Here is a 57671-nt window from a genome sequence, read left to right as displayed (position 1 = left end):
AGGGAAGGCCTTGAACGAAGCGTTCCCTTCATTGAGGAGAAGCAGCAGGCGGTCCTCCGCCTGGAGCAGAAGCTCCGTGAGCTGGAGAAGCTGCTGATTCAGTGGGATGCCCAGCGTGAGGGCAAAGCTGAAGTGTTGAAAGACAAGAAAGAGCGCCTTCAGGCATGGATTGGGGAACGATCCGCTGAAGAGCTGTTGAGTGAATGCCGATCCAGATTGAAGCTTCTGAAGGAATCCGCTGAGCAAGCCAGAGGCAAGCGCAGAAAGGCCGATGAGGCGGCGCAGCTTGCAGCCAAAGAAGCAGCTCTTGCAGAACAGGCTGCAAACGCCGCACAGGAGCTGTATCTTGCTGCCAAGCTTGCATGGGAGAAGCAACTGGAAGCCTCGCCGTTTGTTACGGAGGCAGCCGTTATGGAAGCCTGCTTATCCGAGAGCGAAACCGAACGATGTGCCCAGCTGGTGAAGGCGCATCGTGAGGGACAACGGGAATGGACGCTAAGGCTTCGGGACGTCGAGCAGAAGCTCGGCACCGATCCATTCCGTCAAGAGGAATGGGAACGAAGCTCTGCCGAGCTTCAGGCGGCTCGTACGGCCGATGAGGAGGCCGTACGGGCGAAAGCCAGAGCGGAGCGGGACCTGGAAGATTTGGAGAAGCGACATATCCGGTTTATGGAATTGGAAGAGCTGCGCCTTGGCCTTCAACGGGAAAGCGAGCGCTTGTCCAAACTGCAGTCCTGCTTGCGAGGCAATGCATTCGTGGAATACATTGCGGAGGAGCAGCTGATGCAGGTGAGCCAGTCTGCTTCCCAGCGTCTTCGCTTTTTGACCAAGCAGCGCTACTCGCTTGAGGTGGATTCCGGGGGAGGCTTTGTCATTCGGGATGACGCCAACGGCGGCGTAAGGCGGCCGGTATCCACGCTATCCGGCGGTGAGACATTCTTAACCTCGCTGGCCTTGGCTTTGGCGCTTTCAGCGCAGATTCAGCTTCGGGGGCAGTATCCGCTCCAGTTCTTCTTCCTTGATGAAGGCTTTGGCACCCTGGATCCGGAACTGCTGGAGACGGTTATCACCGCTCTGGAGCGGCTTCATAATGATAAGCTTACCGTCGGCATCATCAGCCACGTGCCAGAGCTTCGGGCGCGTCTGCCACGGAAGCTGGTCGTGCGGCCTGCGGAGCAGGCTGGAGAAGGATCGCAGCTTGCGATCGAATCGCTGTAGCAGCTAGAGCAGTCGATGTGATATATATCACGGAAACAGCAACAAGGCACTGTTATAGTACAGTTAAGCCGACATATACAAGAAGCACCGGGCAGGCGCTTGATCATGGGGGATTCCTAACTTTTCCCTTGCTCTCATGATGAAGCGCCTCCTTACTGGACAGCTGCGTTCCAGGGGTGCTTCTCTTTTTTTTGCCTGCTGCTGATAAAGTCATTTATTGGACGCATGGTCCATTTTCTTATATGATAAAAGCGTGAGAACGTATGAAAGGGGTAACCGTGCATGGATTGTCTTTTTTGTAAAATTGTAGAGGGTGAGCTTCCTTCGACGAAAGTACTCGAGAATGATAAGGTGCTTGTATTTCAAAATATTAACCCGGAAGCACCTGTTCATGTATTGATCATTCCCAAGAAGCATATCGCATCCATGAACGATATTCAGGATGAGGATTCGCAGCTGATTGGTGAGATGCACCAAGCAGCAAAAGAAGCTGCGGCCAAGCTTGGCATTGCAGAGAGCGGTTATCGGCTGATTAACAACTGCGGACCTGATGGAGAACAATCGGTGTTCCATGTACATTATCATCTGATGGGCGGCCGTCGTTTAGGTGCATTGACAGGCATTTCACCCGCTCATACATAGCATCTGGAGTAAAGAGAACGATATCAACCTCGCAGTGTTTGACCTCTGTGGGGTTGTTCCAATTGTTGAGACTATTGTAAATTAGGCGCCCAAGGTTGACACCCTATTTCGGTTTGCCCTATAATGAAGTTTGATGAACCGTGTTAATGCTCTTGGACGGTCTGGTCGGAGGGAGGGAAAACTGGTGTCTGAAACTAAAGTTCGCAAAAACGAGACAATTGATGCTGCACTTCGTCGCTTCAAGCGTTCCATTGCTAAAGATGGCGTATTGGCTGAAGTGAAGAAACGCAAGCATTATGAAAAGCCAAGCGTAAAGCGCAAGAAAAAGTCCGAGGCTGCTCGTAAGAGAAAGTTTTAGGAGGATCTGAAAAAAGCATGAATCTTAGCGAACGATTGAACGAAGATATGAAGCAAGCGATGAAGAGTAAGGACAAGTTCAAACTCTCAACGATTCGAATGGTTCGTTCGACGATAAAAAATCTTGAAATAGATTTGAAACGAAGTTTGGATGACAACGAAGTGCTTGATATTTTTAGTCGTGAAATCAAACAGCGCAAAGATGCCCTCCAAGAATTTGAAAAAGCGGGACGCGACGATCTTGCCGCCGATGCAAAAGCAGAAATTGAGCTCCTTAGCGCCTACCTCCCGGAACAGCTTACTGAAGAAGAAATTAAAGTCATTGTACAGCAGACCATCCAGGAAACCGGTGCTTCTTCAAAAGCCGAGATGGGTAAAGTGATGAGCGCTCTCATGCCAAAAGTTAAAGGGCGTGCAGACGGAAAGCTTGTTAATCAAGTAGTTCAACAATTTCTGTAACAACATAAGTGAAACACCCCTTGTTTTTCAAGGGGTGTTTTTTCTTACTCTGTGGCTAAACCGCTTACTTTGTTAGAAATGCTATTTACTTAATCGATGGTTTTTTCCAACGATGGGCATACTTTTTGAAACGAAATCGTTTCTGATTCGTAATAACTACCATATGAGGGCAAGTAAATACATATGCTTATGCTTAAGGCAGGTCGCTGAACTCATTTTGTTGAATTAGGGGATGGATGGCTTAATAATTCGAAAAGGAGGGAGAAAGATGAAGGGACAGATCTGGATGCGAAGGTTCCTGACTTTGACGGCAGCCGCGGTTATGATACTGATATCCATCGGGATGTATTTTGGTCCGACAAAGCCTGCAGTGGCGGCTAACGTCGGGTCGGTCTATGTCATTCCGGTTAAACAGCAGATCGAGCGGGGTTTAACCAGTTTCATGGAACGCGGGTTTAAGGAAGCCGAACAAATGTCGGCCGGGCTCATTGTTCTGGAGATTGATACGCCTGGCGGACTGGTCGATCAGGCTGGGAAAATCGCCACCTTGATGAAGGACAGCAATATTCCTATTGTAGCCTACATTACAGGCGATGCTGCATCGGCTGGCAGCTATATCGCGCTGAACGCAGATAAGATTGCTATGTCGGATGGCAGCATGATAGGTGCAGCCTATATGGTCGATTCCAGAGGAAACCGAATTGAAGATGCCAAGCTGGTTTCCTGGTGGAAGAGCAAGATGGCTGGTGCTGCTGAAGCAAGCGGGCGAAACAAGAATATCGCCATGGGCATGGCTGACATTAATCTGAAGGTTGATATGCCTGAGATCGGATTGACAAAACAACCCGGTGATATTATTTCATTGACGCCAGATGAAGCACTCAAGACGGGTTATGCGGATACGCTTGCAAACAGCACCGAAGAGGTTATCGCGTGGATGGATTATTCCACTCAGGATGTATTCCGGATGGAGCCGACTTTCTCGGAAAAGCTGGCTACCTTCCTAACACACCCTGGGGTAATGACACTGCTGTTATTCATTGGTATCGCAGGTGTTATCATCGAAGTCATTGTACCGGGCTTCGGCGTACCTGGAATTCTCGGCGTGGCCTCATTTGTACTGTATTTCTTCGGTAATCAGGTAGCCGGTTTTGCCGGATGGGAGACCTGGCTGCTGTTTATTATCGGCATTGTGATGCTGGCCTTGGAACTGTTTGTGCCAAGTTTCGGCATACTGGGCATTATTGGATCAGCCAGTTTGATCGCCGGTGTCGTGCTGGCGGCCTACAGCACATCGCATGTCGCATTGTCCCTTGGTATTGCCGCCGCCTCGGCTCTTGTAGCTGTAATCGTTGTCGCTCTCGTATTCAAGGAACGCGGGATATGGCGGAAGTTCATACTTAGTGACAGCTTATCGAGGGAGCAGGGATATGTTCCGAATGAAGACCGGGATGTATTAATCGGTCTCATTGGAACTTCAATTACGCCGCTCCGTCCAGCTGGAACGATGGAACTCGAGGGAAGACGTCTGGATGTGGTCACGCTGGGAGGATTCATTGATTCCGGTCGCCCGGTCCGAGTGATCAAGACAGACGGTACAAGAATTGTGGTAGAGGAAGAAAAAGGGTGAACCTCGTCACGTAATTGTGTAGTATGAAAAGGGCAAGTGTTTTAATCGGTTCCAGGATATGATGAAAATATTTTTCAAATGGAGGGTGAAGTAAGTATGGCATTGGATGGTTCTTTGATAACGATTCTGTTGATCGTGGTTGTCGCGATCATCGTACTTAGTGTGTTTTTCAGTTTCTTCCCGTTAATGCTCTGGATCTCGGCGATTGCTTCCGGCGTTCGCGTAGGGATTATAACATTGGTGGCTATGCGCCTGCGGCGTGTAACGCCAAGCCGAATTGTGAATCCGCTGATTAAAGCAACAAAAGCAGGTCTTGGTTTAAATATCAATCAGCTGGAAAGTCACTATTTGGCAGGCGGTAATGTAGACAGGGTTGTAAATGCCCTGATTGCAGCTCAACGTGCCAATATTCCACTTGAATTTGAACGTGCAGCCGCAATTGATCTTGCGGGACGCGATGTTCTGCAGGCTGTTCAGATGAGTGTTAACCCGCGTGTCATTGAGACGCCAATCGTTGCCGCTGTTGCAAAAGACGGGATTGAAGTCAAAGTTAAAGCCCGTGTAACCGTGCGTGCCAACATTGACCGTTTGGTCGGGGGCGCCGGGGAAGAAACGATCATCGCTCGTGTAGGTGAAGGTATCGTTACAACCGTCGGTTCGAGTAACTCTCATAAAGATGTTTTGGAAAATCCGGATCTGATCTCCAGAACGGTACTGTCCAAGGGCTTGGATGCCGGTACCGCATTTGAAATCCTGTCCATCGATATCGCGGATGTGGATGTAGGCAAGAACATCGGTGCTTATTTGCAGACCGAACAGGCGGAAGCCGACAAGCGTATTGCCCAAGCGAAGGCGGAAGAACGACGCGCGATGGCAGTTGCGCAGGAACAAGAGATGAAGGCTCGCGTCGTAGAGATGAGAGCGCGCGTTGTGGAATCGGAATCCCAAGTTCCGCTGGCCATGGCTGAAGCCCTTCGCAGCGGTCAACTCGGCGTTATGGATTACATGAACCTGAAAAACATCGAAGCCGACACGCAAATGAGGGGATCCTTCGGCAAGATGGGCGAGAACAATGATAATCCGGGAGACAACAAAAACAAGTAATGATGAGGTGAGCCTATAGTGAGCTGGTTAATTGAAAATTTTTACATTGTAGCTGTTATAGGCTTCTTCATCATCTCCGCCCTCGGAAGGCGCGGCAAGAACCCTGAGGAGGGGAAAACCACCCGTATGCCAACATTCGGTGGCGAGGGAGAACGTCCTGCAAGACCGGGACAGCAGAGGCAGCAGGATCCGCAGCAGCGGCCTGAAACAAGGCGGGTACAGACATCTCCGGAAGTCTCCCGTCCAGCACCTGCTCATGAAACCTCCCGTTTTGACAGGATCGATGAAGAAGAACCGGGGACCGGGAACGGATACTCTCTTGAACATCAAGAGATTGATCGAATGAGACGTGACCAGGAGATGAATCGTCAATCCGATAGCATGGATCATAGGATGCGCATGATGCAATCGGATCTGGACCGGATACATTCCGAGTTGAACAGGATGACCACCGCACTACCGGAAACCGTTGTCGAAATTCGAGACGAAGATCGTGAACGGTCTGACGGCAGTCGATCGAATTTTGCAGAACAGGCACGAAATGGTATTGTATGGTCAGAAATATTAGGAACCCCGCGTGCCAAACGCCCGATGAATCCTCGTCGATAAGTAGATTAATAGAAGTGGGAGACCGCCTCGTCAAGATTTTGTTGACGGGGCGGTCTTTTTACTTTTGATCTCATAAAACAGCTACTTGGGGCATAAGGTGTACAGTACAGGAAGGGGGAAAGTCTCCATATGTCCCGCATCAGCCGCAAGCTGCAGAAATGGACCCAAGAAATGCTTGATTTGCCACAGGACCTGTTATTTGATTTGCCGCGGTTGACCCTGATTGGCAATAAAGAGCTGCATATCGAGAACCATCGCGGAGTCCGGCATTTTTCAGAGGAACGACTTGTGTTGTCTTTGACGCAGGGTTCTTTGGAGATTTCAGGGGCCGGTCTTGCGATTCAAGCAATCCAGAGTAATGAAGTGACCATCATTGGAACCATTCATAATATCCAATACATAGGAACGGGGGAGAAACCGTGAAGATTCCGACAATGATTAACCTTCGAGGATATTTGACGCTTGCTGTTCGCGGTGAGCATGTGGAAGCATTCATCAATTCGTTGGCGGAGGCGGGGATTCCCGTTTGGGACGTTACACCGACAGGGGCGCATTCAGCGGAGCTTAAACTGCTGCTGAAGGATTTTAGAGGGCTCCGTCCGCTGTTAAAACGGACAGGCTGCCGCACGCGCATCAAGGAGCGCTGCGGTTACCCCTTTAAGGCTCGGCGTCTGTTGAAACGCAAAGCGTTTGTGTTTGGCATTGTTTTGTTTTTTACCATATTGCTGACCCTTTCCTCGATGATATGGAGTGTTGAGGTAGAGGGGAATGAGACCATTGCTTCGGAAGATGTGCTGGATGCAGCCAAGCAGGAAGGGATTTATCCTTTTCAATGGATTTTTAAGCTGGAATCGTTGGACAAGCTGTCCGGGAATATGACGGCCCGCCTTCCGGGAACCTCATGGGTGGGAGTGGAACGTAACGGGACACGCATACGTATACAGATTGTAGAAGCTGCCGTGCCGGAGAAGCCGCCTCTTCAGAGCCCAAGGCATCTTATCAGTACACAGGATGCTGTCATTACCCACATATATGCTGAGAAGGGGGTCCCCAAAGTAGGGATCAACTCCCGGGTGAAGAAGGGGGACGTCCTGATTTCCGGTGTCCTCGGGGATGAGGAGAACTCGGAGAGAGTGGTGGCCAATGGAGAAGTGAGGGGGCTTGTATGGCATGAGTACAACATTGAGGTCCCCTTGGTTAAGACGCATAAGGTCTATACGGGCGAAGGGAAAAAACGATCTTATATCGTATTTGGAGATCGGGCCGTCCAGCTGTGGGGTTATGGCGAAATTCCATTTTCGCAACAGGAAACGTTGACCTATTATGATCCCCTCACATGGAGAACGCGCGTGCTTCCACTGGGCTGGATGACAGAAAAAATTATGGAGGTCACGGAGGTTCAGCATACCATCACGGAGGAAGAAGCGAAAAAAGAGGGCATCGAGGGGGCACAGCGGGATATTTTAGCGAAATACGGAGCGAAATCAAGGTTCGTAAGCCAAAAAATTTTGCATGATAAGAAAGAGAATGGTAAAGTTTATATGAAAGTGCTTTTTGAGGTGGAAGAGACCATCGCGAAAGAACTTCCCATAGTATACAATCAAGGAGAATGAGGCTATTTGTCACAGCAAACGACCAGCATTCAAATTTTACTGCAAAGCGCGTCAGAAGGTCTGTCTTTGTTCGGACCACAAGATACGTTTCTTAAATTAATTGAAAAAGAAATTCCCGCAACCATCGATTCACGGGAAGCGGTCATCACGATTCGGGGAGAACACCGAAATGTGGAGAGTCTCCAGCAGCTGTTTGAAGTGCTGCTTCAGCTTGTCCGGAACGGTTACATGCTGACTGAACGCGATATTCTGTATGCTGTAGAACTCGCCAAGGAATTGAGGGCGGACCAACTGCTTGATCTATACAAGGGCGAGATCACGACAACTTTCAAGGGTAAGCCTATTCGAGTAAAAACTATCGGTCAGAAGCACTATGTGACCACGATTAAGAAACGGGATGTCGTATTTGGCATCGGCCCTGCGGGAACCGGGAAAACCTATCTGGCGGTCGTGCTGGCCGTTGCAGCGATTAAGGAAGGCTCCGTGAAACGGATTATTCTGACAAGGCCTGCAGTCGAGGCAGGAGAGAGCCTGGGCTTTCTGCCAGGAGATCTGCAGGAGAAGGTGGATCCTTATCTCAGACCCCTGTACGATGCGTTATATGATGTGATGGGTCCGGATCAAACCGCCAAGGCACTTGAGCGGGGATTGATTGAAATTGCGCCGCTTGCATACATGCGCGGACGGACGCTGGACGATTCATTTATTATTTTGGATGAAGCGCAGAACACAACACCGGAGCAGATGAAGATGTTTCTGACACGGCTCGGATTTGGCTCGAAGATGGTCATTACAGGGGACGTGACCCAGATTGACCTGCCGCGTGGCAAGAAATCAGGACTTATCGAAGCTAAAAGGATTTTGAGCGATATTGAGGAAGTCGGATTTGTTTACTTTGCTGAACAGGATGTTGTACGGCACTCTTTAGTTCAAAAAATCATCGTCGCTTATGATGAAGCAGCAGAAAACCAAGATTAAAGGGGATTGTCGCAATGGCCTCCAAAGAACCATCGACGGACAAGTCCATATGGGGTAAAAACAGCGGATGGAAATATAGCGTGGCAACACGCTATATTCTGTTTTTGCTGCTTGCGTTGCTCTTTTATATCAGTCTAGCATCGAAGCTTTTGCCGGAGCGGTATGACATTCAGGTCAATACGAAGAGTGAGAAGAACATCGTGTCGCCTGTACAAATAGAGGACAGCAAGGCTACATTGAAGGCACAAGAGGCTGCCGCAGAGAGCGTCCAGCCCATATACCCTCTTGTTCCTTTGCGAAATGACGTGCTGGTTACCCAAATTCTTGATCGCATTGAGCGCCTGAATCAAGATGTGGATATCAGCTCATCAGAAAAAGTCGGGATTTATCGCAATGAAATTCCGAGAATGGCAAAAGAGTTCGTGCAAAATTTTGTTTCGGCCAACAGCACAAATGAAGCTTATTCCAAAGAGCTGCTCGACGAGATGCAGCGTGTGATCGAGGAACAAACCTACCGCATCCCTGAGGAGACTTTTATTAAGCTGCCAAGGTTGAATTCTGAAGACATTATCGAGATGAAATCCGTTGCCCGGGAAATCGTATCCCGGCTGATGCTGAACGAAATCTTTGATGCGCAGACAGCACGCGCAAGGGTTGCGGAGATGGTAAGTACAAGTCGGTTGGATGACCGGACTTCAAGAGAAGTTGTTCAGGAGCTGTCGCGTCTTGCGATCACGCCTAACAAATTTCTTGACGAGGTAGCAACGAAGGAAGCAAGGGTTGAGAAACGCGAGAATACCCCGCCTGTATTCATTAAACAAGGGGATATCCTCGTGGCCAAGGGTCAGCTCATCACACCGGAACTTTATGAGCTGCTTGGCAAGAATGGATTGCTTAAGGATGAAGTGAATTACTGGCCGGAGCTGGGTGTTTTGCTGCTGTCCGCTCTGCTATCGCTTGGCATACTGATGTTCATCCGACAATCGGATCCCGGCAAATTCAAATACAACAATTCGCAGCTGTTAATGCTGCTTCTCGTGTACGTGATCACCTTGATCACCATGCATTTGACCGCTTTCCTGCAAAGTGATTCCCAGATCTATGTAGGATATCTTGCGCCCGTTGCGATCGGCGCGATTCTGGTAACCTTGCTGCTGGAAACCTCGCTTGCCTATTTCAGTGTCATTATCTTCAGTATCATGGCAAGTGTGATATTGAATGTGCGAGGGGAACTGTTTGACTTCCAGTTCGGTTTATTCGCAGCCGTAACTTCATGTGTAGCGATCTTCTCTATCCACCGTGCGAGCCAGCGGTCAACGATGCTGAAGGGCGGTATTATGGCTTCTCTCTTCGGAGCGCTGATCGTGTTTATCATGTTGTTAATCAATAACGATACCTGGACCACGACAGAAACGCTGTATTCAATAGGCTTTGCTATTGCGGGCGGGCTGTTGACAGCTATCCTCGTCATCGGGCTTATGCCGTTCTTCGAAGTCACCTTCGGCATCCTGTCGGCATTAAAGCTCGTAGAATTGTCGAATCCGAATCATCCGCTGCTGCGCAAATTGCTGACAGAGACACCAGGCACTTACCATCACAGCGTAATGGTCGGCAATTTGTCGGAAGCTGCAGCGGAAGCGATTGGCGCCAATGGTCTCCTCTGCCGTGTCGGTTCCTACTATCATGATATCGGGAAGACCAAGCGGCCGATCTATTTTATCGAGAACCAGAACAATATGGAGAACCCGCATGATTCCATTGAGCCGAAGCTGAGCAAATCCATTATCGTTGCTCATGCAAGGGATGGCGTGGAAATGTTGAAGGAGTACAAGCTGCCCAAGCCGATAAGAGATATCGCAGAGCAGCATCATGGCACGACATTTTTACATTATTTTTATCATAAAGCGGTCCGTCAGGCTGAAGAGCAGGGCATTGAACCGGATTTCACGGAAGATGATTTCAGGTATCATGGTCCGAAGGCTCAGTCCAAGGAGTCTGCCATCGTCGGTATTGCCGACAGCGTGGAGGCAGCCGTTCGCTCGCTGCGCAAACCGACGGTGGAGCAGGTTGAATCGATGATAGAGAAGATTATCAAGGGCCGCTTGGACGACCATCAGTTTAATGATTGTGATTTAACGATGAAGGAACTGGATATTATCGCCAAGACATTGAAGGAAACGGTGATGGGAATTTTCCATTCCCGGATCGAATATCCGGAAGATGTGAAGCGGCCTAAACCGCCGGCACCATCAACGGATGAGACCTCAACTGCTTCAGAGACAACGGCAACCAGTTAGGAACAAGAGAAGGAGCGTTTAAGAATGAGCCTGCAGCTGGCATGGAATAATGAACAAGAGGAATTTCACATTGGCGAGGAGTTTATCTCTGTACTTGAAGCGATCCTTCAGAAGGCAGGAGAGGCCGAGGGAGTAACGGATGGAGAGGTGGATCTGACCTTTGTTGATGATGGACAGATTCATGAATTGAACCGGGAATATCGGGGAATTGACCGCCCAACCGATGTGCTGTCCTTTGCCATGAATGAGATTACAAACGACGAGCTCGAAATCATTTATGAGCTTGACGAAGGTGAGGAACTGGAGAGTGTCCCGGATGTTCTGGGTGACATTATCATCTCGGTCCAGCGTGCAAAGCTGCAAAGCGAAGAATACGGTCACTCTCTTGAACGGGAGCTGGGTTTTCTGTTCGTTCACGGATTTCTGCATTTGCTCGGGTATGATCATCAGGATGAAGCGAGCGAAGCCGTAATGATGGGCAAACAGGAGGCTGTGCTTGCCGAAGTAGGATTGACAAGATAGTGAAACCGCACAGACAATCGTTATATAAGGCATTTGGTTGTGCCTTACGGGGCATCGTCACGGCTGTGAAAACGGAACGCAATATGAAAATACACATGGCTGCTGCCTTGATCGTACTCATCGCAGCAGCTTTGCTGCACTTGGACCGGATGAGCTGGTTATTTCTGATATTGGCCATCGCCATTGTATTCATTGCAGAACTGATAAATACCGCAATCGAGGCCGTAGTCGATTTAATCTCGCCACAAAAACATGTTTTAGCCCGATTGGCTAAGGATACCGCAGCCGGTGCAGCGTTAGTTGCAGCGGCGTTTGCCGTCATGGTCGGTTTACTGGTGTTCTATCAACCGGTTTGGGAATGGATACAATCAATGACAAATTGATATCAACAAGTTGATCTATAGGAGGAACTATACATGGATGCAGGATTATTAATGCAGGAAGCAATCAAGGCACGCACGCGGGCTTACATACCCTACTCGAAGTTTGGTGTGGGCGCAGCTCTTCTGGATGCGCATGGAGAGGTACACCATGGCTGCAACGTGGAGAACGCTGCCTATGGTCCCACCAATTGTGCAGAGCGTACGGCATTATTCCGGGCGATTGCGGATGGTCATGAAGCAGGGAGCTTCCAGGCAATTGCCATTGTTGCTGATACAGAAGGCCCCTGCTCACCTTGCGGTGTATGCCGCCAAGTATTGGTGGAGTTGTGCAAGCCGGATATGAAAGTGATTATGGGGAATCTGAAAGGCGATATACAGGAGACCACCGTCAGTGAGCTGCTGCCGGGAGCATTTGGCCCCTGGGATCTGAACAAAGAGCAAGCTTGAGTGAATTAGTGGAATTAATTAAAAAGAATACAACAAGTTGATACAGGAACAGTAGCGGAGGAATGTTATGCAGAAAAAACAATTTAAATCCGGATTCGTGGCTATTATCGGAAGACCGAACGTAGGCAAATCGACCCTGATGAATCAAGTGATTGGTCAGAAGATTGCGATTATGTCGGACAAGCCGCAAACGACGAGAAACAAAATTCATGGAGTGTACACAACCAATGATTCACAGGTAGTCTTTCTGGATACGCCGGGTATTCACAAGCGCCAATCCAAGCTTGGGGATTATATGAATCAGACTGCATTGGGCACATTAGGCGAGGTTGAAGCAGCTCTGTTTCTTGTTGATGCTTCTGAAGGAATCGGCGGAGGGGATCGTTACATTGCGGAGCAGCTGCAAAAGCTCAAGACTCCGATTATCCTGGTGATGAACAAAATCGATAAAATCGAGCCGACTGCCCTGCTGCCCCTTATTGAGCAGTATCGCAAGCTCCATGATTTTGCCGAGATCGTTCCGATTTCTGCGAAACTCGGCAGCAATGTGAATACGCTGCTTGATCAGATTCAGAAATACCTGCCGCCAGGCCCGCAGTATTATCCGGAGGATCAGGTAACGGACCATCCGGAGCAGTTTGTGTGCGCAGAGCTGATCCGCGAAAAGATTTTGCATATGACCCGGGAAGAGGTGCCACACTCCATCGCTGTTACCATTGAAGATATGCGGGTGGAGGAGAACGGAACAGTGTACATTTCAGCCGTTATCTTTGTGGAGCGTGATTCGCAGAAGGGCATTATCATCGGAAAGCAGGGCGCTTTGCTCAAGGAAGTAGGCAGACAAGCCCGTCAGGATATTCAAAGACTGCTCGGATCCAAGATTTTCTTGGAACTCTGGGTTAAAGTTAAAAAAGATTGGCGCAATCAAGATCGTGTCCTTCGTGATCTCGGATTTCACCGTGGGGAGTAATCCATCCGGTGTCCAAATCTAACGGGAAATCATACGCAGTGCCGCCTGCCAACAATTGCATTTCATAAAACGGCTCCAGACGCACATCCTAATTTCCGTAGATGCGAAACGTCATTTCCGAAGAGAGGATGAATACGAATGCGAGATTTTTCGTGGAAGTATTTTGCGATGACAGGAGATGTCGATGCATATTTGCTGTATAAGGAAGCCGAAAGTGAATTGGTTCTTGCAGCAGCATCCGTTGAAGAAGAGGCGGCCCCGCATGAAGAAGACGAGTAATCATTGGTTGCTCCAGGAATGGTTGGGGGAAAACGCATGCTATATCGGGCGGAAGGGATTGTCATCCGCAGCATGGACTACGGCGAAGGGAACAAAATCATTACACTTTGCACCAAAGAATCGGGCAAGGTAGGTGTGCTGGTCAGAGGAGCAAAAAAGGTGAAAAGCCGGCATGCTGCTCTGACACAGTTGTTTACCTATGGAGAGTATGTTTTCTTCCGTAATGGTACAGGGCTCGGCAATTTGAATGCTGGTGAAATTATGGAGTCTCATCATAGGCTCCGCGAAGATCTTGTCAAAGCTGCCTATGCTTCTTATGCCTGCGAGCTCTTGGATCGGGTGCTGCAGGATGAGGAGACAGGCGCTTTTTGGTTTCATCAGCTGAAGGCTTGTATGGAAGCTCTTCAAGAGGATAAGGATCCCCAAATTATCATAAATCTCTATGAGATGAAAATCCTTCAGGCCGCAGGCTATGGGCCGGAGCTGGATGTGTGCATATCATGCAATCAGACTAGAAAAGATGAAGATATGCTGGTGAGCCCTCGCCTTGGCGGAGTGCTGTGTCGATACTGCAAGCATTTGGATCCGCCGGCGATGTCCGTTACACCGAGAACCCTGAAGCTGCTGCGTCTGTTCGGAAGGTTGGACCTGCGACGGCTTGGCAATGTGGATGTGAAGGATGAGACCAAGGCCGAGCTAAAAACGGTCATGCGAGCCTTAATGGATATGCAGCTCGGACTGCGTCTGAAATCGCAAAACTTTTTGGACCAGATGGACAAGTACAACATTTGACGTAAGGTATAGAATAAGGTATGATATTTATCAGTTTATTAGTTTTTTGAATACTGACATGCATTGAACGGGAAAGTAGTGAATTATCGATCCGTTGTATAGCGAGCCGGGGATGGTGAGAGCCTGGTGGGAGAGATTCATGAAGAGGCACCCGGGAGCATGATGAACCGATAAAGTGGGTTTTGCTTATTGGCTGGTTTGAAGCATGACAGCGAATGAGCAGTGCCAAGTAGGGTGGAACCGCGGGAAGCTACAGCTCTCGTCCCTATGTCTGTACAACAGGCGTAGGGCGAGAGCTTTTTGTTGTACAGAGAATTGTTATCGTAATGGAATGTATTTGAAAAAGAAAGCAAAGGAGCTAAAAATCATGAATTTCCAGCAGATGATTTTGACGCTGCAGCAGTTTTGGGCAGAGCAGAATTGTATCATCGTGCAGCCGTACGACACGGAGAAAGGTGCCGGTACGATGAACCCGATGACCTATTTGCGTTCGATCGGACCCGAGCCGTGGAATGTGGCGTATGTAGAGCCTTCCCGCCGCCCTGCTGACGGCCGCTACGGAGAGAACCCGAACCGTCTATACCAGCATCACCAATTTCAGGTCATTCTCAAACCTTCGCCGGATAATATCCAGGAGCTGTATCTGGAGAGTTTGAAGCGTCTTGGAATCAATCCCCTTGATCACGACATCCGTTTTGTTGAAGATAACTGGGAAGCACCAACTCTGGGCGCATGGGGTCTTGGCTGGGAAGTATGGCTTGATGGTATGGAAATTACCCAGTTTACGTACTTTCAGCAGGTTGGCGGCATTGACGCAAATCCGGTAGCTGTTGAGATTACTTACGGTATGGAGCGCCTTGCATCCTACATCCAGGACAAAGAGAACGTGTTCGATCTGGAATGGGTAAACGGCATCACATACGGGGACGTATTCCATCAACCGGAGTTTGAGCATTCGAAATACACGTTCGAAGTATCGGATGTCAAAATGCTGTTCACGTTGTTTAACATGTATGAAGAAGAAGCCAACAAAGCCATGAATCAGAATCTGGTGTTCCCGGCTTACGACTATGTGCTCAAGTGCTCCCATACCTTTAACCTGCTCGATGCCAGAGGCGCGATCAGTGTAACGGAGAGAACGGGATACATCATGCGCGTGCGCAACCTGGCTCGTATGGTGGCAGCTACGTATTTGGAGGAGCGCGAGAAGCTGGGCTTCCCGCTGATTAAGAAAGGGGGCGCAGACCATGTCTAAGGATTTATTGTTTGAAATCGGACTGGAAGAAGTCCCGGCACGATTTCTGCGCGCTGCGATGGAACAGCTTCAGGACAGAATGGTCAAATGGCTGGATGCTTCCAGGATCGGGCATGGAGATGTAACGGCGTATGCTACACCGCGTCGCTTGGCGGTATGGGTGCAGAATGTTGCAGATAAGCAGGAGGACGTTAGCGAGGAAGTCAAAGGGCCTTCCCGCAAAATCGCGCTGGATGAGAGCGGTCAATGGAGTAAGGCGGCTCTCGGTTTTGCAAGAAGCCAGGGCGTTGCCCCTGAGAGCTTCACCTTTAAGGAGCTTGGCGGAGTGGAGTATATCTACGTTACGAAGAATAGTGTCGGCGTTGATACGAAGTCTATTTTGTCCGAAGGTCTTCATGGCATTTTGACCTCGATGACGTTCCCGAAGAATATGCGCTGGGGAGCGCACGAATTTAAATTTGTCCGTCCGATTAAGTGGATGGTGGCTATGCTGGGCAGCGAAACGGTTGATCTGGAAATAACGGGCGTGAAATCTGGCAATGTGACTCGCGGACATCGTTTCCTTGGCAGCGAAGCAGTTATTCCGGAAGCGTCCGCTTACCGCGAAGTGCTCCGCGAACAGCATGTCATTGTTGACGTGAATGAACGCCAGGAGATGATTGTGTCGCAAATTCAGGCGCTGGCCCAGGAAAAAGACTGGAATATCGCCATTAAGGACGATCTGCTGGAAGAGGTGTTGTTCCTGGTTGAAACCCCGACCGTGCTGTATGGAACTTTCGACTCCTCGTTCCTGCATATTCCGCAGGACGTGTTAATTACTTCAATGCGTGAGCACCAGCGTTATTTCCCGGTTCTGGATAAGCAGGGACAATTGCTGCCATTCTTCGTAACCGTACGCAGCGGAGACAGCCGTTCGCTGGATGTCATTGCAAGAGGTAACGAGAAGGTACTGCGTGCCCGTCTGTCGGATGCGAAATTCTTCTATGAGGAAGATCAGAAACTTCAGATCAAAGACGCCTTATCAAAGCTTGAAAGCATTGTATTCCATGAAGAGCTGGGCACCATTGGCGATAAAGTTCGCAGAATCCGCCGAATTTCCGATCAACTGTCAACGAAACTCAGCATTTCCGCGGATGCAGCCGATTCCGTGAGTCGTGCAGCCGATATTTGTAAATTCGACCTGGTCACCCAGATGGTGTATGAGTTCCCTGAGCTGCAGGGCGTGATGGGTGAAGATTACGCGCGAAAAGCCGGTGAGAAAGAAGAGGTGGCAAAAGCGGTATTTGAGCATTACCAGCCTCGTTTTGCCGGCGATTCGGTACCATCTACTCAGGTAGGGTCCATCGTCAGTATCGCTGACAAAATCGATACGATTGTGGGCTGCTTCTCCATCGGCATTATTCCGACGGGCTCCCAGGATCCATACGCGCTGCGCCGGCAGGCAGCAGGAATTGTACAGATCATTCTGGAGCACAAACTTCCGATTACGTTATCGGATGTGTTCGGCATTGCGCTGGAGATTCATGAGAATATTCGTGCGCTGAAGCGCTCGACAGACGAAATTGCCAAGGACCTTCAGGAGTTTTTCGGGCTTCGCGTGAAGAAACTTCTGTCCGAGGATCAGCGTTACGATGTGGTGGATGCAGTCATTACAGCCGGATTTGATCATGTGGTATCCGTTGTTTCAAGAGGCCATGCGCTGATGAATGCAGTGGAGGGCGTGCAGGATTTCAAAACAACGGTAGAATCCTTCAACCGGGTCAGCAATTTGGCTGCCAAGGCCGGCAAGGCTGCAGTCAATCCGGAACTGTTCACCGAAACGGAAGAAGCTACCCTGTATGAAGCCTGGAACGTTGTCCGCGAAGATTACAAAGCAGCGCTCGAAGCTGCCGACGGGGAACGTTCATTGTCCTTGCTGAGTGGACTAAAAGAACCGATTACCGGATTCTTTGATTCCGTTATGGTTATGGCTGAGGACGAAGCTGTACGTGCCAATCGTCTTGCGCTTCTGTCCGGAATTGATGGCGATTTGAAGCAGTATGCTGATTTTACAAAATTGGTGTGGTAGATAGTGACAGTATGATTTTGCAAATGGTATAATGTATTGTTCAGTGAAAGCGACAGCCCGTGGTTAAGCGCGGGATGCCGCTTTCGCTGTGCATAAGAGTCCATCGGCAGGGATCAAGCAAGTAGGGATCATTGTTTATTATCAGAAGCAGGATTTTAATCTGCCAAAGACGTATATAATAATATACAGCATAAGGATTATTCCAAGATTAAAGATAGAGCCGGTGAATGTGAATGAACGATAGCATCTGCATTACGATCGTGGTTGACGGTGATGCGTGTCCAGTCAAGAAGGAAATCGCAGAGACTGCTCGTACGTTCCATGTGCCTGTACTGCTTGTTTCTTCCTACGATCATCTGTTACAAGCTGAAGAGGGTGTTACGACGATCCAGGTGGATCGGAGCGATCAAAGTGCCGACCTCTACATTGCCAACCACATATCCAGGGGGGATATCGTGGTGACGCAGGATTATGGACTGGCTGCACTGGCGCTTGCCAAATCATGCCATGTGATTTCCTTTCGCGGGCGTATTTTCGATAATACGGATATCGATTTCATGCTGGATACCCGTCATCATCAGGCTAAGGCAAGAAAGCAAGGCAGGTATGGCAAAGGGCCCAAGAAGCTGCTTGAGGAAGACCGGAGGTTTTTTCAACATAAACTGACAAAACTTTTGCATGAATTGCAGGAGAATGTCCACCCGTAGCGAATACTATTTACGTGCCAAAAGAGATGAAGGTGGTTTGGATGAGTACCGGACAAGGCAATATTCCGGATGATGTCATTGAGGAAGTTCTGGCCAAGAGCGATATCGTGGACACGGTCAGCAAATACGTGCATCTTACCAAACAGGGGAAATACCTGAAGGGCTTGTGCCCGTTTCATTCAGAGAAGACTCCTTCCTTTACGGTTACACCGGAACGCCAAATCTTTTACTGCTATGGCTGCGGTAAGGGCGGAAACGCCATTAAATTCAGAATGGAAATCGAAGGATTTTCTTTTCCCGAAGCCGTCAAGACAATGGCAGAAGAGAATGATATCTCGTTACCGGAAGGTCAAGGGGTTCCCGTAATTCCTCGTAATCCGGAAAAAGAACGTTTGATTGAAGCTAATGAGCTCAGTGCCAAGCTGTACCATTTCCTGTTAAAGAATACGGAGCACGGTACAGAAGCCATGAAGTATTTACGTTCCCGTGGAATGAACGACAAAGTGATTGACCAGTTTCAGATCGGTTATGCTCCAGATCGTTGGGACACACTGGTCCAGTTCCTAAGCAAGCGATCCTTTGACTTGAAAGAGATGGAGAAGGGCGGGTTATTATCCGCAAGACATGAACAACAGGGCTATCTCGACCGTTTTCGCGGACGAATCATGTTTCCGATACATGACCGCAACGGCAAAGTGATTGCATTCGCTGGCAGAATACTGGGGGACGGTCAACCGAAGTATCTAAATTCTCCGGAGACACTTCTATTTAATAAGAGCCGCATATTGTACAACCTGCACCAGGCGAAAACATCCATACGCAAATCGCGTCAAATTCTGTTATTTGAAGGTTACGGTGATGTAATATCGTCATGGGAAGCAGGACTGCAGAGCGGCGTGGCAACGATGGGGACCTCTCTAACGGAAAACCAAGTAGCTATCATGAAATCGATGGCTGATGAAGTTGTTGTTATCTACGATGGCGACAAGGCTGGTATGGCCGCTGCGTTGAAAGTCATTCCAATGCTGGAAGGCGTTGGTCTCAGAGTGCGAATCGCATTGGTCAACGAAGGAATGGACCCGGATGATTATATCCGGAAGTTCGGAGCCGAGCGTTTCAGGCATGTGGTAGAAACGGCCGTTTCAACAACAAAATTTAAACTTATATATCTGAAGAAAAACCATATACTGCTAGAAGAAGATGGTAAGATTGCGTATGCCAAAGAAGCATTGCCTATTATCGCAGTACTGAATTCCTCAACCGAACGGGAAGTTTACTTGAGGGAATTGTCCTCTGAGCTGCATCTTTCCTACGAGAGTCTGAAGCAGGATTGCAATCTGCTTCGGCAGTCTATGCAAAAAAAGATGGAGAATGGGGATAATAAGGAAAAAAGGTGGAATAATGGTAGGCATAAAAAAGGGCGCCAGTCCGCCCCGACACTTCTGCCTGCTTACCATGCTGCAGAGCGGCGGCTGCTGTCGCTGATGCTGCAGGATGCAGAGGCAGCGCGATACGTAGGCGATCGCCTGGGAGAAGCGTTTAATATCGAAGATCATGCGGCAATCGCTGCTTATCTATATGCTTTTTACGCACAAGGCAAATCTCCGGATATCAGCCGTTTCATGTCATCGCTCCAGGATGACCGTTTGGAAATGACCGTCAGCTCCATCATGATGATGGAAGCACCAGCCGAGTGGAATGTCCAAGTGCTGGATGATTGCATACGCGAGGTACTGAAATTCCCGCAGCAGAGAGAGATCGACCAGAAAAAAGAAGAAATGATAAAAGCGGAGCGCTCAGGTGATTTTATGAGAGCCGCACAAATTGCAAGTGAGATTATCGCCCTAGAAAGACAATGAAGACCGCACATTGCTGTTTCTAGGGAGGAGGGAGTCGAAAGATGGCGAATGATCAGCATACTGAACTAGAAACGGAATTTACGCTGGATCAAGTCAAGGATCAGTTGATTGAACAGGGTAAAAAGAGATCCGTATTGAGCTATAAAGATATTATGGAGAAATTATCGCCTTTCGACCAGGACACGGAGCAAATGGAAGAGTTTTATGAACAGCTTGCCGACCTTGGAATCGATGTGGTAAATGAGAATGACGATGAGGGAACTCATCGGCAATCGGAAGACTCCGAATCCCGCGAGAATGAGGATTTTGGGTTTGACGATGATCTCTCATTGCCACCGGGGATCAAGATTAACGATCCTGTTCGTATGTACCTTAAGGAGATTGGTCGGGTTCCGCTGTTGTCTGCTGATGATGAGATTGAACTTGCGAACCGGATTGAGCAAGGGGACGAGGAAGCGAAGCGCCGTCTTGCCGAGGCCAACCTTCGTCTCGTTGTAAGTATCGCCAAGCGTTACGTCGGGCGTGGCATGCTGTTCCTGGATTTGATCCAGGAGGGCAACATGGGCTTGATTAAAGCCGTGGAGAAGTTCGACTATAAAAAAGGGTTTAAATTCAGTACGTATGCCACCTGGTGGATTCGTCAAGCCATTACGCGTGCGATTGCAGACCAGGCTCGTACCATTCGCATTCCTGTTCATATGGTGGAAACCATCAACAAACTGATTCGTGTATCCAGACAACTTCTGCAAGAGCTTGGACGTGAGCCTTCGCCGGAGGAAATTGCTGCAGAGATGGAACTCAGTGTTGAGAAAGTCCGGGAAATCATGAAGATTGCCCAGGAGCCGGTTTCGCTTGAGACGCCAATCGGGGAAGAGGATGATTCCCATCTGGGCGATTTCATCGAGGACCAGGAAGCACTTGCGCCTGCCGACGCAGCGGCATATGAGCTGCTTAAGGAACAACTCGAGGATGTGCTTGATACACTGACCGAGCGCGAGGAGAATGTACTCCGTCTTCGCTTTGGTCTTGATGACGGCCGCACCAGAACGCTTGAAGAGGTTGGTAAAGTGTTCGGTGTTACACGCGAGCGAATCCGGCAGATCGAGGCCAAGGCGCTTCGTAAACTTCGTCACCCAAGCCGCAGCAAGCGCTTGAAGGATTTTCTCGAATAGCTTAATCCACGGACCTTCTGCAGTAACAGCAGCAGGTCCTTTTTTTCGAAGTTCAGCAGCGCGGCGCAACGATTTCTTGGTTTTGGTATTTATTCCTGTATTTGTTTTATTGTTCTTTATTTTAGCTCTTTTCCAAACCCATTGCAAATGACACGGCACCGAATTATTTCGCTCATTTTGCCGGTTTGCAGTTTGGCATCGTGTCTGTTAGGGTAATGAATAGATTGTGATTCGGATGAAAATATGGAATGGTAAGGTGTGTCATTGTGAAATTATCAAAGAGATTATCGCAAATATTGGAGCAGATCCCACGCGGCAGCAGGCTTGCAGATATCGGTTCCGATCATGCATTGCTTCCTGTGGCTGCTGTGGAAAGCGGAGCCGCGATCAAAGCGATCGCGGGTGAAGTGAATCCGGGACCTTACGACGCTGCCGTAAAGCAGGTTATGGAATCAGGAATGACCGAGGTGATCAGTGTACGGAGAGGAGACGGCTTGGATGTACTCTCAGCAGGTGAGGCTGATGTCATTACAATCGCGGGCATGGGCGGCAGCTTGATTGCCGCTATTTTGGACCGCGGCGAGGACAAGCTGGCCGGCGTGAACAGGCTGATCCTGCAGCCGAATGTCGGAGAGGACATTTTGCGTAAATGGCTGTACTCCCACGCTTGGGTGCTGATTGAGGAGTTCATTCTGGAGGAAGACGGCAAAATCTATGAGGTACTGGTTGCGGAGCCTGCAGAATTGACGAATCTGACGAATGAGCAGGTGTATTCGGAAAGAACGATCGCTATTGGCGTTGAGTTGAATTTGGACTGGCTGCTGCGTATGGGACCTTGGCTGACGAAGACTCCGAATCCCGTATTTCACGATAAGTGGAAAGCCGAGATAGAGAAGATGAACTACATACTTCAATCGCTTTCGCGTTCGGATCAGGACTCGGCAGTCGGCAAGGCTAACGAGATTCGATCGGATATTGAATTTATTCAGGAGGTGCTGGCATGCTTGCCAAAGGACAAACGGTAATTCAATACATGGAGCAATTAGCCCCGAAGCATGTAGCCGAACCCGATGATCGGATCGGGCTGCAGCTCGGAACATTGCAGAAGGATATTCGGACGGTGCTCGTAGCACTGGATGTCAATGATGAAGTCGTGGATGAGGCTATCGAACTTGGTGCCGATCTCATTATCGCGCACCATGCTATAATATATCGTCCATTGAAACAGCTGCAGACGGACACGCCGATGGGCAAAGTATACGAAAAGCTGATTAAGCATGATATTGCCGTGTATGTGAGTCATACAAATCTCGACGTGACCGAAGGCGGCATGAATGATTGGATGGCTGAAGCATTGGGCATAGAGAACACGTCACCCATCCATGACATGCATAACGAGCAGTTGTCGAAGCTGGTGGTATTTGTACCGAAGAGCCATCATCAGGAGGTATTGGATGCCGTTCTGGGTGCAGGTGCAGGCTGGATCGGAAATTACAGCCACTGCAGCTTCAATATCGAGGGTTTTGGTACTTATGTGCCAAGAGAAGGCAGCAGTCCGTTTCAGGGCAAGGAAGGTCAGATGGAGCGGGCTAACGAGGTTCGAATTGAGACGATTGTTCCTCATACGATCCGGAACAAGGTCGTTGCGGCGATGCTTAAAGCGCATCCTTACGAAGAGGTGGCCTATGACTTGTATTCCATGGATCTGAAGGGAAGATCCCTCGGCCTTGGCCGGGTTGGCAAGCTGAAGGAGCCCCAGACGCTGGCTGAACTGGTGGAAGTAGTGAAGGAGAAGCTGGATGTCCCTCACGTTCGTGTCGTAGGGGAACTCGACCGCACCATACGGAAGGCGGCGGTCATCGGAGGTTCCGGAGGGCGTTATATGATGAAAGCTCTGTTCCGCGGCGCGGATGTGCTGGTTACAGGCGATGTGGATTATCATACGGCGCAGGATGCACTGGCTGCGGGACTTACCATTATTGATCCTGGACATAATGCCGAGAAAATAATGAAGGTTAAGGTTGCCGAATGGATGGAGCAGAAGCTGCAGGAGCATAAGTATGACACTCGGGTTGTGGCTTCCCGTATTAATACGGAGCCGTTTCGGTTTATGTAGGTAAATGTTGTTATGTACAGGTTAGTGCTTGGAAGTTAATACTCGCTTGCGAAGCTGCTGTAAAAGTTTGCAGGGTTGTGTATGGCTGCAAATCAAGATATAATATATAATGTTGTCCGGAAAGTTTGACAGACAATCGCTGGCGGTGCAAGCCGCGAGAGGAAAGTCCGGGCTCCATAGGGCAGGGTGCTGGATAACGTCCAGTCAGCGCGAGTTGAAGGATAGTGCCACAGAAATGGACCGCCGATGACCGCTTCATTGCGGCACAGGCAAGGATGGAACCGAGGTGTAAGAGACCCCGAGGAACGCTGGTGACTTCGTTCCTGGTAAACCCCACCTGGAGCAAGACCTAATGGGACGCAGTTTCCTTCGAGGAGACAGCCTTAGCCCGAGGCGCGTCCGGGTTGGTCGCTTGAGTCGATTAGTAATGATCGGCCTAGATAGATGATTGTCGCTTATGGTGGCAGGGTAGTTCCCGCTATGACCACGAAGAGCACAGAACCCGGCTTACGGAAAACTTTCCCAACTGAACAACGGTTTATTTATATCTAATCCGTAAAGGTACAAACGCGTATTTTCTTACCGCTCCGTGTTGAGGAGTGTAAAGAGAATGCGCGTTTTTTCTTGATTCCGCGAAAATTAAAGGGGATGAATTGCCTCTCAAGGACAATCGTCCATACCAAATAGCCCCTTGAATAATAAGCTATAAGCATCAACGGAAAGGAGTTGCAAAAATATGTCTTGTCATAACGAAAATCCATGTCCTGTGTCGCCGATTATGTGCGAACCGATTGTAGTTGTTAGAGACCACTTTATACCGCAAATCGTACCTGTTATTCATCCAATTAAAGTGGTGGATAAAGTACACTGTGTGCCGGTGGAGAAACATGTATACACGTACAGCGAGGAAGAGGTAGTAACAGGCCCTGGAGGCTACGGCGGCGTTACCGTATCCAGCAAGCGGTCGAAGAAAGCGGCTGTACGCACTAGCCGTTCCCGCCGCAAGAAATAATATCGGAAGCTACTGTTGAACGCATAGAGAAATAAAGCAGCCAACGCTTGATGGGCGGAAGCTGCTTTATTCTTTATATTTATTATCGGTTAGACCCGTTTAGTTTGCGCAGCTCGTGTTCCAGATTGCGTAACGCATGGCCTGGCCATAACTGCAGAGGAACTTCCGAGGTGCCAACGGCCTTCAGAGATTGGAAAATATCGATCTGACCATGACCGTAATACTTATCCTTTCCCTTATCGCCAAGATCTACGGCTTGTTTGATCATAGCATCCATAACTTCTTGATTTGTCAGGTCCGGGTTAAGAGAACGGATGAGCCCTGCCATGGCAGCTGCATGAGGACTGGCCATTGAGGTTCCGGAAAGTGCGGCGTACTGATTGCCTGGAAACGTACTGGCGATATTGGTTCCGGGGGCCGATACATCAATGTAGTCGCCGTAGTTGGAGTATTCCGCCCTCTTTTGATTCGAGTCCGTCGCTGCGACAGCAAGCACCTCAGGATAGGCAGCAGGATAACCAGGGCGCTCTGTGTTGTCATTGCCCGAGGCGGCAACCAGGACAACATCACGGTCATAGGCGTATTTTACAGCATCGTGTAAGAATTGAGAGTCTGCATAGTTGCCAAGGCTCATATTTATGACTTTCGCTCCGTGATCTGTCGCCCAAATAATGCCCTCTGCTACAGCATAGGTTGTGCCGGAGCCCGAGCTGTCAAGCGCTTTGACCGGCATGATTTTATTGTACCAGCTAACCCCGGCGACCCCTTCACCGTTGTTCACCAGAGCGCCGATAATGCCTGCCACATGCGTTCCGTGTCCGACATCGTCCAGCGGCTGCTGGTCATTATCCACAATGTTGTAGCCTTCCACCAGCTGTCCATTCAAATCGGTATGCGTAAGATCGACTCCGGTGTCTATCACGGCGATGACAACATCCTCACTCCCTTTGGATAAATCCCAGCCGCGATTTGTCTCAATGACAGGCAAATTCCACTGATATTGGGAGAACAGCAGATCATTTGGAATATTGACCTGCGCATTTGCGCCATCCGGCAAGGCATCGGAGGACATCCGCGATTGAGGCAGACGGTCATTGGTTAAGTAAATATAGTGTGGCTCGGTATATTTGGTGTCCCAGTTCTTCTGGAAGTAGGCACGAAGATGTTGGTAGTCCATATTCTTGGACCGAAAAATATAAGCATAGCCAAGTTTCCTAGGGGTATCGCACGAAATCTCATTCCCGATGTGCTGAAGCTGCTGCTTTGTCGGTTCAGCCTGAAAAGACACAACGATTTCATTTTCGTAAAAATGGCTGGCCTTCTCATTATCATGACCGGTCTTGACGGTAATGTCAGAGAGTGTATCGGCATGAATGGATTCCACCCGGAATTTTCCTTCTTTCGGGTACGGGATCAAGCGCAGATTGCGCTTCTGGTGATTGCTGACCTCTTGAAGTACAGCCTGGTTAACCAAAGCGGCTGCACCATATTTTCCATCCTGGGATGGCTCCGCTACAACAAAATAAGGCTGCCCAGCAGCAGTAAATTTTGGTGAATCATACGCTTCGCCATGTTTGATCTTCTGCTGTGCCATCTGAAAATGGTGGGCAATCAGATCCTTATCCTTTTTACTCATCTTGGGAAGCTGACCTTGTATATCGGTCATTTTATTCTGCTTCAGGTTGTACCACCGAATTTGCTGAAAATGCTTGTGTGTTTTTTGCTCTTTCAGCGTATAGGCTTTAATCTGTCCGGCATTTCGTAAAGACTCGTTCTTCAGCATCTTGCTTAAGTGACCCCTTGCATCGAGCCGGTTTAATTTATCCGTAGCCTTGATGTCGCTTAACATGGTAAAGTTCTTGGCTTTATTCTCCTGCTGAGGCTGCAAAGGCTGTGATGATTCGGCAGTTGGAGCCGGCTGCTTCGAACCCGGGGTGAACAGGGAGATCAGGAGCACGCCAAGAATAGACGCGGCACCGATGATGCTCCACATGGTACGTGACTTCACAAATTTTCCTCCTCACCGCATTACGTATTTTAATTAGTCTTAGCGTGGGGAGTGAGAATCTATTTTATGCGTTCTCGAGGCATTGTGAAATTTAGGGTTGAATGGGAAAAATGATTTGTACTAAAAATAACCTTGTAAGTGTATTCATGATAGGGATTTCGTTATCCCAAAATTTGTGTTAGGATAGTACATATTAAAACGACCGTCAGGCAAAATGACCTGTTTGGTCACGACCATTTAAGGGGGATCTATCGTAATGCCAGCAGACAATCTTCAGAAATTGTGCTCCGAATCCAGAGAAAAGTTGAAATCTGCTATTTCGATTATGGAAACATTTTTGAATGAACATGCTTTATCTCAATTGGTAACAGAACAGGATGAGGAAACCGTTCATTTTTACAAAGGATTTCTGTCAGATGTTCGCCATTTGCTTGTGTTTTCAGAAGTTTCCTATGAGAAGCTTGGTGTTGTACAGCGTCGCCCTAATTTTGATATCGATTTTGCCGAGAAGGCTTTGTATAACTTGTATCACCGCTGCGTGAATAGTTTTTTCTATCCGAAAAACGAAAGTTATTCGGAAGATGGCCGGTATGCTTACACCGGACAGGATGCCATCCGTTTTCGGAAGAAGCCGGTTCGACCAGCACGTGACGTCATTATGAATATTACCAAAATTTATGAAGAGCTTCGCGATGATCTTGCCTACTACGAAAGTGATTATTTAACGGAGCGCCGTATGCAATCCGAGAAAAGTCACGCTTAATACAAACAAGGAAAGAAAAAGAGATGCCTTACATTGGCATCTCTTTTTTGCGTGGTGACTCTTAACACCAACTGACAATCATTCTTGTGCATACCAGCAGTTAACTCAGGAAAAAATGTTGACGAGGTGATGCTAAAATGGCCAACGAAGCCAAACCATTAGTTAAGTGCAGTGTAAGCAATTGCCATTACTGGGGAGAACAAAATTTATGTCACGCCGAGATGATTATGATCGAAATCGACCGTCATGCAAACATAAAACTCAATGAGGAGTATGGAGCAGAGCCTTATGTGGACGATCACCAGGATGTTGCCGACAAGTCCTCAGAGACCTGCTGCCTTACCTTTAAGCCAAAGGGTTAAACGGAATGCCCGGAGTGCCGGATATTCTCCGGAAAACCGCTTATTAGAGATTGAAGGAAATGGAGGAGTTAGCAATGGATGATAAACACCGCGACAACAAGATAAAGATTGTGGATAGCAATCGGAACAGAGTGGACTTCCCTCGTAAAGATCACCGTGAGGAATACGCAGCTGAGGTTGCCCCGCCAATGGAAACGTCTGTGCGCAGCGTGGACGAGGATGATGCAACAGGCTTGTCTGCAGGCCGCACGGCAGGATATGTCGGCTTGGTAATGGGTATTGCCTCCCTGTTTATGTGGTCGGTGATTCTGGGCCCCATCGCAACGGTTGTTGGTTATTATGCTTATAGTAAAGGCAGCAAAACAACGGGGGCATGGTCAATGGGTCTTGGCATATTGGCAACGCTCAGTTATTTTATCCTGATTCCTTTCAGCAGATAGATCATTTTATATGGGCGGGTCATCCATCAAAAAGGGTGATCCGCAATTTTTTTGTCGAAGGGGTATAGCAGATTGTTCCAATTCCATGGTAAAATGAAAGGACAAGTTTGAAATTTTTGCGGGAGAAAGTGAGCCATATGATGCAGATCGATTCGATATCATGGAAGCAAATGACGGATGTACCACAGGTAAATACGAATTCCACCGGATCGGCAGCCGGTTTTGTGGATGTATTAAGCAGCCTGATTCAAGAAGAAGCCTCGTCCCAGCCGGTAGAGCGCTCCATGACGCAGCTTGCCCCTGGTGTTACCTTTAAGGATGGACTGCTGTGGCAGCAGCTTGGTGCCGTCCAGGAATCCAATTCGTATTATCCTGTAGAGGGAGCGCTGAATGACACGGGAGCGACCAAGCCCACGACATTTGAAGAATTAATTACATCAGCGGGGGAACGATATGGTGTGCCCGTATCACTGATCAAGGCGGTTATAGACGCGGAATCTTCTTTTGACCCGAATGCAGTATCGTCTGCAGGAGCAAAGGGATTGATGCAGCTCATGGATGGGACGGCAAGGGGACTTGGGGTCAGCAACCCATTTGATCCGGCTCAGAATATTGAAGGTGGCACCAAATATTTATCCAGTCTGATTCAACGGTTCGGCGGAGAATTGGCGATGGTGCTTGCAGCCTACAATGCAGGTCCGACACGAGTTGCAGGTTTGGGCGCATCCAGTGATGAGGAGCTTATGTCGATGGTACATATGTTACCTGAGGAAACCCAGGCTTATATTGGCAAAGTAATGAATGCACAGTCGAAATACAGTTTATAACCCCGCTTCGGGATGAATAGTATACCTGATAGAGGATCAAACGATAAGCATGACTTTGTCCGATTGAGATGGAGTGCGGCTTTACCGTTTGGTCTTTTTGTGTAAATATAAAGGTCTGGAATGATATGATTAACAACATGCGATGGCGTAAGAATGGAAAGGGGAAATAACCTTGATATATTGGGATCACGCAGCAACGACCCCTCCTTTTGATGAAGTGGTGGATACGATGTCCGAAGTGATGAAGAAACATTACGCGAACCCGTCTGCTCTTCACCGCTCAGGGGAGGCAGCCGCTAAACTTCTGAGAAGGGCAAGGGAGGTCTGCGCAGCATCACTTGATGTTCTGCCATCAGAGCTCGTATTTACGTCTGGTGCAACGGAAGGCAACAACATGGCTATTAAAGGGTCCGCGATGCAGTACAGCAGCCGGGGGCGCCATATCATCACAACGGGAACAGAGCATCCTTCGGTTTATGAATGCTGCAAACAGCTGGAATCGCTTGGCTGGGAAGTAACCTATCTTCCAGTCGATGCTGCTGGTGTGGTTGATCTTGATGTCTTGAAGGAAGCTGTTCGTAAAGATACCGTACTTGTCAGCATCATGCATGTGAATAATGAGTCTGGCGCCATCCAGCCACTGGCTGATATTGGCCGGATCGTGAAGGAAGTGAATTCGCGCACACTCTTTCATGTCGATGGCGTGCAGGGATTTGGCAAGCTGCCCGTAGGCATCTCCGAGTGGCAAGCGGATTTGTACAGCTTGTCCGCCCACAAATTCAACGGTCCAAGAGGAATGGGTGTCCTGTACGTTAAGCAAGGGGTTCAGCTCTTTCCGTTGATATCTGGTGGATCGCAGGAAAATGGACTGCGGGCAGGAACGGAGAATGTCGCAGGTGCGGTTGCCATGTCGAAGGCCATGCGGCTATCCCAAGAGAGACAACCTGAGCTCTACGCCCGGATGATGGAACTGAGGGAGCTTCTGTTCCAGGGTATACGCAAAATACCCGGTTTGGTGTTAAACAGCAATGAGTTGGATGCGCCGCATATTATTCATTTTTCCTATCCGGGTCTAAGACCGGAGGTGATGGTTCATGCCCTGGAAGAGATGGGAATGCTTATATCAACCAAATCCGCCTGTTCTTCCAAATTAAGCGAGCCCAGTCGGGTCTTGCTTGCTATGGGTAAAAGCATGGAGGTAGCTTCTTCCGGAATCCGCATCAGTCTCGGTAAAGAGCATCAGCTCGGCGATGCGGCTCGATTCGTGGAGGTTTTGGCTAATGCGTGCAGTAAACTGCGTCCCATTATAGAAAGAGAGGGTAACCGAAGATGACTTACGATATGCTGCTGCTTCGCTTTGGCGAATTTACCCTAAAAGGCAAAAACCGCAACCGATTCGAGAAATCGGTGTTAAATCATATTCGAAACGTGCTTAAACCGTATCCAGGAGCCAAAATTTTGAAGGAATACGGTCGTTTGTATATTGAGCTGAACGGAGAACCTCCCGAGATTCTGATCCATGCCCTCAAGAAGGTGTTTGGGCTTGTTTCGATCAGCCCTGTTCGTGTATGTCCATCCGAGCTTGACCCCATTATTGCTACAGCAGTTGAGTTTGTGGGACAGAAGGAATTAACCGATACGACAACCTTCAAGGTCAATGCCAGAAGAGTATGGAAGCAGTTCCCCCATTCCTCACAAGAGATGAATCATTTGGTCGGTTCCCCTCTGCTGCGCACCTATCCTCAGCTTAAAGTAAAGGTGAAGAAGCCGGATATTGAGCTGCGCGTGGAAATTCGTGAGAATGAGACGTACCTCTATTATGAAGTCATTCCAGGGGCAGGCGGGTATCCGCTCGGCACAAACGGCAAGGCCATGCTGCTCCTCTCTGGTGGGATTGACAGTCCTGTAGCCGGTTGGTCGGCCATGCGCAGGGGCCTCGAAATTGAATGCGTTCATTTCTACAGCTTCCCTTACACGAGCCAGCTGGCCAAGGAAAAAGTAATGGAATTGACAAGACTGTTATCCGGTTATACCGGCAAAATCAAGCTACATCTCGTACCATTCACCGATGTGCAAACTTCTTTTGTCGGCATTGGGCAGGATAATCTGATTATTACCTTCATGCGCAGGGCGATGCTTCGTATTGCTTCCTCGCTCGCTGAGCGTGAAGGGGCCTTGGCCATTGTAACCGGGGACAGTCTCGGACAAGTAGCCAGTCAGACACTGCCCAGCATGAATGTCATTGGCAGAGCAACCGAATTGCCTCTGCTTCGGCCGCTTGTCATGATGGATAAGAATGATATCATTAATATCGCAATGGACATCGGTACGTTTGAGACGTCGATTTTACCGTATGAGGACTGCTGCACGTTATTTGTGCCTAAATCTCCAACTACGAATCCGAACCTGAACATTATCGAGAAAGTGGAGGCCTCGTTAACTCGGCTCCCTGCTCTGCTTCAGGCTGCGGTTGAAGGCACGGAGACTGTCATCATTACGCCTGACAGCAAGATCGGTACGATGGCTGAGAAGAATGAAGAGTTCATAGTAAACGAAGACTGGTTCTAGATTTTATCCAGGATCAGGTTATAATTCGTATATAAACGCAGATGAAACAAAAGTTGAAAAACACCCCAAGGCTGATCCCCTGGGGTGTTTTTGTTCGTACAGTAGAGTATTCGATTAGGAGAGGGTGGAGGACTGACGCCGCTGCACAGATCGTTTCTTCAGATGCCCTGCCGTCAGTACGCCCACGATTATGGCCGCAATGAACAGGTATTTAATGATCAGATGTCCTTCAAAGTAGCTGAGGAAATGCTTCTCATCGGTAATCATGGAGGATGCCGTGAATGCAAGTACAGCAGAGCCTACATAAATGATCCAAGGGAACCGGTTGATCAATTTGATAAACAAGGTACTGCCCCACACCACGATGGGAACGCTGATGAGAAGACCCACGGTAACAAGAATCATATTGTGCTTGGCTGCTCCTGCAACAGCAATTACGTTGTCCAGCCCCATGGCGGCATCGGCAATAATAATGGTGCGAATCGCAGCTCCAAGGCTTTTGCCTGCTTTTATATTATCGTGATCATTGTTGTCGTCCGTCATCAGTTTGTAGGCAATCCCGATCAGGAGTACGCCTCCAACGAGCAGAAGCCAAGGGATATTGAGCAGCCATACAACAAGAATGGTGGCTATGATACGAAGAATAACCGCTCCGGCCGTACCGTAGATGATTGCTTTTTTCTGGGTTTCCTTCGGGAGGTTGCGTGCCGCAAGGCCGATCACAATGGCATTGTCTCCGGCTAAGATCAAATCCAGAAACACAATGTTGATTAGTGCGAGAAAAAATTCAGCGGTTGTGGTTTCCATGAATGTCACTCCTCTTAAAATACGGTTCCACAATAAACAAAGTGGATTTATTATAGGCCTATTTTTCCCGATGTGCAAGCATAGCTTGGACAATTACCACATATGTGTAGAGTGGGGGTGTTGTTCTTGTGGAGACGATTGTTTTGTTGGGACAGATATTGCTGATTAACCTTGTACTCAGTGGTGATAACGCCCTGGTCATAGCGATGGCCAGCAGGGACCTTCCTGAATTGCACCGCAAACGGGCGGTCTGGATCGGAACGGGCGCAGCGGTTCTTCTGAGGTGCATTCTGACTTTTGCTGCGGTTCTGCTGCTCAAAATCCCGTTTTTGCAAGCTGGCGGTGCACTGCTCCTGATCTGGATCGCCATAAAACTAATGACACAAAAAGAGCATGAGGATGTTGCCATGTCCCGATCCTTGACGATATGGGCAGCGGTCAATACCATTCTGGTTGCTGATTTTGTGATGAGCCTGGACAATGTGCTGGCTATTGCGGGCCTGGCAAATGGTGACCTTGCCCTGATTGTCATCGGCATCCTGTTAAGCATTCCCATTGTTGTATGGGGAAGCGGGCTGATCTCTAAGCTGCTTCATCATTTCCCCGTGCTGCTCTACATAGGAGCCGGTATTCTAGCATTTACGGCAGGCGAAATGCTCATACAAGACTCGCGCGTCGGTCTGCTTCTGGCTTCTTGGATGCCGTATGCCCATAACGTGCTGCCAATCGTCATTGCAGGGGCTGTCGTTCTGATTGGAGGACTGCAGACGATAAGGCGGCCGGGGACATAATCCGGTTCATAACATATGGAACGGGTGAGACTCCGGTAATAAAATAGGAAGCTGGAAACAAAAGGATGGACTGCATCGGCAGCCATCTTTTTTTGTTTGCTTAAGGCATATGCTGCAGGGCGATGCTATTTTTGAGTGGAACAAACTCAAGATATGGTTTTTTTTGTCGGTTTGGGCTAAAATTAATGTAACCACTTATTTTATAAACCGCTATTTTGGGTGATACATATAATGAGGAGAGGGTGATCAAATGTCCTCCAGAAAAGATTTGGCGCTGGGTATATTCATCGTTGTCGCTGGAGTCGTTATTTTGCTCGGCAAGCTGGGTGTGTTTGGATTTTTAGGCAGAACATTATGGCCGCTGGTTCTGCTGCTGCCGGGTATTTTTCTGCATATCATGTTTTTTGGTCGCCGTGCCTCTGCCGCCATCCTCATACCGGGCGGTATTCTAACGGTTTACGGGATCCTGTTCTTCATATGCAATATTGGAGGATGGGGACTGATGGCTTCATTATGGCCTGTGTTGATTCTTGGCGTTGCCGTTGGCCTGTATGAGTATTATCTGTATGAGACTCCGCGTCCCGGTGCTGCACTGCCTGTTGCGCTTGGACTTACGCTGCTCTCCATTCTGATTTTTATATTCACCTGGCTAGAGACCGGGGGATTCTATCTTATTGCCCTGATCTTAATTGCTGCAGGCATTTGGATGATCCTCGGCCGTAATCGCTCTAGACGGAATAATAAATGGAGCAGAGGTTGGTAATTGGTAAGAGATAAATGTTACTGGAAGTTTTCTGAAAAGACTTGATTTTCCCGCTCGTTTACCTATATTATAGGAAGTATGTTGAAGCGTCGGCATGTCGTCCGGCGCTTTCTTTGTGGCTCATTCGAATAGAAGGGATTTGAGATATATTTATGCAATCAAGAGATCAGATTCGCAACATTGCCATTATTGCTCACGTTGACCATGGCAAAACAACACTTGTAGACCAACTGCTGCAGCAGTCCGGTATTTTCCGGGAGCATGAGACGCTGCAGGAGCGCGCGATGGACTCCAATGATTTGGAGCGCGAACGCGGAATTACCATTCTAGCCAAAAATACGGCTATTACGTATAAAGATTTCTTGATTAACATTGTGGATACACCTGGACACGCCGATTTCGGCGGTGAAGTAGAGCGTATTATGAAAATGGTCGACGGCGTTCTGCTCGTGGTTGACGCTTATGAGGGCTGTATGCCTCAGACCAAGTTTGTATTAGGCAAAGCGCTTGCACATAACTTGACGCCAATCGTTGTAGTTAACAAAATCGACCGCCCAGCAGCTCGCCCGGCTGAAGTTATTGATGAAGTCCTGGACCTGTTCATCGAGCTTGGAGCGAACGACGACCAATTGGACTTCCCTGTTGTATATGCATCAGCCTTGAACGGTACTTCAAGTTTGGATGCCGATAAGCAGGATGATAACATGCTTGCTCTTTACGAAACCATTATTGACCATATTCCTTCCCCTACCGAAAAAGTGGACGAGCCTCTTCAGTTCCTCGTAACCTTGATGGATTACAATGAATATCTTGGCCGTATCGCCGTTGGTCGTGTGAACCGCGGGATTATTAAGCAAGGTCAGCCGGTAACCGTTATGCTTCGTGACGGTTCCACCAAGAATGCCCGTATTGAGAAACTGTTCGGTTTCCAAGGGCTGAAGCGGATTGAAGTTGCTGAAGCAGGAGCAGGAGACATTGTGGCGATCGCGGGAATTAAAGATATTAATATCGGAGAAACCATTGCCGATCCCCAACATCCCGAGGCACTTCCAGTTCTTAAAATTGACGAACCTACTCTGCAAATGACGTTCCTTGTAAACAACAGTCCTTTTGCCGGACGCGAGGGTAAATGGGTAACATCCCGTAAACTGCGTGACCGTCTCTTCAAAGAGCTGGAAACAGACGTAAGTTTGAGAGTGGATGAAACCGACAGCCCGGATGCGTACATCGTTTCAGGTCGCGGTGAGCTTCACCTCGGTATTCTGATTGAGAATATGCGTCGCGAAGGTTACGAGCTGCAAGTATCCAAGCCTGAGGTTATCGTCAGAGAAATCGACGGTGCCAAAATGGAGCCGATCGAACGTCTGATGATCGACGTGCCTGAAGAAAGCACAGGCGCTGTAATGGAGAGCCTCGGTGCTCGCAAGGCCGAGATGGTGAACATGGTGAACAACGGCAACGGACAAGTGCGTCTGGAGTTCCTGATTCCGGCCCGCGGCCTTATCGGTTACCGTACACACTTCTTGACGCTGACTCGCGGTTACGGCATCATGAACCACGCATTCGACAGCTATGGACCGCTTATCGGCGGCCAAGTCGGCGGACGTCACCAAGGCGTTCTGGTTTCTACGGAGAACGGCTCTACAACGTTCTACGGGATGATGTCGGTTGAGGATCGCGGAACCCTGTTCCTGGAGCCGGGTACTGAAATTTATGAGGGCATGATCGTCGGGGAACATACCCGCGATAACGATATCGTTGTAAACATCTGTAAAGAGAAGCAATTGACCAACGTTCGTTCGGCAACTAAGGATGATACGGTTAAATTGAAAACACCGGTCATCTTCTCATTGGAACAGGCTCTGGAGTACTTGAATGATGACGAGTATTGCGAGATTACACCGAAGTCCGTTCGTCTTCGCAAGAAGATCCTGAACAAGAGTGAGCGCGAGCGTGCAGAAAAACATCGTAAAATGGCGCAAGCAAATCTATAATAGATAGAGATCTACTTGTCCATAAAGGAGTGAACCTATCATGCAAGAATGGTTTGCCTCGCACCCGCTCATCTCCTATATTGTCATTCTTGTGCTGATCACCTACGTTTACAACAAGGTATTCCGTGTAAAGCAGAAGCTTCCTTTATTAAAGGAAATTCTGCTGTATATCTTGATGGCCTTGGGTTCGGCGATACTGCTTGTGTTTCAGATCGACAAGCTGCCGATTATCCAATGTTTGTTAGTAGCTGTGGCATTGATGCTGATGGTGCGTATTCGTTACTTTGTCGAAGATCGTCAGAAGAAGAAGTCCCAGGCTGAGCCTAAGTCTTAGGCCTTGTAGAAATTTAGCAGCTATGGCAACAAGTATACGGCAACTTTTTGTCAGTCCCCATCGTTTATAAGAGAGAGAAGTCAACAACCATGGTCCGGTAAATGCTTCGATATTTGAAGCGTTTATCGGACATTCATCTAATTTGAATGAAATCAGGTGTTATGATATGAATTCTAATCATACCAATCTCCCTCCGAGAGCCAAAAGTGGGGGGAAGGGCAAGAAACAGCCAGTGCCAAAAAAGAAAAAAAGTCCATGGAAATCATTTTTTAAATTTGTTCTTATCGTACTGTTAATCGCAGTCTTGGCAGCAGCAGGTTATGCCGGATACCTGTTCGTCAAGGGGAATCAGGTTATTGAAAAAAGCGGGATCGACAAGCCTGTAGCACCTGGACAATCCGCAAAAGAAAAGCCGCTCACCGTGCTTCTCTTGGGTACGGATCATCGGCCGGAGACCGGAACTTATTTGACGGATGTAGTAATGGTGGCCACTATGCATCCGGAAACCAATTCGTCAACGCTGGTATCACTCCCTCGGGATACGCTGATTGAACTTGAAGGATATAAGTCATCCAAACTCAACGCTTATTATCCAAGGTTTAAAGCGGCATACAATGCAGCTGAGAAGAAGGAGCCGGGCAGCGGTATTCCGGCTGAAGAAGAAATGAAAGTGATGATGAGTAAATATCTTGGCGTTAATATCGACTATGTGACAGTTATCGATTTTCAGGGCTTCCGTGATGTTGTGGACACGTTCGGCGGTGTAGACGTTAACGTCCAATACAATATGTGCCATCGGGATTCGGTGGATGGAACTGATATTAACCTGACGGTGGGTCCGCAGAAGCTTGATGGCAAGAAGGCGCTAGATTATGTACGTTACCGCAAATCTATGAACTGTAGTCCGAAGACCAAGGAATCCAACGACTTTGATCGCAACGCTCGTCAAAGCGAGGTGCTGCATTCCCTGCTCGACAGGATGAAATCGTTCGGTGGCGTTACGAAGGTTGGCAATGCGCTAGATGCGGTTAGTGACAATATGACCACCGATTTCGAGCAGCAGCAGATCCGAGATTTGCTTATGACTTATTATGATATTGGAAAAGAAGATGTTAAATTTATGCCTATAACCGGTGAGTGGAGAAGTCCTAACGTCTACATTAATAACGATGAACTGGACGCAGCAAGACAAGCACTGCAAGACGAACTTGCTGGCAAACACAATGCACAGGGGACAGAAGCGGATTCTAAAGCAACTCCGTGACAATTGAAGGCAAGTTTTATCGTATGGTATAATACAATGTATCAGATGGAGATCATTGTACAGGAGGCCGAAGGAATGCCCTACCTCATGATGCATACGACACACCCATTCATCCACCAGAATCGGCAGACTGATGAGGATGCCCATGCGTTTGTGCGGGCAGAATCCATCCGCAGATGGGAAGCATGCAGATGCCATCCTTCTGATTCCATGTCCCAGATGACAGGTTCATTCGGCATGGATGTCAAATTTATACCAAATTCGGCACAGCACTCCGAATACGATACGGGTCATGTCTCCGATGCAGCAGCATTGCTGGTTCGAGGCGTTGTTATGACCATGAAAAAAGCCCAGTGAGCATTCACTGGGCTTTTTTGTATGAAATTTGGAGACGCTTGACGGACAAACTCGGCTTATGACGGATGAACCACCAATCCAAAGACGATTCATCGTCAGACACTGCTATTTCTTGTGCTGAGGTTTGGCTGGCGCATGGTGGTTATTCGGTTTTACCGTCTGAGCTCCGACATCCTCGGCACTACCGTCTCTTGGCGTTACATCTTTAGGCAGCTGAGGGATGATGCGGCCTACGATGTCTGCAAGCTCGCTAGCAACGCCTGAGACTGGATGACCTTGCTGGATATGGCGGCCAAGTTCAGCTATGCGATTCGAAACGTCCAGATCAGCGGTAACAAGTGCGTTGGCACCTGCTGGATCCTTTTGAATGGCTTCAGCGACTGTGTATTTGATGCTTCCGACTTCTGCACGATCTAAATCTCCATCTACATTAAGACCAACAACAGCGGTTTTACCCATGACTACACAGTTTGCGTTTTTCACGCCGGGCACACTTTCAGCAAGTGATTTCAGGTGATTTGCGGTAGTGGTATCAACTTTCCCGTTGTTGTCATTCACGTTGCCGACTCGCCCAGAATTGGTGTTATCCGGAGTTGTACCGTCTACATTGTTAGTGGTATAACCTCTGTTCCCATTCATGTTGTTAACATTGTTCACTGTGGTTCCATTGGTTTTATTACGAGGAGAGGGTGATGCATTGTGATTTGGTGTCCCGCAGCCTGCGAGCAAAAACACCGTTAGCATGATGGATAGAGCAGCTCTCATGGATTGATCTGTCCTTTCGTAGTAGAGTTCACTAAATTACTCCAGTCGCTAAGCTTATTATGTCCGGGACGGAAAGGTTTATGTGTGTACCTGATGAAGAAGCAGTGGAGGGATAAGATGAAAAAAATATTTGTGCTGGATACGAACGTACTGCTGCATGATCCTCAATCGATCTATGCATTCGAGGAGCATGAAGTCATCATTCCTGCGGTGGTTCTTGAAGAGATTGACTCCAAAAAGCGAAATGCCGATGAGATTGGCCGTAATGCCAGAACAGTCTCCCGTTTGCTTGACGGGTTAAGAGAACAGGGGCACCTGCATGATGGGGTTCACCTGGAGAATGGCGGGACATTGAAGGTTGAGCTGAATCATCGGAGCTTTGTCAAGGTACAGGAGTTATTTAGCGAGGCATCCAACGACAACCGCATTCTGGCTGTCGCGTTGAATTATAAATTGGAGGAGGATCCAAAGGACACTGGAAGACCTGTCGTGCTGGTCAGTAAGGATGTGCTCGTTCGAATCAAGGCGGATGTGCTCGGATTAACGACACAGGATTATTTATCAGACCGGACGGCAGATCCAAGTGAATTGTATTCCGGATTCTCCACATTAAAGGTGCATCCTTCGGTCATCGATGAATTTTACAGCTACCGTTATCTGCCTATTAAACCTCTTCAATTGTCCTACCCGCTGTACCCGCATGAATTTGTTATCCTGAAGGACGAGATGGGTTCAGGGAAGTCTGCGCTGCTTCATGTAAATGAAGACGCAACAAGATTGGAGCCCCTTCATCTAAGCAACGAACCTGTATGGGGCATCAGCGCACGAAATGCCCAGCAGCGCATGGCGATTGAATTGCTTCTGAATGACGACATTCCACTTGTCACCATAACGGGGAAAGCCGGAACGGGCAAAACGCTGTTGGCATTGGCAGCGGGTCTGTCCAAGGTCGAGGATGAACATAAATACAAGAAACTTCTGATCGCACGCCCGGTCGTCCCAATGGGAAAGGATATCGGTTATTTGCCTGGTGAGAAGGACGAGAAATTAAGACCTTGGATGCAGCCGATATATGACAATCTCGAGTACCTGTTCGATACAAAAAAATCGGGAGATATCGACAAAATACTGATGGGGCTGGGCAGCATCCAGGTGGAGGCATTAACTTATATCAGGGGCCGCTCGATTCCGGGTCAATTCATCATTGTGGATGAGGCCCAGAACTTGTCCCGCCATGAGGTCAAAACGATTGTCTCCCGTGCTGGAGAAGGGAGCAAGGTCATCCTGATGGGGGATCCGGAACAGATTGATCACCCATATCTGGATGCCGTGAGCAATGGCCTGACTTATGTGGTAGAACGTTTCAAACAAGAGAGTTTAAGCGGTCATATTACGCTGACAAAAGGGGAACGTTCCAAGCTGGCGCAGCTGGCAGCGGATCTGTTGTAATCCTTATATTTCCCGAGAAATGATGATGAAGAATAATCATAATGATATGGGCTGCCTATGATCAGCGGGCAGTCCTATTTGTCTTCGGTTTTTAACAAAATATGGACTAGATAAATATTAAAAAAGATAGGACAAGAGCACTAGAAGTTTGGTAAAATAAGGGCATGTGCCTGCAGAAGGAGTGAAGATGGGATATGAAGCGGAAAAAATATTGGTTCCTGTTCGCCATTTTACTGTTGTCCTTATCCAGTTTATCTCCCAGTTTTGACTTCACTCACAATACAAGAAGAGAACCGCCGGGGGATGAGCCGATCCCTCCACAGCAAAGGCCGGATATTCCGGATCGTGATCTGGGTCCTGTTAAAGTCGGAGTTCAGTTGAACGGTGATGAGATGCAGCAGCTTAAAGCGATCAATGAGCGGTTTAAGGAGGAGACGGGGGCGGAGATTGAAATCGTTCCTCTGGAAACCAATGAAGAGCAGCTAGAGTCTTTTTTGCTTCAGATGACCCTTGGAGAAGGGCCCGACGTTTTATTGATGGATACACACTATATTAAAGCGCTTGCAATGAACGGCTATTTATTGCCGGTTGATGCATCGCAAGCGGTCATGCCTGGCGGCGATACCTTGAGCGGTCTTCTGCCGCCGCTGCAGTGGAACGGATATCAATGGGGGATGCCATTTGATATAGATCCCTATGTGATGACCTGGCAGGCCAAAGAGAAGGACGGTACTGTATTCAAAATGCCGGAGAGCCGTAAGGCGTGGCAGGAATTTTTTGAGCTACATATAGAAACCCCTGTGATCTCATTTGATCCGAATGATCCATATGCGTTCGGTGCAGCAGTCCACTTGTTGGAAGGTGATCCTTCCAAGCCGGAGCAAGAGGTGCTGGATATGCTGATTCACAACAGGAAGCAAATGATGGAAACGAACCAAGTCGAGGAGGATACTCCGAGGAACACTGAGGAACCGTCTTCTCCATCCTCTGGGAAGGGGGAGGCACCGGTGGTCATAGAACCCTATTCTAGCTTTTCAGACAAGGATACCGAAGGTTTATCTCTTGCCCTTGCGATGGGAAAGACCCATTTGAACACACCTGTCGTCCGGACGAGAAGTTTTGCGGTAGCCGCGCACACGGAATCCCCCGCCTTAGCGATGAAATGGATTACCTATATGACAGATAAAGATATTCAGCATGAATGGAGTAAAGACGTCGGAACTTTGCCGGTTGTTTCGGAGCTGTATGTTACGGGTGCAGCCTTAAGAGATCGGGGCATCTGGCAAAAAGTGGCCGTGCCGGCTCAAGTGCTGCTCTCCCGGAATGAAGCGGCTGCTCTGGAATTCGGGGATGCGGAAGGTTTTCTTACCTATTCCGAGTCGGCACGCCGATTGCTGCTTGGGGAAATGACGAGGGAAGAATATATGAGGTTGTACAGGTCTGATCAACACGAATAATTAAACGAACAAGCTGCCTATCCAGGGCAGCTTGTTCGTTTTGTCAGGACTACGGCACCAGAGAGAGGGGGCCCGCTATAAGTCCAGTTCCATTTTCACCACGAGTCTTTGGTCCTCGCTCGATACTTCGGTTGCCTTCAAGAAGGACACCAGCTGTTTCGGATAAAAGTTCATGTCGAATTCTTCCTGTAAAGCTTTGCGGGTTGTATCCGGGAGTTCCAGCCGATTAAACACAAGTTTATTAACTTGAAACATGATGGCGTTCTCCGGTTCATTGATTACGGTGTATTTTCCTTCAATCAGCAGGGATAGATTGCCGCTTTCACCGGTAGCTGTCACCTTCCCGTCGTCAAAATGAAACGAAAAGGCATTAAAAATCTCATCCTGGGACCTCAAAAATGCGTTGAGATCATCCTCATGGATATCAATGGTGTACACCTTCCCGTTGGTTTTCAACATATTTTTGCTACCTTGGACAAATTGCGGCAGATTCTCCATGGCACTAGCCAGGGCCTGAAAGTGACGTTTCACCTCATACAGTCCTACATTCTCCCAATACCGTGTGAATTCTTCAATCAGCTTTTTCATCGCATCCGGGTTGCCGCTGGCTGTCAGAGCCCCGTCAACCTGCTTCTCAAGCGCGAGTACCCGCTCGCGCTGCTTGACAAGGCTGTCCTTTACATCCGCGAGCTGAGCGGCGTTTCGAGCTGCTTCAGCCTGGGCTGATGCGAGGGAGCGGTATTGATTGTTGTAAACCGTAAGCGTATCCCGGTCGTTCTGAATGATAATATCGTAGAAGTCCATGATTCGAAAAAAACCGGCTAAATCCTTGGCGGAAAACAGCATCAAGAATAAGTGATCCCGTTCTCCCATGTAATAAGACCGAAGAACAGCTCCTGCCCGATCCCGCCGGTCTTCAATGCGTGTGCCCATATCCTGAATCATGATTTGCAGCTCATTCTGAAGCACCTGCAATTCATCCAGACGTTTGGTTATCCGTTCAATTTCATGATCAATCTCCAGGATGGATAGGCTGTCCTCCAGAAGTTGGCGCGCCTCTTCCGAATCAGGCATAGCAGGACTTGTTTCCTGCTGCGAATATACCGCGACAGGAGCTGCAATGAAGCAGAACAACAGGGCGATGAACAGCAAGAACGGGAGGATCGGATATTTTACTCGAACATTCAAACGGGAGTCCTCCTTGAATGGTTGTTAGTCGAAAGGAATCCATCCGTTGTCCCTTCATGTTTAACCAATATATGACGTGTACGACTCAATTATCAATCCTTAGGAACTAAAAAAGCGATCCGGCAGCTAAAGCACCTGATCGCTTTTTTTTAGTACTTGTTCTCTAAGCGCAAGGAAAACCCACCAGCGCAGCCTCAGGTTGTCCAGGTTGACCGCCGGCAGATCGATAAATCGCTTGCATGGTTATGCTTGTTAGAGTGGTTTGCCCATAATGAAGACCGTCCAATAGCTAAAGCCCGTGAAGGTCACGATCATATAAGCCCAGAAGAGAAGAATATAGGTTCTCTCCGTGAATTTCAAATATCCCAGGATCACGAAAAATGCAGTCTGCAGGAAGAAGAGCAGAGCCATTTCAATATGATCACCGGCAAAGGCCATCAACCCGATAGTCAGGGTGAAAAAGCCAAGGACTCGAAACATCCGTGCCACGATTATATCCTCCTCTCGTATGTACGCACATAATGCTGCTATGAACATTATAGCGTTATGGGAAAAACGTGTAAACGCCTAACTCAAGAAAACCCTTCATTTTTTATTATTATCCAGAAGCAGGGCATTGAATTCGTTAACAAATTCAGCTAATCGGTGGTTTTCCCTCCTGTAAGAGTATGATCTGTATCCAAAATGGAAATACATTTTAGTATCAAATAGATTCTATGAACTCTATGAGAGGCATAGAAATGAATTAAGCAGTTTTTATACCCTATTCAGCAGCCGGATTTACGGTATTGAAGACGGTTATTTTAGGATGTCGTTAGGAGGGTTTTATGGTATGTCAGCAGTGAGACAGGATGCATGGAGTGCAGAGGACGACCTGATATTGGCGGAGGTGACCCTGCGTCATATTCGTGAGGGCAGCACCCAATTGGCTGCCTTTGAGGAAGTGGGAGAAAGAATAGGCCGGACATCGGCAGCATGCGGATTTCGTTGGAACAGTTGTGTTCGCAAGAAATATGAGGATGCTATCAGTTTGGCGAAATCTCAGCGTCAGAAGAGAAGTTATTATAAGAAGCAGCCTTCCTTAAGCGGACCGCAGGTTGCTGGCTTGGCTGCTCCGGAACTGGAACAGGATGTATACAAGAATGAAGGTGCAAGTGAAGAAACGCTTTCTATTGATGCCGTCATCCGTTTCCTTCGTCAATGGAAGGGTGGGCTTCAGGAAAGTTCGCGTCAGTATAAATCGCTTGAGAAGAGTTTGCGTGAGAAAGAGGATGAGCTCGCAAGGCTTCGCAGTGAGAATCAACGTTTGCTAAAGGAAGTAAGCGAAGTGAAAACTGACTATCATGTTGTCAATGATGATTATAAGGCATTGATTCAGATTATGGATCGGGCACGAAGATTGGCTTTCTTAAACGAAGAGGATGAGGAACTTAAAACTCGCTTCAAAATGGATGCAAACGGTAATCTCGAACGAATCGAATAGGAAAAAAGGTTGTTTTGCTATTCACCGTAACCCGCATTAGTGCATTTCATGCGCTTTGGCGGGTTATTTGTGCGTATAGGAGATTATTCTGATATATACTAGGGCTAGTACGTAACGTTTGATTACATTTGGAGGATTCACATGAACATGAATATACATATCATCGGTGCAGGCTCATTGGGCCTGTTATATGCAGGCAAACTTGCGAGCTCCGGCTGCCGTGTCACGTTATGGTGTCGCAGTGAAGAGCAAGCGGACATGCTGAAGGCTTCAGGCATCACCATCGAGGAAGGTACAGGCCGGCACAAGCGGATGGATTCCAGCTCGCTCACGGTCTGCACACTGTCTTCCTTTGCCGAGCGAGGGGCTGCAGCCGATGCGGACTATCTGTTTCTGATGTTGAAGCAGCAAGGGATCGAAGATCTGGCAGCCCGGGTGCTGGCTCCATATGGTCAAGACCATCGCAGGCTGATCTGCTATCAGAACGGGACGGGGCATCTGGAGCGGCTTCAAGAACTGCTGCCTGCATGGACACTGTATGCGGCCATTACAACAGAGGGAGCCAAACGCACAAGTCTCGTATCTGTATTGCATGCTGGCCGCGGAACGACGACAATCGGCAAATTCATGCCCGAACAGGACTCTGCAAGCCCAGTTTCAGAGGGAAATGATGAAAATGAGCTCGTTAAACAGCTGAATAGAGCAGGATTTGAAGCTTTTTTGTCGAATGAAATGGATGTGATGATCTATCGTAAACTGCTGATGAATGCGGTGATTAACCCTTTGACTGCATTGTGGCGGATTCCTAATGGAGAGCTGTTATCATCGCCCGAACGCGTCAGGCTGATGCAGCAGCTTTATGATGAAGGGATCGCCGTATATAAAGCGGGCGGCATTCCTTATGGGAGCAGGCTCTGGGAATGGATTGTAGCTGTCTGTCAATCGACTTCGGGTAACACGTCTTCCATGCTAAAGGATGTTATGGACAGCAGAACGACCGAAGTGGCCTGGATTAACGGAAGCATTGTAGGCCTGGGGCGTAAATATGGCATTGCGGTGCCAACACACGAGCTCATTGTGCAGCTCATTGAGGGGATGAATACATAGGGGGGTTTAAGCATGGGGTTCTTGCAGGGTGTGTTTAACACATTAAGTCTATTTCCGTTCATTCCATTTATCCTTGTTTATATGATCGTCTTGCAAAGAAACAAAAATCGAAAACAAGCGTTTGGGCTGGCTATGGATGTCACCACTTTTTTCCTGCTGTTTTCGGTATCCGCCTTGTTTAATAATACGTTCCAGTCCAAATCCGGGTTCTATCTTATTCTCCTCATGCTGCTTATTGCAACTGGGCTAATCGGAAGTGCGCAGAACCGCTGGAAGGGCAAGGTTAACGGCAAAAGACTGGCGAGAGCCGTCTGGCGGCTTGGCTTCGTTGCTATGAGTTTCGGTTACGTAGTTTTCACATTTTTTGGTATCCTTTCATACATAATTAAAGTTACGTAAGAACAATCTAATAACTAGAATTCAATGATAAATCTGTTTGATCCTTGGGTCAGGCAGATTTTTCAATTTATTGATTTCTGGATTTTTTTGACCACTGGTTGTATAATCGATAAGCATATACCTAAAATCTATGAGGGGGATACCGCAAGATGAAGAAACACAAAAAATTACTGCTTCTTATGACGCTTATTCTTGCTTTCAGCTCCGTGTTGGCAGCATGTGGAGCTGACAAGAACGAAGGCGCCGATAATGGCGGAACGGACAAGCCTAAAGAGCAGGTCTTCCGCATGAACCTTGCTTCCGACCCTCCTACATTGGATCCGGGCTTGGCTCAGGATAACACATCGAATACGGTAATCAGTTCTGTATTTGAAGGTTTGGTTCGTAAAGGTGCGGACGGCACCGAAGAGCAAGGCGTAGCCGAAAAATGGGATATTTCTGAAGATGGACTGAAATATGTCTTCACCCTTCGCCAAGATGCCAAATGGAGCAACGGCGATCCAGTAACAGCAAACGATTTTGAGTATGCTTGGAAACGTGTACTTGATCCAAACTTTACACCTGCATCACCATACGCTTATCAGCTGTATTACATCAAAAATGCTGAAGCTTACAATCTTGGAGACATTAAAGACGCTAATGAGGTTGGCGTAAAGGCAACTGACGATTATACATTGGAAGTTACACTCGAAAACCCTACACCTTACTTCCTCAGCTTGATGTCATTCCAAACGTACTTCCCGGTTCACAGCTCCGTTGAAGGAAATGCTTCTTGGGCAACCAAGCCGGATACGTTGATCGGTAACGGTCCGTTCAAGGTTTCACAAATGACTAAAGGTCAAAAGATCGAGCTTGTGAAGAACGACCAGTACTGGGACAAGGATTCCATCAAACTTGAAAAAGTTCAAATGAGTATCGTAAACAGCTCTGCTACTGAACTTTCAAGCTATCGTAACGATGAGCTGGATTATGCAGGACATCCAACAGGCAACATCCCGACGGATCAGCTGAGTGCGATCAAGAAGGAACTTGGCGATGAGCTGATGATCAAAGGTATTTCATCGACGTATTTCTATATTTTTAACACTACTGAAGAACCATTCGACAATGTAAACATTCGTAAAGCATTCTCGATGGCGATTGACCGTAAGGCAATTGTAGAAAAAATTACGCAAGGCGGACAAATCCCTGCATTTGGTTTTGTTCCTCCGGGTATCAAGGGTGAGTCCGACGAGTACCGCACAGAGGTACCGGATACTTACTTCCAAGAAAATCTTGAAGAGGCTAAGAAACTGCTCGAGCAAGGTATGAAGGAAAAAGGCTATACCACATTGCCTGAAGTTACTCTGATCCACAACTCCGATGACAACCACAAGAAAATTGCACTTGCGATTTCCGATATGTGGAAGAACAATCTCGGGGTTAATGTGAAAGTTCAAAACCAAGAGTGGGGCGTATTCCTGAAAAACCGTACGGATCTGAACTATCAAATTGCACGTTCCGGTTGGGGAGCAGACTATAACGACCCGATGACTTATATCGATATGTGGACATCCAATGGTGGTAACAACGACACCGGCTTCAAGAACGAAGAATATGACAAACTTGTGAAAGATGCTTATGCTACTAGCGATAATGCTAAGCGCATGGAGCTGATGTCCAAAGCCGAGAAAATTCTTGTTCAAGACAACCAGGTTGTAATGCCAATTTACTACTACTCCAGTGTGTCCCTGGTTAAACCATGGGTGAAAAACCTCCATCTGGATTATAAAGGTGATATCGATTTCACACGTGCATATATCGAGTAGTCTTTTGTAAACCAATTATAAAAGGTTACGGTTCGGGATATATATGTGGGGCATTCAAACCTCATATATATCCCGATTTTTTTGTATGAGCGCAAGGTTTCCAAATCTTGTGTCCGTTGGGGAAAGTTAAGGGATGCTCAATCCGTTCTGGAATTATACAATTGTATAGACGGCTTGGTTTAGAACAACTGATCAGGAGGCTAGCGAAATGCTGAGGTATGTGGCGAGTAAGTTTTTTTATATGCTTGTATCGTTGTTCATACTGATCTCAGCCACTTTTTTTCTTATGAAAGCCATACCGGGCGATCCGTTTATGGGAGAGAAAAAGCCATCGCCTGAAATTTTGGCGAGGTTGATGGAACAGTATGATTTAGATAAACCGTTGTTTCAGCAGTATACGAAATACTTGGGAAACATCGTCCAGGGTGATTTTGGTTTGTCCATGAAGAAACAGGGACAATCCGTTACTGATATTATTGTCGACACGTTCGGGCCTTCACTGCGACTGGGTCTCATCGCGATTGTCGTATCCGTTATCGTGGGTGTCCTGCTGGGGATGCTTGCAGCACTGTATCACCGCAAGCTGATTGACAACATCGCTATGATTGTCTCGGTGTTGGGAATCGCGGTGCCGAGTTTTGTACTCGCATCCTTGCTGCAGTACCTATTGGCGGAGAAGGCAGGCATTTTCAATGTCATGGGCTTTGAAGGACCGCTTGATTACGTGCTTCCAGTTATGGCGTTATCTGCTCAACCGATTGCATTTATTGCCCGTTTGACACGATCCAGCATGCTGGAAGTGCTGCACTCGGATTATATCAAGACGGCGAAGGCGAAAGGACTTAATTGGTTTGCCATTATGTTCCGTCATGTTATCCGAAATGGTATTTTGCCGGTCGTAACCTACGTCGGCCCGATGACAGCAAATATTATCACGGGTTCGGTCGTTATTGAACAGATCTTTGGTATTGGCGGCATCGGTAAGCAGTTTGTTGAAAGTATTACAAACCGTGATTATACAGTGATTATGGGTATCACCATTTTCTACGGCATCTTGTTGATGCTGGCGCGTTTCATTACGGATATCGTGTATATATTCGTTGATCCACGTATTAAATTGACCGGCGGGAAGGAGAGGTAGACATGGAGAAAGAACAAAGTATGCCTCATCCTGCGGCACTAAACCTGAAGCCTGAAGATTTTCAGAAGATTGGTCCTGATGAGAAACAATCTGAAGTAATACAGCGTGAAAGTTTATCCTCGTGGAGAGATTCCTGGGAGAGATTGCGTAAGAACAAGCTAGCGATGGCCGGTTTGATTATTATGATCCTGATTGTCGTCATGGCGATTATTGGCCCGATGATCTCTAATTATGACTATGAAACGAATGATTTGATGAATACGAACATGCCGCCTTCATCAGAACATTGGTTTGGAACCGACGACCTGGGACGCGATGTTTTTGTACGTACCTGGATGGGCGCTCGGATTTCATTGACCGTTGGTCTTGCAGCAGCTGCGATTGACTTGATGATTGGTGTTATATATGGCGGCATCATGGGATACTTCGGTGGCCGTGTAGATGAGTTTATGAATAAGTTTGCAGAAATTCTGTATTCCATTCCATATCTGCTTGTTACGATTTTGCTGCTCGTTGTATTCGAACCAAGTTTAGGGACGATCATACTCGCCTTAACCATCACGGGATGGATCAATATGTCCTGGATTGTAAGGGGCGAGATCATGCAGCTCAAGAGCAGAGAGTATGTACTTGCTTCTCGCTCCATGGGTGCGGGGACTTCCCGCTTGTTGTTCCGGCATCTGATACCCAATGCGATGGGACCGATCATCGTTACGTTGACCTTGTCGGTGCCTAGTGCAATTTTCGCCGAAGCCTTCCTGAGTTTCCTTGGTCTTGGCGTTCAAGCTCCGGTCGCTTCTTGGGGCTCCATGATTAATGATGCGCTGTCCGGATGGATGTACTATCCATGGCGGATGTTGTTCCCTGCTCTATTTATCAGCTTGACGATGTTAGCATTCAACATTTTCGGTGATGGACTGCGTGATGCTCTTGATCCGAAATTGAAAAAATAGGAGGTGGGAAGGTATGGAACCGATCTTGCAGGTGAAGGACCTCAACGTATCGTTTCGTGTTCGCGGCGGTGAAGTAAAGGCTGTGCGCGGCATGAATTTTGAAGTCGGCAAGGGGGAGACGGTTGCCATCGTCGGTGAGTCCGGAAGCGGTAAAAGTGTTACTGCCCAGACCATTATGCGATTGATTCCGTCCCCGCCCTCAGAAATTAAAAAAGGAGAGGTCATTTTCCAAGGACAAGACCTTCTCAAAAAAACCAATAAACAGATGGAAGCGATTCGCGGCAAGGATATCGGAATGATTTTCCAGGATCCGATGACCTCGCTCAATCCGACCATTAGAATAGGGAAGCAGATCACGGAGGTGCTGGTTAAGCACCAAGGGATGTCCTTCTCGGAAGCAAAAAAACATGCGATTGAAATGCTGAAGCTGGTTGGCATCAAAAATGCAGAGGAACGCTTCAATCAGTATCCGCATGAGTTCTCCGGCGGTATGCGCCAGCGTGCGATGATAGCCATCGCGCTTGCATGCAAGCCGACCCTGCTGATCGCCGATGAGCCGACAACGGCACTCGACGTTACCATTCAGGCACAGATTATGGATGTTATGAAGGAAATGCAGGAGCGCCTCGGAACATCGATCATTCTGATCACGCATGACCTTGGTGTGGTTGCCGGAATGTGTGACCGTGTTATCGTTATGTATGCAGGTGAAGTCGTGGAAACCGGAACGAAATGGGAGATATTCAAAAATCCCCAGCATCCTTACACCAAAGGCCTGCTTCGTTCGATGCCGCGTCTGGATCAGAAAAAAGACGAGCCGCTTATTCCGATTATCGGAACACCGCCGGATCTCATTAAACCTCCGGTAGGCTGTCCGTTCGCTGCGCGCTGTGATGAAGCTATGAGAATTTGTGAACGGGTAGATCCGGGCGCAACGGAATTCAGTGACACGCATATGGCGCGCTGCTGGAATCTGCATCCGATGGCGAAGGAGGCGCAAGGTTCATGAAGGATAACCACTTGATCGAGGTAAAGGGCCTTAAGAAGTATTTCAATGTCGGTAAGGGCAACATCCTTAAAGCGGTCGACGACTTGAATTTTTATATTCGCGAAGGCGAGACGCTTGGTATGGTGGGAGAGTCCGGTTGCGGCAAGTCAACAGCAGGACGGACGATTCTGCGGCTCTACGAACCAACTGCCGGCAGCGTTAACTTTAACGGAACCGACATTTACAAGCTGTCTCCGGGCAAAATGAAGGCGATGCGCCGTGACATGCAGATGATTTTCCAGGATCCGTATGCCTCGCTGAATCCAAGATTTACGGTTTCGGATATCATCGGAGAAGCACTGGATATTCACGGAATGGCAGGCAGCCGCGCCGAGCGCAAGAAGCGGATCGAGGAGCTGCTGGATATGGTTGGCTTGAATAGTGACCATTCGACGCGTTACCCTCATGAATTTTCTGGCGGTCAGCGTCAACGGATCGGGATAGCCCGTGCACTTGCGGTTAACCCTAAATTCATCATTTGTGATGAACCGATCTCAGCGCTTGACGTTTCCATCCAGGCGCAGGTTGTTAACTTGCTGAAGGACTTGCAGGATCGTCTTGGCCTGACTTATCTCTTCATTGCGCATGACTTGTCCATGGTTAAGCATATCAGTGACCGGGTAGCGGTAATGTACTTGGGTAAAATGGTGGAGCTGGCAGATAGTGAAGAACTGTATGCGAATCCGATCCATCCGTACACCAAAACATTGCTGTCCGCGATTCCGATTCCGGATCCGGAAATCGAGGCAAACAAAAAACGTCTCAAGCTCGAGAATGATATGCAGGGACCGATTTCAGCAGCCAAAGGCGAGGACGGAACCGTCCAGCTGGACGTGAAGGATTCGGAGCTGGTAGAGGTATCTAAAGGACACTGGGTTGCTAAAGCCTACGCTTAAAGCGCGCTTGTCCTAAATCCAGAAATGCTGATCTCTAGAATAGCCGCCGGCTTGTATGCCGGCGGCTATTCTTTTCCTTTGACGCAGAATGCCAACATTCGGTACAATCAAGAAAGGCTAATCATATATAAGAAATTCGAGTGCTTAACAATCTAGATTTGGTTGCGACGCAGAATAGGAGGCAGACCTCATGAATATCGTTCCGGAACCATTGTCCCTCGCTTCGCGTCTCGCTCAGGATTATATTCACCACTTCGAACGGGTAAGCGGGTTCTATGGTGAAGATCATCGCAGCGAGCACGGCTATGCCGAGCGGGTAAAATGGCTGGATCTTTCCGAAGATAAGCGAGTTCAGCGTAAAGTGCTGGTAGACTGTCTTCGTACGTATAATCAGCTACACAATGATCATCCCGCCGTACATACATCACTCCAGCTTCTGGAGCAGCCGGGAACGGTAACCATGGTTGGCGGACAGCAAAGCGGGCTGTTCACTGGACCCCTGCTAGTTATATATAAAGCGATTACCGTCATTCAAGCCGCCCGTGAAGCGGAGGAACGCTTGAATCGTCCCGTTGTGCCTGTGTTCTGGATTGCTGGGGAGGATCATGACTGGGATGAAGTGAATCATACCTTTTTCCTACGTCAGGACCAGCAGATTTCCAAAATCAAGCTCGACGCAAAGGATGGGCTTAGAACGTCTGTCAGTTACACTGGCGTTGCCGAAGAGGATTGGAATTTGATGCTGTCAGAGCTTCAAACGAAGCTGTCAGACAGCGAGTACAAGGCAGATATATTGAAGCTGGCACGTGATGCGTGTAACGGCTCGAGGGGGCTCAGCGAGGCCTTCGCTAAACTGATCAACCGTTTGTTTGGCAAATATGGCCTCATACTGCTGGATTCGGCGGACCCCGGACTTCGGGCGCTGGAAGTACCTGTATTCGAATCGCTGATCACTCACAATGAAACCTTAGGACTTTCGTATCAGCAGGCTGCAAGGGATATCAAGGGACTTGGTTATGATGTTCAGGCCGATGTTTCCGAGAATGGGGCTAACCTGTTCTACCTGCATGAAGGCAGACGCTTGCTGCTGTACCGGGAGGGGAGTGTATTCTCTGACCGTAAAGGCATGGTTACGCTCACAGAGCAGGAACTTCTTCGAGATTTGCATGCGCATCCCGAGCGTTTCAGCAACAATGTGCTGACTCGCCCAATTATGCAGGATTGTCTGCTGCCTGTGCTGGGAACGGTACTCGGTCCGGGGGAAATTTCTTATTGGGCGATTACGCGTTATGCCTTTGCTGATTTAGGTCTGCAGATGCCGCTGATCATACCGAGAATGTCGTTCTCCATCGTAGACGGAACCGTCCATAAACTCATGGAGAAATATGAAATATCCTTCGAAGATGTTCAGAACCGCCTCGACAAGAAGCGCGAGACATGGCTTGCGAGCAAGGACGAACTGAATCTGGAGGATCGATTCAGCAAGACCCGTGAACAATTTGAAGCTTTATATCAACCCTTAATAGAAGATCTTGGCAGAATGCAGTCAGGACTGTTAAAATTAGGATTAACCAATAAAGATAAGATATTGGAGCAGATGGATTACCTGTTGAGTAAATCCCGGAATGCATTGGAACAGCAGCATGAGGCCGCCTTGGCACAGTGGAAGCGGATCGAGCAAACGCTGTTACCGGAAGGCAAGCCTCAGGAGAGGGTGTACAACATCCTTGAATACATGAATCGTTATGGATTGAATCTGGTGGATAGCCTGATGGAAATCCCATACGAAAGTTCGGGCATTCACCGGGTTGTTTACGTATAATGAGCAGGAATTCAATCATCAGATCACGGGAGGCTGTTAATATGAGCTCATCATCAATACAAACCAGCAATATTACCGACTTGAAACTGGCACCGGAAGGCCATCTGAAAATTGATTGGGTGCAGGCGCATATGCCGGTACTGAACCGGGTGCGCGAGCAGTTCGAACAAGAACAGCCATTCAAAGGCTTGAAAGTGGCCATTTCCTTACATCTGGAAGCGAAGACAGCTTACCTGGCAAAGGTCATTCAGGCTGGCGGAGCTGAAGTGACCATTACCGGCAGTAATCCGTTGTCTACGCAAGACGATGTATGCGCCGCGCTGGTAGAAGACGGAATCACGGTGTTTGCCAAGTATAATCCGGATCCGGCAGAGTATAAGCAGCACCTCATTTCAACTCTGGAGACAAGACCGGATTTGATCATTGATGATGGCGGGGATCTCGTAACAATACTCCACTCGGAGCGCACGGATCTGCTTGAAGGAATCCGGGGTGGTGCCGAAGAGACAACAACAGGAATCCTGCGTCTGAAGTCGCTTGAGAAAGAAGGCTCTCTGAAATTCCCGATGGTCGCTGTAAATGATGCGTATTGCAAATACTTATTTGATAACCGGTACGGAACCGGACAATCGGTATGGGACGGAATCAACCGGACAACAAATCTGGTTGTTGCAGGCAAAACCGTCGTCGTTGTAGGGTATGGCTGGTGCGGCAAGGGCGTGGCTATGCGCGCTAAAGGTCTTGGCGCCAACGTCATTGTGACCGAGATTGATCCTATTAAGGCGGTTGAGGCTTACATGGATGGCTTCCACGTTATGCCGATGCGTGAAGCAGCGAAGCTGGGAGATTTCTTCGTCACGGTGACAGGCAACCGGGATGTAATCAGCGGGGAAGATTTCGATGTCATGAAAGACGGAGCGATCCTGTCGAATGCCGGTCATTTTGATGTGGAAGTCAATAAGCCGGACCTCACGGAACGTTCCAAGTCGGTTCGTACGGTTCGACGCAATATCGAGGAATATCATCTGAACGATGGCCGCAAGATTTATCTGCTTGCAGAAGGCCGCCTTGTGAATCTTGCGGCAGGTGATGGGCATCCCGCAGAAATCATGGATATGACGTTTGCGCTTCAGGCGTTGTCGCTTAAACATGTGAATGATCAATACCAGCGTATCGGTAACCGTGTCGTTAATGTTCCATACGAATTGGATCAACAGGTTGCATTATATAAACTGGAAAGTCTAGGTATCCAAATTGACAGCCTGAGCGATGAGCAGAAATCCTACTTGGACAGCTGGGCTCAGCACTAATACCGCAGCAGCTTTAGATCATTTGCAAACCTCCTTTTATTCCCAATGAGGAATGAAAGGAGGTTTTTTGTGCGGTGGTTCTGAGAGAAAGTTCCAAAAAAACAAATGCATCTTTGAAGGAATTTGATTCTTGACGCCGAATCTATTATCCTAAAGTGGTGGAAAGTGGTGCAAAGTGGGGAATCGGGGTTAAGGAGTGGAATGCCTGATGTTCATGGGAGAGTTTCAGCATAGCATCGACGATAAGGGGAGAATCATTATCCCTGCTAAATTTCGCGACCTCCTGGGCAATTCATTTATCGTAACCCGCGGTTTGGATAACTGCCTCTTTGTATACCCCCGAGATGAATGGGCCATCATGGAGCAGAAGCTTAAGTCCCTGCCGCTCATGAAGTCGGATGCACGCGCATTTACCCGGTTTTTTTTCTCCGGGGCGACGGAATGTGAATGGGATAAACAGGGAAGGGTAAATTTGCCGGGCAATTTGCGCGAGTTCGCCAAGCTCGAGAAAGAATGCGTCGTCATCGGCGTATCGAGCCGAGTGGAGATCTGGAGCAAGGAGCAGTGGCAAAATTACTATCAGCAGTCGGAGGAAACATTTAACGACATTGCTGAGAAGCTGGTAGACTTTGATTTTGATCTATGACCAACATGTGAAACTTTGTAAATGGACAAGTATTACTTAAAAATCATGAATGAGAAACAATGGAGGGCTGCAGCTTTGTTCCATCACATCACAGTGCTTAAGCAAGAAGCGACAGAAGGGCTGCGCATCAAACCAGACGGTATATATGTTGACTGTACGCTCGGGGGAGCAGGGCACAGCTCGCTCATTGCTTCCCAACTAAGTTCGAATGGCCGGTTAATCGCACTGGATCAGGACGACTGGGCATTGAACAATGCCAGGGAAGTCATGAAGCCTTACGTGGACCGGATTACCCTTGTCAAAACTAACTTTCGCGATCTGGAGGAGGTGCTCCGAAGCGAAGTGGGAGTTGACGAGAACGGGCAGCCACAAGTTGACGGTATACTGTTCGATTTGGGCGTATCTTCTCCGCAATTCGATGAGGGGGAGAGAGGGTTTAGTTATAATCATGACGCCCCGCTGGACATGCGGATGGATCAATCCGCTGAGCTTACGGCAGCCAAGATTGTAAACGAATGGCCGGAACAGGAAATCGCACGAATATTGTACGAATACGGCGAAGAGAAATTTTCAAGGCGAATTGCGAAGGTTATTGTGGAAAGAAGGGTACAGGGTCCTATTCACACAACCGGAGAGCTTGTCGAAATGATAAAGGAAGGGATTCCAGCCGCAGCTCGGAGAACGGGCGGCCACCCAGCTAAACGCAGCTTTCAAGCGTTTCGCATTGCGGTAAATGATGAGCTCGGTGCATTCAAAGACGCGCTTCACCAAGCCGTGAGATGTCTTGCACCAGGTGGTAGAGTCTCCGTCATCACTTTCCACTCGCTCGAAGATCGGATATGCAAACAGATATTCAACAGTTACATTCCCAAGTGCACGTGCCCTCCTGATTTTCCGATGTGTGTATGCGGAGGCGGCCAAGGTGACCTGAAGCTGGTTAACCGTAAACCGCTCATCCCCTCAGTGGAAGAGATTGAGAGTAATCCAAGAGCACGATCGGCGAAGCTGCGGATTGCGGAGAAACTGTAGAACGTAAAATCCCTGAAGAAGGAGAATCAGCCATGGCTTACACGCGCGGCAATTTAGCCGTACAGGAGAGACAGAAGGAAACGCAGCAGCAGTCCGCTTATCTCGAGAAGACGAAAGTCATTAAACGTCGTTCCCAGCTTCCCCAAAAAGAAAAGCTGCTGTATTTGTTGTCCGTGGTGTTCGTGGTTGTTGTCATGGGCGTCATCGGCATGAGCCATGTTCATTCTTATGATTTGAACCGGCAGATTCATGATACGGACAATAAGATAGTAGAAGCGAAACGGAATATCAATCAGCTTCAGGTTGAGAAGCAGACACTGGAGACGCAAGTATTGGAGAAGGCCAAAGAGCTTGGTTATGTGCCTATTGAGGATGACAACGCGATCCATCTATCACCCGTCTCGGGATCAACCGGGACACAGGATTCAGACTCGGGACAAAATGATTGAAGTGTGAGGTTTTGACCGATGATAAAAAAAATTAAACTGCGTACCGTGCTAATAGGGGGATGTATAACCCTCTTTTTTGCTTTATTGATTGGTCGGGTGTTTTGGCTGCAGGTCATTGACAACGATTTTTGGAAGGAACAAGCCGTGTCGAAATGGTCGCGCAAACAGGATCTTCCCGCAACGCGCGGGACGATTATGGATCGGGACGGCGATATCATGGCTATGGATGCCCCTGCGTTTACGGTTGTTCTGAACCCGGCCGTCATTCAAGCTAACGGCTTGGAGAACGAGGTGGTAAAGGGGCTGCATGAAATTCTCGGCAAGGATGAGGATGAGCTCCGTAAACTGGTCAAGGCCAAAAATGAAAAAGGTGAGTACCTCCAGGGCCGGGAAGTCCGCAATGAAGGATGGAAAATCGACCAGGAGAAGATGGAAGAGGTTAAAGAATTTAGTGATGGCTTGAACCAAAAATTAAAGGCTGCCGGTAAAGTGGCGGATTCGGGCATCGGCTTTCAAAGAGAGTCAAAACGCTATTATCCCCAGAAGACATTGGCTGCGCATATCCTGGGATATACCGAGCGTCAGGGTAAGGCTGTCGGGGGTATTGAGCAATACTATGATGAGGATCTGAAGGGAACCGACGGATTCGCTGCGTACAAGAGCGATAAGAAAGGGATCAAGCTCCCGAGCGAGGATGAGTTATACCAGCCTGCGATAAATGGGAAAAATTTAGTACTGACGATGGACGATACAATCCAGTATTATATCGAGGAAGCGATGCGCGAGACGTATAACCAGTATAAACCAATCAGTATGACGGTGATCGCGGCGGATCCGAACACGATGGAAATACTGGGAATGGCCAATATGCCAACTTTTGATCCCAATACATATTCGGAATGGAATCAAAAGAATTTTAATAATCATGCCATACGGTCCATATATGAGCCGGGA

At 48.3% G+C, this 57671-nt stretch carries 58 protein-coding genes and 1 other RNA gene (2 of these 59 only partly in view); 54 read left to right on the top strand and 5 right to left on the bottom strand.

Features of this window, described 5'->3' with window-relative positions; all coding sequences use genetic code 11:
* The 26 genes from M2277_RS17550 to M2277_RS17425 form a co-directional block, all read left to right on the top strand.
* A protein-coding gene (locus tag M2277_RS17550; RefSeq protein ID WP_280755258.1) for an AAA family ATPase crosses the window boundary here: on the top strand, window positions 1–1218 show its 3' end. The gene continues 2232 nt to the left of window position 1, outside the view; the window shows 1218 of its 3450 coding nt (coding positions 2233–3450); its start codon lies off the left edge, out of view; its stop codon occupies window positions 1216–1218.
* Between the two features lie 282 nt (window positions 1219–1500).
* Entirely contained in the window at window positions 1501–1860 is a 360-nt protein-coding gene (locus M2277_RS17545; RefSeq protein WP_006209019.1) for a histidine triad nucleotide-binding protein, read from the top strand.
* Between the two features lie 184 nt (window positions 1861–2044).
* The gene (gene rpsU, locus M2277_RS17540) at window positions 2045–2218 is read left to right on the top strand and encodes a 30S ribosomal protein S21 (protein ID WP_005547957.1); all 174 of its coding nucleotides are present in this window, start codon (window positions 2045–2047) and stop codon (window positions 2216–2218) included.
* Window positions 2219–2235: 17 nt separating this feature from the next.
* Window positions 2236–2676, top strand: a complete 441-nt coding sequence (locus M2277_RS17535) for a GatB/YqeY domain-containing protein (RefSeq protein ID WP_006209020.1) — start codon at window positions 2236–2238, stop codon at window positions 2674–2676.
* 268 nt (window positions 2677–2944) lie between these two features.
* Window positions 2945–4306, top strand: coding sequence for an NfeD family protein (locus tag M2277_RS17530; RefSeq protein WP_006209021.1), 1362 nt, complete (start codon window positions 2945–2947; stop codon window positions 4304–4306).
* A 96-nt stretch (window positions 4307–4402) separates the two neighbouring features.
* Window positions 4403–5410, top strand: coding sequence for a flotillin-like protein FloA (floA, locus tag M2277_RS17525; RefSeq protein ID WP_006209022.1), 1008 nt, complete (start codon window positions 4403–4405; stop codon window positions 5408–5410).
* 18 nt (window positions 5411–5428) lie between these two features.
* A complete protein-coding gene (locus M2277_RS17520; protein WP_280755257.1) occupies window positions 5429–6019 on the top strand; it encodes a hypothetical protein in 591 nt (196 codons plus the stop codon).
* A gap of 129 nt (window positions 6020–6148) precedes the next feature.
* Entirely contained in the window at window positions 6149–6442 is a 294-nt protein-coding gene (gene yqfC, locus M2277_RS17515; RefSeq protein WP_006209024.1) for a sporulation protein YqfC, read from the top strand.
* Window positions 6439–7632, top strand: a complete 1194-nt coding sequence (yqfD, locus tag M2277_RS17510) for a sporulation protein YqfD (RefSeq protein ID WP_076152248.1) — start codon at window positions 6439–6441, stop codon at window positions 7630–7632. The genes yqfC and yqfD overlap by 4 nt, the downstream gene beginning before the upstream one ends.
* Before the next feature lie 6 nt (window positions 7633–7638).
* Entirely contained in the window at window positions 7639–8610 is a 972-nt protein-coding gene (locus M2277_RS17505) for a PhoH family protein (protein ID WP_280755256.1), read from the top strand.
* Between the two features lie 14 nt (window positions 8611–8624).
* Window positions 8625–10907, top strand: a complete 2283-nt coding sequence (locus tag M2277_RS17500) for an HD family phosphohydrolase (RefSeq protein WP_280755255.1) — start codon at window positions 8625–8627, stop codon at window positions 10905–10907.
* Between the two features lie 24 nt (window positions 10908–10931).
* Window positions 10932–11429 (top strand): rRNA maturation RNase YbeY, encoded by a 498-nt coding sequence (gene ybeY / locus M2277_RS17495; protein ID WP_280755254.1) that lies wholly within the window; start codon window positions 10932–10934, stop codon window positions 11427–11429.
* Window positions 11429–11812, top strand: coding sequence for a diacylglycerol kinase family protein (locus M2277_RS17490; RefSeq protein WP_036644444.1), 384 nt, complete (start codon window positions 11429–11431; stop codon window positions 11810–11812). Before ybeY ends, M2277_RS17490 begins: the two co-directional genes overlap by 1 nt.
* 33 nt (window positions 11813–11845) lie before the next feature.
* A complete protein-coding gene (cdd, locus tag M2277_RS17485) occupies window positions 11846–12259 on the top strand; it encodes a cytidine deaminase (RefSeq protein ID WP_006209030.1) in 414 nt (137 codons plus the stop codon).
* A gap of 67 nt (window positions 12260–12326) precedes the next feature.
* Window positions 12327–13229: a GTPase Era gene (gene era / locus M2277_RS17480; protein ID WP_036644442.1), complete on the top strand. Its 903-nt coding sequence runs from the start codon at window positions 12327–12329 to the stop codon at window positions 13227–13229.
* 138 nt (window positions 13230–13367) lie between these two features.
* Window positions 13368–13508: a YqzL family protein gene (locus M2277_RS17475; protein ID WP_280755253.1), complete on the top strand. Its 141-nt coding sequence runs from the start codon at window positions 13368–13370 to the stop codon at window positions 13506–13508.
* A gap of 36 nt (window positions 13509–13544) precedes the next feature.
* Window positions 13545–14300, top strand: a complete 756-nt coding sequence (gene recO, locus M2277_RS17470; RefSeq protein WP_063478948.1) for a DNA repair protein RecO — start codon at window positions 13545–13547, stop codon at window positions 14298–14300.
* A 367-nt stretch (window positions 14301–14667) separates the two neighbouring features.
* Window positions 14668–15555, top strand: a complete 888-nt coding sequence (gene glyQ, locus M2277_RS17465) for a glycine--tRNA ligase subunit alpha (RefSeq protein WP_076152245.1) — start codon at window positions 14668–14670, stop codon at window positions 15553–15555.
* Window positions 15548–17623 (top strand): glycine--tRNA ligase subunit beta, encoded by a 2076-nt coding sequence (gene glyS, locus M2277_RS17460; RefSeq protein WP_280755252.1) that lies wholly within the window; start codon window positions 15548–15550, stop codon window positions 17621–17623. Before glyQ ends, glyS begins: the two co-directional genes overlap by 8 nt.
* 233 nt (window positions 17624–17856) lie before the next feature.
* Window positions 17857–18330 (top strand): YaiI/YqxD family protein, encoded by a 474-nt coding sequence (locus M2277_RS17455; protein WP_006209034.1) that lies wholly within the window; start codon window positions 17857–17859, stop codon window positions 18328–18330.
* Between the two features lie 41 nt (window positions 18331–18371).
* Window positions 18372–20189 carry a DNA primase gene (gene dnaG / locus M2277_RS17450; RefSeq protein ID WP_280755251.1) on the top strand — a complete coding sequence of 606 codons (1818 nt, stop codon included), beginning with the start codon at window positions 18372–18374 and terminating at the stop codon, window positions 20187–20189.
* Window positions 20190–20230: 41 nt separating this feature from the next.
* On the top strand, window positions 20231–21361 hold the full coding sequence (gene rpoD / locus M2277_RS17445; protein WP_006209036.1) for an RNA polymerase sigma factor RpoD: 1131 nt from the start codon (window positions 20231–20233) through the stop codon (window positions 21359–21361).
* Window positions 21362–21627: 266 nt separating this feature from the next.
* Window positions 21628–22386, top strand: coding sequence for a tRNA (adenine(22)-N(1))-methyltransferase (locus M2277_RS17440; RefSeq protein ID WP_063478950.1), 759 nt, complete (start codon window positions 21628–21630; stop codon window positions 22384–22386).
* Window positions 22362–23477 (top strand): Nif3-like dinuclear metal center hexameric protein, encoded by a 1116-nt coding sequence (locus M2277_RS17435; protein ID WP_006209038.1) that lies wholly within the window; start codon window positions 22362–22364, stop codon window positions 23475–23477. The genes M2277_RS17440 and M2277_RS17435 overlap by 25 nt, the downstream gene beginning before the upstream one ends.
* A gap of 120 nt (window positions 23478–23597) precedes the next feature.
* An RNA gene (rnpB, locus tag M2277_RS17430) (RNase P RNA component class A) lies at window positions 23598–24002 on the top strand.
* Between the two features lie 211 nt (window positions 24003–24213).
* Complete coding sequence (locus M2277_RS17425; protein ID WP_036644428.1) at window positions 24214–24489, top strand: hypothetical protein; 276 nt, start codon at window positions 24214–24216, stop codon at window positions 24487–24489.
* An 82-nt stretch (window positions 24490–24571) separates the two neighbouring features.
* Here M2277_RS17425 and M2277_RS17420 read toward each other — a convergent pair whose 3' ends face one another.
* On the bottom strand, window positions 24572–26497 hold the full coding sequence (locus M2277_RS17420) for a S8 family peptidase (RefSeq protein ID WP_280755250.1): 1926 nt from the start codon (window positions 26495–26497) through the stop codon (window positions 24572–24574).
* A gap of 256 nt (window positions 26498–26753) precedes the next feature.
* On the opposite strand from M2277_RS17420, the gene M2277_RS17415 reads away from it, so the two are divergent.
* The 6 genes from M2277_RS17415 to thiI all read left to right on the top strand — a co-directional run bounded on the left by M2277_RS17415 (window position 26754) and on the right by thiI (window position 31457).
* Window positions 26754–27260, top strand: a complete 507-nt coding sequence (locus tag M2277_RS17415; RefSeq protein WP_006209041.1) for a YpuI family protein — start codon at window positions 26754–26756, stop codon at window positions 27258–27260.
* Between the two features lie 137 nt (window positions 27261–27397).
* Window positions 27398–27622 (top strand): DUF1540 domain-containing protein, encoded by a 225-nt coding sequence (locus M2277_RS17410; protein ID WP_280755249.1) that lies wholly within the window; start codon window positions 27398–27400, stop codon window positions 27620–27622.
* 74 nt (window positions 27623–27696) lie between these two features.
* Complete coding sequence (locus tag M2277_RS17405; protein WP_006209043.1) at window positions 27697–28062, top strand: hypothetical protein; 366 nt, start codon at window positions 27697–27699, stop codon at window positions 28060–28062.
* A gap of 140 nt (window positions 28063–28202) precedes the next feature.
* The gene (locus M2277_RS17400) at window positions 28203–28889 is read left to right on the top strand and encodes a lytic transglycosylase domain-containing protein (protein ID WP_280755271.1); all 687 of its coding nucleotides are present in this window, start codon (window positions 28203–28205) and stop codon (window positions 28887–28889) included.
* Window positions 28890–29061: 172 nt separating this feature from the next.
* Window positions 29062–30222, top strand: coding sequence for a cysteine desulfurase family protein (locus M2277_RS17395; RefSeq protein ID WP_006209045.1), 1161 nt, complete (start codon window positions 29062–29064; stop codon window positions 30220–30222).
* Complete coding sequence (gene thiI / locus M2277_RS17390; RefSeq protein ID WP_280755248.1) at window positions 30219–31457, top strand: tRNA uracil 4-sulfurtransferase ThiI; 1239 nt, start codon at window positions 30219–30221, stop codon at window positions 31455–31457. The genes M2277_RS17395 and thiI overlap by 4 nt, the downstream gene beginning before the upstream one ends.
* Before the next feature lie 114 nt (window positions 31458–31571).
* Here the strand turns inward: thiI and M2277_RS17385 are convergent, their stop codons facing one another.
* Window positions 31572–32264 carry a TerC family protein gene (locus tag M2277_RS17385; RefSeq protein ID WP_063478954.1) on the bottom strand — a complete coding sequence of 231 codons (693 nt, stop codon included), beginning with the start codon at window positions 32262–32264 and terminating at the stop codon, window positions 31572–31574.
* A gap of 128 nt (window positions 32265–32392) precedes the next feature.
* On the opposite strand from M2277_RS17385, the gene M2277_RS17380 reads away from it, so the two are divergent.
* The 6 genes from M2277_RS17380 to M2277_RS17355 all read left to right on the top strand — a co-directional run bounded on the left by M2277_RS17380 (window position 32393) and on the right by M2277_RS17355 (window position 37767).
* Window positions 32393–33055 carry a TerC family protein gene (locus M2277_RS17380; RefSeq protein WP_148247868.1) on the top strand — a complete coding sequence of 221 codons (663 nt, stop codon included), beginning with the start codon at window positions 32393–32395 and terminating at the stop codon, window positions 33053–33055.
* Between the two features lie 250 nt (window positions 33056–33305).
* Complete coding sequence (locus tag M2277_RS17375) at window positions 33306–33818, top strand: hypothetical protein (protein ID WP_036644418.1); 513 nt, start codon at window positions 33306–33308, stop codon at window positions 33816–33818.
* 152 nt (window positions 33819–33970) lie between these two features.
* Window positions 33971–35812: a translational GTPase TypA gene (gene typA / locus M2277_RS17370; RefSeq protein WP_006209051.1), complete on the top strand. Its 1842-nt coding sequence runs from the start codon at window positions 33971–33973 to the stop codon at window positions 35810–35812.
* Window positions 35813–35852: 40 nt separating this feature from the next.
* Window positions 35853–36146 carry a YlaH-like family protein gene (locus tag M2277_RS17365; protein WP_280755247.1) on the top strand — a complete coding sequence of 98 codons (294 nt, stop codon included), beginning with the start codon at window positions 35853–35855 and terminating at the stop codon, window positions 36144–36146.
* Between the two features lie 166 nt (window positions 36147–36312).
* Entirely contained in the window at window positions 36313–37410 is a 1098-nt protein-coding gene (locus M2277_RS17360) for an LCP family protein (RefSeq protein WP_036644416.1), read from the top strand.
* Between the two features lie 75 nt (window positions 37411–37485).
* Complete coding sequence (locus M2277_RS17355; RefSeq protein WP_156515049.1) at window positions 37486–37767, top strand: hypothetical protein; 282 nt, start codon at window positions 37486–37488, stop codon at window positions 37765–37767.
* A 105-nt stretch (window positions 37768–37872) separates the two neighbouring features.
* Here M2277_RS17355 and M2277_RS17350 read toward each other — a convergent pair whose 3' ends face one another.
* A complete protein-coding gene (locus M2277_RS17350; protein WP_280755246.1) occupies window positions 37873–38532 on the bottom strand; it encodes a YhcN/YlaJ family sporulation lipoprotein in 660 nt (219 codons plus the stop codon).
* A gap of 117 nt (window positions 38533–38649) precedes the next feature.
* Between M2277_RS17350 and M2277_RS17345 the strand changes: the two genes are divergently transcribed.
* Window positions 38650–39981 (top strand): PhoH family protein, encoded by a 1332-nt coding sequence (locus M2277_RS17345; protein ID WP_006209056.1) that lies wholly within the window; start codon window positions 38650–38652, stop codon window positions 39979–39981.
* A gap of 194 nt (window positions 39982–40175) precedes the next feature.
* Window positions 40176–41438, top strand: a complete 1263-nt coding sequence (locus M2277_RS17340) for an extracellular solute-binding protein (RefSeq protein WP_280755245.1) — start codon at window positions 40176–40178, stop codon at window positions 41436–41438.
* 75 nt (window positions 41439–41513) lie between these two features.
* Here the strand turns inward: M2277_RS17340 and M2277_RS17335 are convergent, their stop codons facing one another.
* Window positions 41514–42626 carry a coiled-coil domain-containing protein gene (locus tag M2277_RS17335; RefSeq protein WP_280755244.1) on the bottom strand — a complete coding sequence of 371 codons (1113 nt, stop codon included), beginning with the start codon at window positions 42624–42626 and terminating at the stop codon, window positions 41514–41516.
* Between the two features lie 252 nt (window positions 42627–42878).
* Window positions 42879–43115 (bottom strand): DUF2626 domain-containing protein, encoded by a 237-nt coding sequence (locus M2277_RS17330; protein ID WP_006209059.1) that lies wholly within the window; start codon window positions 43113–43115, stop codon window positions 42879–42881.
* Window positions 43116–43458: 343 nt separating this feature from the next.
* On the opposite strand from M2277_RS17330, the gene M2277_RS17325 reads away from it, so the two are divergent.
* The 14 genes from M2277_RS17325 to M2277_RS17260 all read left to right on the top strand — a co-directional run.
* A complete protein-coding gene (locus M2277_RS17325; RefSeq protein WP_036637856.1) occupies window positions 43459–44109 on the top strand; it encodes an RsfA family transcriptional regulator in 651 nt (216 codons plus the stop codon).
* 141 nt (window positions 44110–44250) lie between these two features.
* Window positions 44251–45216 (top strand): ketopantoate reductase family protein, encoded by a 966-nt coding sequence (locus tag M2277_RS17320; protein ID WP_036637859.1) that lies wholly within the window; start codon window positions 44251–44253, stop codon window positions 45214–45216.
* 12 nt (window positions 45217–45228) lie between these two features.
* Entirely contained in the window at window positions 45229–45615 is a 387-nt protein-coding gene (locus tag M2277_RS17315) for a DUF3397 domain-containing protein (RefSeq protein WP_036637861.1), read from the top strand.
* A 149-nt stretch (window positions 45616–45764) separates the two neighbouring features.
* Window positions 45765–47423 (top strand): peptide ABC transporter substrate-binding protein, encoded by a 1659-nt coding sequence (locus M2277_RS17310; RefSeq protein ID WP_280755243.1) that lies wholly within the window; start codon window positions 45765–45767, stop codon window positions 47421–47423.
* 208 nt (window positions 47424–47631) lie between these two features.
* Entirely contained in the window at window positions 47632–48564 is a 933-nt protein-coding gene (locus M2277_RS17305; protein WP_006209063.1) for an ABC transporter permease, read from the top strand.
* Between the two features lie 2 nt (window positions 48565–48566).
* Window positions 48567–49517, top strand: coding sequence for an ABC transporter permease (locus tag M2277_RS17300; protein WP_006209064.1), 951 nt, complete (start codon window positions 48567–48569; stop codon window positions 49515–49517).
* 13 nt (window positions 49518–49530) lie between these two features.
* A complete protein-coding gene (locus M2277_RS17295) occupies window positions 49531–50526 on the top strand; it encodes an ABC transporter ATP-binding protein (RefSeq protein ID WP_036637867.1) in 996 nt (331 codons plus the stop codon).
* Complete coding sequence (locus M2277_RS17290; RefSeq protein ID WP_036637870.1) at window positions 50523–51461, top strand: ABC transporter ATP-binding protein; 939 nt, start codon at window positions 50523–50525, stop codon at window positions 51459–51461. The genes M2277_RS17295 and M2277_RS17290 overlap by 4 nt, the downstream gene beginning before the upstream one ends.
* 190 nt (window positions 51462–51651) lie before the next feature.
* Window positions 51652–53283 (top strand): bacillithiol biosynthesis cysteine-adding enzyme BshC, encoded by a 1632-nt coding sequence (gene bshC / locus M2277_RS17285; RefSeq protein ID WP_280755242.1) that lies wholly within the window; start codon window positions 51652–51654, stop codon window positions 53281–53283.
* Between the two features lie 41 nt (window positions 53284–53324).
* On the top strand, window positions 53325–54593 hold the full coding sequence (locus M2277_RS17280) for an adenosylhomocysteinase (protein ID WP_036637874.1): 1269 nt from the start codon (window positions 53325–53327) through the stop codon (window positions 54591–54593).
* Between the two features lie 208 nt (window positions 54594–54801).
* Window positions 54802–55239 (top strand): division/cell wall cluster transcriptional repressor MraZ, encoded by a 438-nt coding sequence (gene mraZ / locus M2277_RS17275; RefSeq protein WP_006209069.1) that lies wholly within the window; start codon window positions 54802–54804, stop codon window positions 55237–55239.
* A gap of 75 nt (window positions 55240–55314) precedes the next feature.
* Window positions 55315–56268: a 16S rRNA (cytosine(1402)-N(4))-methyltransferase RsmH gene (rsmH, locus tag M2277_RS17270; protein WP_148248830.1), complete on the top strand. Its 954-nt coding sequence runs from the start codon at window positions 55315–55317 to the stop codon at window positions 56266–56268.
* Between the two features lie 32 nt (window positions 56269–56300).
* On the top strand, window positions 56301–56717 hold the full coding sequence (locus M2277_RS17265) for a hypothetical protein (RefSeq protein ID WP_063478966.1): 417 nt from the start codon (window positions 56301–56303) through the stop codon (window positions 56715–56717).
* A gap of 18 nt (window positions 56718–56735) precedes the next feature.
* On the top strand, window positions 56736–57671 hold the 5' portion of the coding sequence (locus M2277_RS17260) for a penicillin-binding transpeptidase domain-containing protein (protein ID WP_280755241.1). The gene runs 1326 nt beyond the window's last position; the window shows 936 of its 2262 coding nt (coding positions 1–936); its start codon is at window positions 56736–56738; its stop codon lies beyond the right edge, outside the window.

The organism is Paenibacillus sp. LBL (genome assembly GCF_029893715.1).
Taxonomy (GTDB): Bacteria; Bacillota; Bacilli; order Paenibacillales; family Paenibacillaceae; genus Paenibacillus_AQ; species Paenibacillus_AQ glucanolyticus.
The sequence above is the reverse complement of the archived record's forward strand: the minus strand, read 5'-3'. Positions and strand labels throughout refer to the sequence as shown.

Bases quoted from the DNA above. Each gene is read 5' to 3' on its own strand.
- M2277_RS17545 (WP_006209019.1), top strand. From the start codon at position 1,501: ATGGATTGTCTTTTTTGTAAAATTGTAGAGGGTGAGCTTCCTTCGACG.
- M2277_RS17535 (WP_006209020.1), top strand. From the start codon at position 2,236: ATGAATCTTAGCGAACGATTGAACGAAGATATGAAGCAAGCGATGAAG.
- M2277_RS17530 (WP_006209021.1), top strand. From the start codon at position 2,945: ATGAAGGGACAGATCTGGATGCGAAGGTTCCTGACTTTGACGGCAGCC.
- floA (WP_006209022.1), top strand. From the start codon at position 4,403: ATGGCATTGGATGGTTCTTTGATAACGATTCTGTTGATCGTGGTTGTC.
- yqfC (WP_006209024.1), top strand. From the start codon at position 6,149: ATGTCCCGCATCAGCCGCAAGCTGCAGAAATGGACCCAAGAAATGCTT.
- M2277_RS17500 (WP_280755255.1), top strand. From the start codon at position 8,625: ATGGCCTCCAAAGAACCATCGACGGACAAGTCCATATGGGGTAAAAAC.
- ybeY (WP_280755254.1), top strand. From the start codon at position 10,932: ATGAGCCTGCAGCTGGCATGGAATAATGAACAAGAGGAATTTCACATT.
- cdd (WP_006209030.1), top strand. From the start codon at position 11,846: ATGGATGCAGGATTATTAATGCAGGAAGCAATCAAGGCACGCACGCGG.
- era (WP_036644442.1), top strand. From the start codon at position 12,327: ATGCAGAAAAAACAATTTAAATCCGGATTCGTGGCTATTATCGGAAGA.
- M2277_RS17475 (WP_280755253.1), top strand. From the start codon at position 13,368: ATGCGAGATTTTTCGTGGAAGTATTTTGCGATGACAGGAGATGTCGAT.
- recO (WP_063478948.1), top strand. From the start codon at position 13,545: ATGCTATATCGGGCGGAAGGGATTGTCATCCGCAGCATGGACTACGGC.
- glyQ (WP_076152245.1), top strand. From the start codon at position 14,668: ATGAATTTCCAGCAGATGATTTTGACGCTGCAGCAGTTTTGGGCAGAG.
- glyS (WP_280755252.1), top strand. From the start codon at position 15,548: ATGTCTAAGGATTTATTGTTTGAAATCGGACTGGAAGAAGTCCCGGCA.
- M2277_RS17455 (WP_006209034.1), top strand. From the start codon at position 17,857: ATGAACGATAGCATCTGCATTACGATCGTGGTTGACGGTGATGCGTGT.
- dnaG (WP_280755251.1), top strand. From the start codon at position 18,372: ATGAGTACCGGACAAGGCAATATTCCGGATGATGTCATTGAGGAAGTT.
- rpoD (WP_006209036.1), top strand. From the start codon at position 20,231: ATGGCGAATGATCAGCATACTGAACTAGAAACGGAATTTACGCTGGAT.
- M2277_RS17435 (WP_006209038.1), top strand. From the start codon at position 22,362: ATGCTTGCCAAAGGACAAACGGTAATTCAATACATGGAGCAATTAGCC.
- M2277_RS17425 (WP_036644428.1), top strand. From the start codon at position 24,214: ATGTCTTGTCATAACGAAAATCCATGTCCTGTGTCGCCGATTATGTGC.
- M2277_RS17415 (WP_006209041.1), top strand. From the start codon at position 26,754: ATGCCAGCAGACAATCTTCAGAAATTGTGCTCCGAATCCAGAGAAAAG.
- M2277_RS17410 (WP_280755249.1), top strand. From the start codon at position 27,398: ATGGCCAACGAAGCCAAACCATTAGTTAAGTGCAGTGTAAGCAATTGC.
- M2277_RS17405 (WP_006209043.1), top strand. From the start codon at position 27,697: ATGGATGATAAACACCGCGACAACAAGATAAAGATTGTGGATAGCAAT.
- M2277_RS17400 (WP_280755271.1), top strand. From the start codon at position 28,203: ATGCAGATCGATTCGATATCATGGAAGCAAATGACGGATGTACCACAG.
- thiI (WP_280755248.1), top strand. From the start codon at position 30,219: ATGACTTACGATATGCTGCTGCTTCGCTTTGGCGAATTTACCCTAAAA.
- M2277_RS17385 (WP_063478954.1), bottom strand. From the start codon at position 32,264: ATGGAAACCACAACCGCTGAATTTTTTCTCGCACTAATCAACATTGTG.
- M2277_RS17375 (WP_036644418.1), top strand. From the start codon at position 33,306: ATGTCCTCCAGAAAAGATTTGGCGCTGGGTATATTCATCGTTGTCGCT.
- typA (WP_006209051.1), top strand. From the start codon at position 33,971: ATGCAATCAAGAGATCAGATTCGCAACATTGCCATTATTGCTCACGTT.
- M2277_RS17365 (WP_280755247.1), top strand. From the start codon at position 35,853: ATGCAAGAATGGTTTGCCTCGCACCCGCTCATCTCCTATATTGTCATT.
- M2277_RS17360 (WP_036644416.1), top strand. From the start codon at position 36,313: ATGAATTCTAATCATACCAATCTCCCTCCGAGAGCCAAAAGTGGGGGG.
- M2277_RS17355 (WP_156515049.1), top strand. From the start codon at position 37,486: ATGCCCTACCTCATGATGCATACGACACACCCATTCATCCACCAGAAT.
- M2277_RS17350 (WP_280755246.1), bottom strand. From the start codon at position 38,532: ATGAGAGCTGCTCTATCCATCATGCTAACGGTGTTTTTGCTCGCAGGC.
- M2277_RS17345 (WP_006209056.1), top strand. From the start codon at position 38,650: ATGAAAAAAATATTTGTGCTGGATACGAACGTACTGCTGCATGATCCT.
- M2277_RS17340 (WP_280755245.1), top strand. From the start codon at position 40,176: ATGAAGCGGAAAAAATATTGGTTCCTGTTCGCCATTTTACTGTTGTCC.
- M2277_RS17325 (WP_036637856.1), top strand. From the start codon at position 43,459: ATGTCAGCAGTGAGACAGGATGCATGGAGTGCAGAGGACGACCTGATA.
- M2277_RS17320 (WP_036637859.1), top strand. From the start codon at position 44,251: ATGAACATGAATATACATATCATCGGTGCAGGCTCATTGGGCCTGTTA.
- M2277_RS17315 (WP_036637861.1), top strand. From the start codon at position 45,229: ATGGGGTTCTTGCAGGGTGTGTTTAACACATTAAGTCTATTTCCGTTC.
- M2277_RS17310 (WP_280755243.1), top strand. From the start codon at position 45,765: ATGAAGAAACACAAAAAATTACTGCTTCTTATGACGCTTATTCTTGCT.
- M2277_RS17305 (WP_006209063.1), top strand. From the start codon at position 47,632: ATGCTGAGGTATGTGGCGAGTAAGTTTTTTTATATGCTTGTATCGTTG.
- M2277_RS17300 (WP_006209064.1), top strand. From the start codon at position 48,567: ATGGAGAAAGAACAAAGTATGCCTCATCCTGCGGCACTAAACCTGAAG.
- M2277_RS17295 (WP_036637867.1), top strand. From the start codon at position 49,531: ATGGAACCGATCTTGCAGGTGAAGGACCTCAACGTATCGTTTCGTGTT.
- M2277_RS17290 (WP_036637870.1), top strand. From the start codon at position 50,523: ATGAAGGATAACCACTTGATCGAGGTAAAGGGCCTTAAGAAGTATTTC.
- bshC (WP_280755242.1), top strand. From the start codon at position 51,652: ATGAATATCGTTCCGGAACCATTGTCCCTCGCTTCGCGTCTCGCTCAG.
- M2277_RS17280 (WP_036637874.1), top strand. From the start codon at position 53,325: ATGAGCTCATCATCAATACAAACCAGCAATATTACCGACTTGAAACTG.
- mraZ (WP_006209069.1), top strand. From the start codon at position 54,802: ATGTTCATGGGAGAGTTTCAGCATAGCATCGACGATAAGGGGAGAATC.
- M2277_RS17265 (WP_063478966.1), top strand. From the start codon at position 56,301: ATGGCTTACACGCGCGGCAATTTAGCCGTACAGGAGAGACAGAAGGAA.